Genomic DNA, 57,671 nt, shown 5'->3' with positions numbered 1-57,671 from the left:
AGCTCCCGCAACGGACGGCCCTCACCGGCCGCCAGCAGCTCGCGCAGTGTCCCGCGTGCACTGTCCACATCGGACCCACGGACCAGGAACAGCTCGGCCGCCCAGTCCCGCGGCCCGTGCCGCCGGTCCGGCCGCACCCCGGGAGCGCCCAGTACCGCGTGGAAGTTGGTCCCACCGAACCCGAACGCGCTCACTCCGGCGAACCGACGTTCGCGCGGCACTGGCGTCGGCCGGGCTGCGGTGGAGAACGTGAAGGGACTGCGGCGCGCGTCCCAGGCGGGGTTCGGCCTGCTCAGGTGCAGCGTGGGCGGCACAACCTCGTGCCACAGCGCCAGCGCCGCCTTGATCAGCCCGGCCAGTCCCGCGGCACATTTCGTGTGCCCGATCTGGCTTTTCACCGAGCCGAGCGCGCAGCTGCCCGGCGCGGCACCGGCGTCGGCGAAGAACTCGGTCAACGTGGTCAGCTCGGTGGCGTCGCCGACGACCGTGCCGGTGCCGTGCGCCTCCACCATCGCAATGTCCACCGGGGACACCGCCGCGTCGCGATAGGCCCGTTCCAGCGCGCGACGCTGCCCGTCCGGGCGCGGCGCGGTCAGCCCGAGCGCCTTGCCGTCGCTCGCCGCGCCGACCCCCTTGACCACGGCGTAGACGCGGTCACCGTCGCGCTCGGCGTCGGCCCGCCGCTTGAGCACGAGACACGCGGCCCCTTCGCCGAGTGCGATCCCGTCCGCCGCCGCGTCGAACGGGCGGCAGCGCCCGGTCGGCGACAACGCGCCCGCGGAGGTGAACATGAGGTAGTCGTTGATGCCGTTGTGCAGGTCGACCGCGCCGCACAGCACCATCGCGCTGGTGCCCGCCCGCAGCTCCTTCACCGCGAGGTCCAGCGCCGCCAGCGAAGAACCGCACGCCGCGTCGACGGTGTAGTTCGCGCCGCCGAGGTCGAGCCGGTTGGCGATCCGGCCGGAGATGACGTTGGCAAGCGTGCCGGGGAAGGAATCCTCGGTCAGCTCGGGCAGTTGGGCGAGCAGCTCTTCGGGGACGTCCTCCAGGTAGCTCGGCAGCAGCGCCCGCAGCACGCCGGCGTTCGCCAGGTCTCCCCCGGCCTCCGCGCCGAAGATGACGCTGGTGTGCTCGCGGTCGAAACCGCCTTCGCCGTAACCCGCGTCGACGAGCGCGCGTCGCGCCATCTCCAGCGAAACCAACTGAGCAGGGTCGATGCTGCCCATCGACGTCGGCGGGATGCCGTAGGCGAGTGGATCGAAATCCAGCGGCGGCAGGAAGCCACCCCACTTCGACGTGGACCGATCGGCGGAGTTCTGTCCGAAGTAGACACTCTGGTCCCACCGCTGTCGCGGGACTTCGGTGACGGCGTCGGCGCCACGCAGGATGTTCGACCAGAACGCGGGGAGATCCGGCGCGCCGGGGAACGCGCAGGCCATGCCGACGATCGCGATGTCACCGTCCACAACGGACTCGTCGGAACCCGTGCCAGGCGAAAGCGCCGCCTTGGCACGGAGCAGCTCCGCCGCGCCTTCGGTGACCTCGCGGTGCAACGCCGCGATCCCGGTACGTTCCCCACGCAGCACCGCGACCTGACCCGCCATGTACATCCCCTCGGCGAGCTGAGCCTGCTCGCCGACCGCGACGAGATCCGCGCCCTCGCGGCGGATTCCCTTGCTCGCGATCCGGAGCCGCCCGGTGTTCAGCTCCTCCAGCCGCTGCCAGCTCTCCTGCGGCGCGACCCCTTCGGCACGCAGCCTGGCCTTCACCGCCGCGAACTCCCCGGTGTACGGGCTGGGCAGGCAGCGGGTGAGATGGCCCGGCGCGGTCTCCAGCGTGACCGTGGTTCCGGCGCCGAGCACGCGGTCCTGGAACAGTCCCGTGATGGCGCCGTGGGTCACCGCCTCTTCGGTGAACAGGTACGCGGTGCCCATCAGCACCCCGATCCCGGCACCCCGCGCGGCCGGCGGCTCCGCCATCGCGGCGACCATCGCCGCCGAACGCGCGTCGTGCACACCGCCCGCGAACAGCAGCTCGACGTCCTTGATATCGGCGCCGCCGTGCTCGCGCAGGACGTCGAGCTGCTGTTCCCACAGCACGAAACTCGACCGGGGGCCGATGTGCCCACCGCATTCGGCGCCTTCGAACACGAAGCGGCGGATCCCGGCGTCGAGGAACTGCCGCAGGAGGATCGGCGAGGGCACGTGCAGGAAGGTCGCGATCCCGTCGGCCTCCAAGGCCTTGGCCTGCGCGGGTTTCCCGCCCGCGATCAGCACGCATCGCGGGCGCGCGGCCCGCACCACGGCGAGCTGTTCGGCACGCAGTGCCTCCGGGACGAACCCGAGGATGCCCGCGCCCCACGGCCGGTCGCCGAGCCGGGCGGCGGTCCGCCTCAGCAGTTCGGCGGTCTTGGCCCCGTCGGCGGTGGCCACCGCGACGAACGGGAACCCGCCGTGCTCGGCGACGGCCGCGGCGAAACCGGGCTGGTCGCTCACCCGGGTCATCGGGCCCTGCACGACCGGCAACGCGGTGCCCAGCGTGCGGCACAACCGGGCACCCTGGTCCGCCGGATCCGCCGGCGGCGCGGCGAGTGACCGCACCACCGAGCGGACAGCGCTTTCGGCGTCCTGGAACCGGTTCGCGAACAGTGCCGCGAGGCCGTCGTCGGCGCGGGACAGCCGGTTCCGTTCCGCGTGCGGGACGTCCGCCTCGGGGAACAGGCCCAGCCCGTCCAGCACGACGCCCGCCGCTCCCCCGGCGACCGCGGCCACCGCCGTCCGCGGCCCGATGCCGCCGTACGCCCAGACCGGGACGTCACCGCCGAACCGCTCCAGCAGCCGTTGCAGCAGCACGAACGTCGTCAGTTCCGAACCACCCGCCTCGCTGCCGCGGGCGACGAGGCCGGAGGCACCGGCGTCGAGCACGCGGACGGCCTGCTCGACGCCGGTCACCTCGGCCAGCACGGGTGCGCCACCGCCTGGCCAAGGCGTGCCCTCGGCGAGCAGGACGAGCCCCGCGCCACTGTCCCGCACCACCTCGGGCCGTACCGGGCAGCCCGCACCGAGCCGCACCCCGAAGGGAAAACCGGCGTCCACAATGGACTCCCAGGCGGTCCCGCCCGCACCGAGGTCGACGACACCCAGTCCGCCACCGCGCGCGACGGCGGCCGCCAGCCCGGGATCGGGCCGCCCGAGCGGGTGCACGCCGAGTACCCGCGTCCGCGCCGTCGCGTGGCTCATCGGTGGACCTCCTGTTCACCTCCCGCCGGGGGCGGACCTCGAGGATTCGACGATCTTCACCGGGGGTTCCAAGAAATAACCTACTTGCCGTAGGGAGTGCAATACTGCCGCAGGAAAACTCGGGAAACAAGTGAATCCATGCTAAAGTCGCGGCGCCGCCGACGAATACATCGCCTACCCGAAACAAGTCGCTGACCAGCACTTTTATCATGCACCTCCCAGCTTTCCGCGACAATTTACTCACCGGCGTCACAAACCGCAGGAATAGTCACCGACGTACGACAAAAATGGCACTGGAGCGCACGTGGAAGTAACAGGACGAGTCATCGTGCTGACCGGCGCGGCACACGGGATCGGCGCGGCCATGGCGCGGCGGTTCGCCGCGGACGGCGCGGCCGGGGTGGTCGTCTCCGATCTCGACCTCGCCGCGGCCGAGGACGTCGCGGCGGGCATCGTCGCGGCGGGCGGCACGGCGATCGCCCGGCACGCCGACGCGACGTCCAAACAGGACTTGAAGCGGCTGGTGGCCGACGCGCGCGCCGAGTTCGGCCCGGTCGACCTGTTCTGTTCCAACGCGGGCGCCGCGTTCGGCACCGGGGTGCACGCCGCCGACGAGCAGTGGGCGCGGTCGTGGGCGATCAACGTCATGCAGCACGTGCACGCGGCGCAGGTCGCGCTGCCCGCGATGCTCGGCAGGGGCGAGGGGTACCTGCTGATCACCGCCTCCGGCGCCGGACTGCTCGGCACCCCGGGCGACGCGCCGTACTCGGTGACCAAGCACGCCGCCGTCGGGCTCGCCGAATGGCTGGCCATCACCTACCGGCCACGCGGCGTGCGGGTCAGCGCGCTGTGCCCGCTCGGGGTGCGCACCGCGCTGCTCGAACCGGGTATCGCCGCCGGGCATCCCGCCGCGCTCGCGATCGCCGCGGCGGCGCCCCTGCTGGAGCCGGAAGACGTCGCCGCCTCGGTCGTGCGCGGCCTGGCGGCGGAGGAGTTCCTGATCCTGCCCCACGAATCGGTGCGGGACACCTACGCGCGCAAGGCGCAGGCGCCGGACGAGTGGATCGACCGCACCGTCGAGGCCACAGTCGAGGCCCTCGGGAAGAAGGGCTGAGCATGGAGTACCGCAGGCTCGGTGCGAGCGGGCTGTCCGTCAGCGAGATCTCGTACGGCAACTGGCTTACCCATTCCGGCGGCGCGGACCGCGTCGCCGCCGCGCTGGACGCGGGCATCACGACGTTCCACACGGCGGCGGCCTGGGGCGGCGGCGCGGCGGAGGAGGCACTCGGCACGGCGCTCGCCGGTGCCCGGCGCGACGATCTCGTGCTGTGCACCGGCGTCTTCTGGCCGGAGGGCTCCGGCCCCAACGACGCCGGTCTGAGCCGCAAGCACCTGGTCACCTCGCTGCACGGCTCGCTGCGACGGCTGGGCACCGACCACATCGACGTCTACCAGCTGCTGCGGTTCGACTACCGGACCCCGCTGGAGGAAACCTTCCTCGCGCTGTCGGATCTGGTGCGGCAGGGGAAGATCCTGTACGTCGGCACTGCGGAATGGACGGCCGACCAGCTGCTGCAGGCGAGCACCCTCGCGCGGCGGTTCGACGTCCCGCTGATCGCCAACCAGCCGCACTATTCGATGCTGTGGCGGGTCGCCGAGGCGCAGGTGATGCCGGTGTGCGCCCGCGAGGGCATCGGCCAGTTCGCCTCGGTCGCACTGGCGCAGGGGGTACTGACCGGCAAGTACCGGCCGGGACACATCCCGCCGGGATCACGCGCGGCGGTGCCGGGCGACGCACGGAAAGCCGTGTCGCCCCTGCTGATGCCGGATCTGCTCGAACGCGTCGCCCTGCTGCGCGGGGTCGCCGACGAGGCAGGGCTGACCATGGCACAGCTCGCGCTGGCCTGGACACTCCAGCACTACACCGTCGCGTCGGTGGTCGCCGGCGCGAGCAGTCCGGACCAGGTCACCGAAAACGCCAAGGCGTCCGGGGTCTCCCTCGACCTCGACGTGCTGACGCAGGTCGACCAGCTGCTCGGCAGCTTCGTGCAGACCGACCCGCGGCTCACCTGGTCCCCGCCCGCGAACATGTGAGATCGCTACGGCGCCGCGTGCTCCCGGATCGCCCGTGCCTCCTCCTCGGTCGACACCGCGGGCGGCGAGCCCGGAAGCGGCCTGCGCGCGGACTCCTTGGTGAAGAAGCACGCGACGGCACCGATGATCCCGGCGATGATGAGGTAGTAGCCCGGCCAGTTCAGATCGCCGGTGACCGCGATGAGCGAGGCCGTCACCACCGCCGTCGTCCCGCCGAAGAGCGACACCGAGATGTTGAACGCGATGGACAGACCGCCGTAGCGAACCTCGGTCGGGAACAACGCGGGCAGCGTCGAGGGCATGGTGCTGTTGAAGCACACCAGCATCAGGCCCATCAGCGCCAGTCCGCCGAAGACCGGGCCGACCCCGCCCGCGCGCATGAGCAGCACCGAGGGCACCGCCAGGACCACCATGAACGCGCAGCCGGCGAAGATCACCGGCCGCCTGCCGATGCGGTCGGACAGCCGCCCGACGAAGGTGATGAACACCATCATCAGCAGCAGTACGACGATCTGCAGCACCTGCGACGTGGTCTCGCTGATCCCGCCGTGGTCCGGCAGCCCGGCCAGGTACGTCGGCATGTACGAGGTGAGCATGTAGTTGGTGACGTTGAAGACCAGCACGAGCCCGCCGCACACCACCATGGGCCGCCAGTAGGTGACGAAGAGCGTGCGGATCTCGCGCAGCGTCTGCTTGCCCTCCCGGCCCTGCGACTCGTGGGCGAGCGCCTTGAACGCCGGGGTCTCCTCCAGCTTGAGCCGCAGGTAGAGACCGATCAGGCCGAGCGGGCCGGAGATCAGGAACGGGATCCGCCAGCCCCAGCTGAGCAGATCGTCCTCCGGCAGCACGGTGGTCACCACGGTCGCGATGGTGGCGCCGAAGGCATAGCCGGTCAGCGTGCCGAACTCCAGCCAGCTGCCGAGGAAGCCGCGCCGCTTGTCCGGGGCGTACTCGGCGATGAACGTCATCGCGCCGCCGTACTCGCCTCCGGTGGAGAAGCCCTGGAGCAGCCGCGCGGCCAGCATCAGCATCGGCGCCGCGGCGCCGATCGCGCCGTAGCTGGGGATGAAGGCGATCACGAACGTGCCGACGGCCATCAGGATGACCGTGATCGAGAGCACCTTGGTCCGGCCGATCCGGTCACCGAGCGGGCCGAAGAACATCCCGCCGAACGGCCGGACGAGGAACGCGACCGCGAACAGCCCCAGTGTCCCGATTGTCCCGATGGTCTCGTTGGCGCCGGTGAAGAAGACCTTCCGGATGGTCACTTCGAGGTACGCGAACACCCCGAAGTCGAACCATTCGGTCACGTTGCCGATGGCCGCCGCGCCGATGGCCCGCCGGATCACCCCCGGCTCGGTCACCGTGACCCTGCCCGCCTCGGCGGGCCGCTCACCTGCGACTTCGTCCGGTTTTCCCACGGACCACTCTCCCGTCTCCCATGCGGCAGGCAACGCTGCGCCTGCCGCCGATCGCGGCCTCACCTACCCGTGAAACCCCCGCGGTCTCCTTCCACGCCAGGAAACCGTTTTACCTGACGCGGCTCGTCACCGCTGACTGAGGAGGGAGGCGGCGTCCACTGTGTGCCCGAGGAGTAGCGCCGTGGTGACCGGCCCGACACCGCCGGGCACCGGAGTGAGCGCGCCGGCCACTTCGGACACCTCTGGAGCGACATCGCCCGCGAGGCCACCGTCCTCGGTCGGGTTGGTGCCGACGTCGATCACGACGGTGCCGGGAGCGACGTGCCTGGCGGTGACCATCCCGGCCCGGCCCACCGCCACGACCAGCACATCCGCCTGGCGGGTCATACCCGGCAGGTCGGCCGTGCGGGAATGACAGACGCTGACGGTGGCATCGCGCGCGAGCAGCAGCTGGGCCGCGGGCACACCGACCACAGTGGACCGTCCGATCACGACGGCGTGCCGTCCGGCCAGCGGGACGCCGTGGTGGTCGAGCAGCGCCATGACCGCCTCCGCGGTGGCCGGCGCGAACGCGGGGAGCCGCGCCGCGAGCCTGCCGAGGCTCGCCGGATTGGCGCCGTCGACATCCTTCGCCGGGTCGATCGTGCCCGCGAGGTCAGCCGCCGTTGCCCCTTCGGGCAGCGGTGTCTGGAGGATGATGCCGTGCACCGTGTCGTCGGCGCTCAGCGTTTCGAGCGTGCGCCGGATCTCCTCGGCCGTGGTGTCCGCGCCGAGGTCGACGACGTCGCACTCGATCCCGGACTTCGCTGCGGCCTTCGCGATCGAACGGACGTACCAGAGGCTGGAGCCGTCGTCGGTGGCCACCACCACGGCGAGCTTCGGCGGTGTCCCGGCGGCGGTCAGCGTGTCCGCGGTCTCCTTGGCCCTGGCCCGTAGCGACGCGGCGAGTTCCTTGCCGGACAACGAAATCGCGGTCACGAGGTCAGCCCCGCCCGCACCTCGGCGGTGACCTTGTCCGCCCGTTCGCAGATCCCGTCGACGCCGTCCTTGGTGGCGACCAGCTCGGCACGGGCCTGCTCGTCGCGGATGCCGCCGAGGTTGACCTCGATGTTGACCCGCGCGGTGGTGGCCCCGGCCCGTGCCGCCTCGGCGGCCGCCGCGATGTCGGTGACCACGTTGCGGTTGCCGACCGGCAGCAGCCGCTCGGCCAGCGTCACCACCGCCGCGGCCGCGCCGACGACCTCGGCCGGTGGCCGGCACGCGCCGAGCAGCGCGTCCGCGATGGCGTGCGACCTGGCCTTCTTCTCGTCGTCGGTCCCCTTCGGCAGCGCGTACGCCGCGGTGACCGCGGTGAACGCCGACGCGTCCTTTTCGGCCAGTCGCAACGCCCGCTGCCGCAGCTCGTCGGACTCGGCGACGACGGCGTCGATCACCTCACGGTCCCCGGCGTACTTCGGGCCGTCGCTGTACCGCGCGACCATGCCGACCAGCGCGGCGGCCTGCGCGACGTGCAGCGCCGCCGTCGCGCCCCCGCCGGGGGCCGGGCCCCGTGCCGCCAGCCGGTCCAGGAACTCGCTCAGGATCTGATCACGCATCGGGCCTCGTCCTCCACGGGTTGTACGGTCGCGGTCAGCGGCGAATGCGCTCCATACCGGGGTCGAACAGCGGTTCGGCGGCGACCGTCGCCGCGATCCGGCGGCCGAAGTACTCGATCTCCACCGGCGTGCCGACCTCGGCCGTCGCGGGCAGCCACGCGTAGGCTATCGGCTTGCGGATCGTGAACCCGTAGGCGGCACTGGTGACATAGCCCGCGGGCCGTCCGTCCACGAACACCGGTTCCTTGCCGAGCACCACCGAGCGCCCGTCGTCGATGGTGAGACAGCGCAGCCGCCGCGCCGCGGTTTCCTCGCTCCGGCCGTCGATGGCTTCCCTGCCGAGGAACTCCCCCTTGGCGGGACGCACCGCGAACCCGACCCCTGCCTCGTACGGGTCGTGCTCGGTGGTCATGTCCGTGCCCCACAGGCGATAGCCCTTCTCCAGCCGCAGGCTGTTGAACGCGGCACGGCCCGCGGCGATGACGCCGAGATCCTGCCCGGCGGCCCACAGCGCGTCCCACAGCCGAAGCCCGTTGTCGGCGCTGGTGTAGATCTCCCAGCCGAGTTCGCCCACATAGGACAGTCGCATCGCGGTCACCGGGACTCCGGCCACGCGTGCGTGCCGGGCGCGGAAGTACTTGAGGCCCTCGTGCGAGAAGTCCTCGCGGCTCAGCGGCTGGACCAGATCCCGGGCCGCCGGGCCCCAGACGCCGAGGCAGCAGGTCCCGCCGGTGATGTCGCGGACCCGGACGCTCCCGTCGCCGGGCAGGTTCTTGCGGAAGTGGTCGGCGTCCAGATTGCCGTTGATGCCGACCTGGAAGACGTCGGGTTCGAGCCGGGCCACGGTGACGTCGCTGCGGACGCCGCCCGCGTCGTCGAGCATGAGCGTGTAGGTGACCGAGCCGACCGACTTGGTGAGCTTGTTGGTGGTGAGCCGTTCGAGGAAGGCGAGCGCGCCCGGCCCGCTCACCTCGACGCGTTTGAGCGGTGTCATGTCGTAGAGCGCGACGGCGGTGCGGGTGCGCCACGCCTCCGCGGCCGCGATCGGCGAATGGAACTGCGCCGACCAGGCGTCGCGGGCCGGGGGCAGCCAGTCGTGCGGCATCTCCTTGACCAGTGGCGCGTTCGCCTCGTACCAGTGCGGCCGTTCCCAGCCCGCGGCCTCCAGGAAGAACGCGCCGAGCGCACGCTGCCGCGCGTGGAACGGCGTGACCCGCAGATCCCGCGGGGAAAGCTTGGGCTGCAAGGGATGCAGGACGTCGTAGATCTCGACGAAGTTCTGCTGCGAGGTCTCGTCGACGTACTCCTGCGAGAGCTGGACCTCCTCGAAGCGGTTGACGTCGACCTCGTGCAGGTCGGTCTCCGACCGCCCGTGCACCAGCTGCTCGGCGACGGCCTTCGCGATACCCGCCGAATGCGTCACCCAGACGGCCTCGGCCACCCAGAACCCGCGCACGTCCGCCGATTCGCCCACGAGCGACTGACCGTCGGGGGTGAAGGAGAAGATGCCGTTGAAACCTTCCTCCACCTTGGTCTGCCGCAGTGCCGGGAGCAGCAGCTTGCTCTCCTCCCACGACGGCGCGAAATCCTCGTCGGTGAAGGGAAGCATGGACGGCATCGCGTGCTCGCCGATCTCGCCCTCTTCGTCCAAATCGGACAGTTCGACCGGCATCGGCCGATGGCGGTAGGACCCGATGCCGAGGCGGTCGTTGTGCTCGCGGAAGTAGAGGTCCTGGTCCTGGTGCCGCAGGATCGGCAGGCTCGCCTCGGTGATCTCGGTGTTGCGCCCGACGAGTTCGGCCAGCTGCCCTGTCTTGGCGTACTGGTGCGCCAGCGGGAGCAGCGGGACGTCCATGCCGGCCATCGCGCCGATCCGGCGGCCCCAGAACCCGGCGCAGGACACCACGATGTCGGCGTCGAACACGCCGGCGTCGGTCTCGACCCCGGTCACCCGGCCGCCGTGCTGGAGCACGCCGGTGACCTTGGTGGAGCCGACGAACCGGGCGCCTCGCTCCTCGGCTCGGCGGGTCAGCGCGACGACCGCCCGCCCGGCCTTCGCCAGCCCGTCGGTCGGGACGTACAGCGCGCCGAACACCTTGTCGATGTCCAGCAGCGGATAGCGACGGAGGCATTCGTCCGGGTCGATGAGCCCGGACCCGATCCCCCACGACGTCGCCCAGCCGTGCTTGCGCTTGAGATCCTCCCAGCGCGCGGGCGTCGTCGCCACCTCCATCCCGCCGACGGGGTTGAAGCACGGCAGCCCGTCGACGTCCAGCGTGGAGAACTTCTCGACGGTGTACCGCGCGAACTCCGTCATCGTCTTGGACGCGTTGGTCTGGAACACGAGCCCCGGCGCGTGCGAGGTCGAGCCGCCGGTCAGTGGGAGGGGGCCCTGGTCGAGCACCGTGACGTCGGCCCACCCCCGGCTGGTCAGCTCGTCGGCGAGGTTGGCGCCCACGATCCCGGCGCCGATGATCACGACACGAGGCGATGCGGTCATGGGAATCCTCCTGGGTCGGAGTTCGGGATGGGTCAGCGGAAGACGACGGTGCTGTTGCCGTTGAGCAGGACGCGGCGTTCGCAGTGCCAGCGGACGGCACGGGACAACGCGAGCGCCTCGGCGTCGCGGCCGACGGTCACCAGCGCACGGGGACCGTAGCTGTGGTCGACACGCTGGACCTCCTGCTCGATGATCGGCCCCTCGTCGAGATCGGGCGTGACGTAGTGGGCGGTCGCGCCGACGTATTTGACGCCGCGGTCGTACGCCTGGTGATAGGGCTTGGCGCCCTTGAAACCGGGCAGGAACGAGTGGTGGATGTTGATCGCGCGGCCCTGGAGCTTGACGCACAGCTCGTTGGACAGCACCTGCATGTACCGCGCGAGCACGACGAGGTCGGCCTGGTACTCGTCGACCAGTTCGAGCAGCCGCCGCTCCGCCTCGGGTTTGGTTTCGGGCGTGACCGGGACTCGCACGAACGGGAGCCCGGCGGCCTCGGCCATCGGCCGCAGGTCCTCGTGGTTGGACACCACCAGCGCGATGTCCGCGCCGAGGCTGCCCGCCCGCCAGCGGAACAGCAGATCGTTAAGGCAGTGCCCGAACTTCGAGACCATCACCAGGATCCGGTCCGGACGTCCGTCGGAGAACTCGAACTCCATCGCGAATTCCCGTGCCACGGGGCCGAAATCCTGGGTCAGACCGTCCACTGTGGTCTCTTTGCCGGTCTCGTCGCCGGGGCAGGTGAAGGATGTGCGGAGGAACAACGAGCCTCGCACGTCGTCATCGAACTGCTGATGCTCGACGATGTCGCAGCCCCGGCCGACGAGGAACGTCGTCACCGCGTGCACGATGCCGGATCGCTCGGGGCACTTGAGGGTCAGGGTGAAGGACTGTGCCACGGGAATTCACTCCTGATCGCCGGAGGAGGGGACGTATTCGGCCGCGGCGTCGATCAGCCACTCGCCGAAGTAGGCCGCGAACGACGACCGGACCAGCACGGCGAACTCGTCACGGGCGGCGTCACGCACCAGCAGGACGATGCCGGTCCGCGCGAGCAACGTCTGCACGCACGTCCCGGTCCCGGCGACGGCCGGATGCAGATCCACCGAGCAGCCGTGCGCGAGCACGTCCCGGACCCGGGGCCCGGACAGTGTGACCAGCGTCCGCTGTCCCGACACGTCGACCACCGCGCCCGGCGCGTCGCCCAGCGCCGAACGCACCACGTCCTCCAGCTCCGGACGCGTACCGAGGACGAGATATTCGTCCGGCCCCATCCAGCAGATCTCCACCGCCCCCGCCCCCCGGCTGAACGTGCACGGCGTGGTGGGTAGCGCGACGCCCAGTGCCGCGCCCAGCCGGGCTACCGCGGCGTCGTCACGGACGCGCACGGTCAGCTGAGTCAGGAACGGTTCCTCCGCGACCCGCAACGCGGGCGCGAGCGAAGCAAGTCGCGTGGCCTGCTCGGCGAGCGGTGAACGCCGTAAGGTCTCAACCGTCACGACGGGCCCCTTCCTTGTCGTACAGAACGGAATCGGTGACCGTCACCGGGACCACCCGGTCACCCACCGGCACGTACAGCGTCGAACCGATCCGCTCACGTCCCGACCGCACCACGGCCAGCGCGAAGGTCCGCCCCAGCGCCGCGCTCCGGTAGCTCGACGTCACGTGGCCGAGCATGCGCACCGGCGGCTCGGGCAGCTGCTCGGATTCGATCACCTGCCCACCTTCCGGCAGCGGCACGGCCGGATCGACCGGCAGCAGGCCGACGAGCTGCTTGCGGTCGGGCCGCTGGTTCTCGGCGCGGGCGAACGACCGCTTCCCGATGAAGTCGGCCTTCTTCTTCGACACCGCCCAGGACATGCCGAGATCCTGCGGGGTCAGCGTCGCGTCGGTGTCCTGCCCGATGATCGGGTAGCCCTTCTCCGCGCGCAGGACGTGCATCGTCTCGGTGCCGTACGGCGTGATCCCGTACGGCTCCCCTGCCGACATCAGCGCCTCCCACAGCGCGACGCCGTACCACGACATGACGTTGATCTCGTACGCCAGCTCACCGGAGAAGCTGATCCGGCACACGCGCGCCGGGATCCCGGCGACTTCCGTGTCCTGCCAGGTCATGAACCCGAAGGCGTCGTTGCCGACGTCGAGATCCGGCGCGACCGCGGCCAGCACGTCGCGGGAGCGCGGACCGACCAGCGGCACGGTGACCCAGTGCTCGGTCACCGAAGTCGCGAAAACGGCGAGGTGCGGCCATTCCGTCTGGAGCCACTCCTCCATCCAGTCGAGGATCATCGCCGCGTTGCCGGTGGTGGTGGTCACCAGCCAGTGGTCCTCGGCGACGCGGATGACGGTGCCGTCGTCGATCACCATGCCGTCGACGCCGCACATCACGCCGTACCGGATCCGGCCGACCTTCAGGGTGCTCATCATGTTCGTGTAGAGCAGGTCGAGGAACGCGCCGACGTCCGGCCCCCGCAGGTCGATCTTGCCCAGCGTGGAACCGTCCATCAGGGCCACACCCGCACGAGCCGCGCGGCATTCCCGCAGGACGGCTTCGTCCATGCTTTCCCCGGCACGCGGGTAGTACCACGGCCGTTTCCACTGCCCGACGTCCTCGAACTTCGCGCCATGCGCCACATGCCACGGATGGATCGCCGTGACCCGCGCGGGATCGTGCAGCTCGCCGCGATCTCGCCCGGCGAGCGCGGCGAACGGCACCGACGTGTAGGGCGGCCGGAAGGTCGTCGGCCTGCCCTGCGCGAGGTCCGTGCCCAGTTCGTCCGCGACGATCCCGGCGGCGATCATGCCGGAGGTCTTGCCCTGGTCGTGGGCGGTACCGATGGTCGTGTACCGCTTGATGTGCTCCAGCGAGCGCAGCCCGGCACCGGTCGCGCGGAGGACGTCGGTGACGGTCGCGTCCCGCTGCAGGTCGACGAACCGCGTATCGCCGTCCACAAGGGACTGACCGTCGGGAACCTTCCACAGGATCGCGGTCGCGACCTCTTCGGGCCGTGCGTCGGACACCGGCAGCGGGAAGCCCGCGGCCACGTCGAAGCCCGCCGCGGCGACGGCGGCCTCTCCCGCCTCGCGGCCCTGCCGCACACATCCGGCCAGGTCGAGCACACCCGCGGCGGATCCGGCGACACGCAGCGCGGGCAACGTCTCGGCCGGAACGTACGCCCCCAGCGCGGGCGCGTACTCCAGCTTTCCCCGAGCCTGGCTGAACAGGTGCACGGCGGGATTCCAGCCGCCCGAGACCAGGAGCGTGTCACACGAGACCGTCGATGAAGCACCACCGGCCGAGGCGATCTCCACCGCGGACACCCGGTCCGTTCCCGAAGTCCCGGTGACGACGTGTCCACAATGGACGCTGATCCCCCGCTCGGCGCACTCGGCCGCCCAGCCACGCGGTGCTTCGGGCCGCGCGTCGACGACGGCCGCGATCTCGACACCGGCGCCGGCGAGGTCGATCGCGGCGGCGTAGGCGCTGTCGTTGGTCGTGAACACCACGGCCCGGTGGCCGGGCACCACGCCGTAGCGATGCAGGTACGTACGGGCGGACGCGGCGAGCAGGATGCCCGGCCGGTCATTGCCGTCGAACACCACGGGTCGTTCGTGCGCGCCGGTGGCGACCACGGCCTGTTTGGTGCGAATGCGCCAAACACGTTGACGCGCAACGGTTTCCGATGCCGTTCCCAGGTGGTCGGTCCGCCGCTGGAGAGCGAGGAAGAAGCCGTCGTCGTAGGCGCCGAACGCCGTCGTGCGCTCCAGCACCAGGACATCCGGAAGCGACCACAGCTCCTGGACGACGCCGCGGATCCACTCCTGTGCCGGCTCGAGGTCCAGGAACTCGTTCGAGCCGAGCAGCGATCCGCCCGCCTCGGGCTGATCGTCGACCACCACCACGCGGGCACCGGCGCGCGCGGCCGTCAGCGCGGCGGTCAGCCCGGCGGGACCGGCGCCGATCACCAGGACGTCGCAGTGGACGTGCTTGTGGTCGTACCGCGCGGGATCGGGCTCCTCGGCGAGCTTGCCCTGGCCGGGCAGCCCCCTGGCGACGAGGCCGTCGTGCAGTTCGACCGTGGTGGCGGTCAGCATCGGCTCGGGGAACGGCTTTTCGATCTGCACCAGCGCGTTCGCGTCCTCGACGCCGGCGGCCATGATGCCGCGTGGCCTGCCGTACTTGACGCTGGTCGCGATCCGGTGGATGCCGTGGGCCAGCAACGCCGAGGCCAGTGTGTCACCCCGGTAGCCGGTGAGCACCTGGCCGTCGAAGAGGAACTCGACGGGGGTGTCGCGGTCGATGCGGCCGCCCGAGGGCAGCCGGAAGGGAGCGGTCATGAGATCACCGGCCGGGCTTCGTCGAGGCGGTAGACCGCCAGGAGTTCGTGGGAGGAGGTGTCGCGGACGGCGTTGAACCAGCGACGGCAGCCCGCGGAATGGCTCCAGCGTTCGGCGAACGGCCCGGCGGGGTTGTCACGGAAGAAGACATAACGCGCCCATTCCTCGTCCGACAGCGCCGACGGGTCCTCCGGATACGCCACGTGGGCCTGGCCCCCGTAGTGGAACTCGGCTTCCTCACGGGGCCCGCACCAGGGGCAGGGAATCAGTTGCACAGCGAACTCCAGGGAACTCAGTGGGCGACGGCGGCGGCGCCGTGTTCGTCGACGAGGGCACCGGTCGTGAACCGGTCCAAGGTGAACGGCTCGGCATACGGATGGGGTTTGTCCTTCGCGACGGTGTGCGCGAAACAGTCGCCGACACCGGGGGTGGCCTTGAACCCGCCGGTCCCCCAGCCGCAGTTGAGGTACAGCCCGGAGACCGGGGTGAGCCCGACGACCGGTGACGCGTCGGGCGTGACGTCGACGATGCCGGCCCACGTGCGCAGCAGATGGGCCCTGGCGAAGACCGGGAACAGCTCCAGCGCGGCCGACATCTGCTGTTCGATGATGTGGAACGAGCCCCGCTGGCCGTAGCCGTTGTAGCTGTCGATCCCGGCGCCCATCACGAGTTCACCCTTGTGCGCCTGCGAAACGTACACGTGCACGGCGTTCGACATGACGACCGTCGGATGCACGGGTTCGAGCAGCTCGGACACCAGCGCCTGCAACGGATGCGAGGTCACCGGGAGTTTCAGGCCGACCATCGCGGCGAGTACCGCGGAGTGCCCGGCGGCGCACAGCGCGACCTTGCCCGCCGCGATGCGGCCCCGCGTGGTCTCCACGGCGGTGACCCGGCCCTGCTTGGTCTCGATCCCGGTGACCTGGCAGTTCTGGATCAGGTCGACCCCCATTTCGGCCGCCGCGCGGGCGAAGCCCCAAGCCACGTAATCATGTTTGGCGATCCCGGCGCGAGGCTGGAACGTCGCGCCCATGACCGGGTAGCGCACATCGGGCGAGATGTTGACGATCGGGCAGATCTCCTTGACGCCCCGGGCGTCCACCCATTCGGCGTCGATCCCGTTGAGCCTGTTCGCGTTGACGCGCCGGACGCTGTCGCGGACGTCCTGGAGACTGTGCGCGAGGTTCAGCACGCCACGCTGGTCGAACAGGATCGGGTAGCCGAGGTCCTCTTCGAGGCCCTCCCACAGTTTCAGGGAGTGTTCGTAGATCCCGGAACTCTCGTCCCACAGGTAGTTCGAGCGGATGATCGTGGTGTTGCGGGCCATGTTCCCGCCCGCGAGCCAGCCCTTCTCCAGCACCGCGACGTTGGTGATCCCGTGCACCTTGGCGAGGTAGTACGCGGTGGCGAGCCCGTGCCCACCGCCGCCCACGATCACGACGTCGTAGGTGCGTGCGGGATCCGGGTTGTCCCACAGGAAATCGGGGTGGTCGGGCAGGTGCGCCCCGGGCGGGGTGGTCATCGCGCGGCCTCCTGCAGGTGCGGGTACAACGGGAAAGCTGCGGCGAGTGTCGAGACACGGGCACGCAGCGCGGCCGCGACCGTGTCGTCGAACGCCGGGAGCAGCGCGGTGGCGATGATGTCGGCGACCTCGCGGAACTCGTCGTCGCCGAAGCCGCGCGTCGCCAGCGCCGGGGTGCCGATCCGGATGCCCGAGGTGACCATCGGCGGACGCGGATCGAACGGGACGGCGTTGCGGTTCACCGTGATGCCGGCCGAGTGCAGCCGGTCCTCCGCCTGCTGACCGTCCAAATCGGAATTCCGGAGATCGGCGAGGACCAGGTGGACGTCGGTGCCGCCGGTCAGCACCGAGACGCCCGCCGCCGCGGCGTCCTCGGCGAGCAGCCGTTCGGCGAGGATCTTCGCGCCCCGCAACGTCCTTTGCTGGCGTTCGGCGAACTCCGGTTCGGCCGCCATCTTGAACGCGACCGCCTTCGCGGCGATGACGTGTTCGAGCGGACCGCCCTGCTGGCCGGGGAACACCGCCGAGTTGACCTTCTTGGCCAGTGCCGCGTCGTTGGTCAGGATCACGCCACCACGCGGACCGCCGAGCGTCTTGTGCGTGGTCGTCGTCGTGACGTGGGCATGTGGCACCGGCGACGGGTGCAGCCCCGCCGCGACCAGCCCGGCGAAATGCGCCATGTCGACCATGAGGTACGCGCCGACCTCGTCGGCGATCTCGCGGAACCGCGCGAAGTCCAGCTGCCGGGGATAGGCCGACCAACCCGCGATGATCAGTTTCGGCCGGTGCTCCCGAGCCAGCCGGGCGACCTCGGCCATGTCGATCCGGAAGTCCTCAGTGGACACTTCGTAGCCGACGACCTCGTACAGCAGCCCGGAGAAGTTGATCCGCATCCCGTGGGTGAGATGCCCCCCGTGAGCCAGCGACAGGCCGAGGATCGTGTCGCCGGGCTTGAGCAGCGCGGCCATCGCGGCGGCGTTGGCCTGCGCGCCGGAATGGGGCTGCACATTGGCGAAACCGGCGCCGAACAGCGCCTTGATCCGGTCCAGCGCCAACCGCTCGATGACGTCGATGTGCTCGCACCCGCCGTAGTAGCGGCGGCCGGGATAGCCCTCCGCGTACTTGTTGGTCAGCACCGAGCCCTGGGCCTCGAGCACCGCGCTCGGCGCGAAGTTCTCGCTGGCGATCATCTCCAGGGTGCCCTGCTGACGGGCGAGTTCCTCGTTGATCGCCTCGGCCACGGCCGGGTCGTACTCCGCCAGCGAGCGGTTCAGCACCGCGCGGCGGCTGTCGATCGTCGCAGTCATGGGCATCCTGTTCTGCTGGTCGACTACTGGTATATCAGTCGTCGTGTAGGCTAGCTCGCGTGAACACACAGGTCAACAGCCCGTCTCTCGCCGAGAAGGCCTATCTCCACATCCGTGATCGCCTGGTCATGCTCGACATCAAGCCGGGAGAGCCGATCAACGAGGAGGGGCTCGGCCACGCCCTCGGCATGGGCCGCACCCCGATCCGGGAAGCGTTGAAGCGACTCGAAACCGAGCGGCTGGTCGTCGCCTTCCCTCGCCGCGGCACGTTCGCCACCGAGGTCAACATCTCCGATCTCGCGCACATCTCCGAGGTGCGCCGGACGCTGGAGCCGATGGCCACCGCCGCGGCCGCCGAACGCGCCTCGGCGGCCGAACGCGAAGCGCTGCGCATCCTGCGCACGGAACTGGACGCCACGGAACCGTTGGGAGACAACGCCGACCTCCTCAAAGCCGATCTGGGCGTGCACCGCGCGGTCTACCGCTGTGTGCACAATCCCTTCCTCGAAGACACATTGCTGCGCTACGACAACCTGGCCACGCGGATCTGGTGCGTCTTCGTGCCCCGCCTGCGGGGCATGGCGGGGCATGTCGACGAACACGTCCCGCTGCTGACCGCGATCATCGAGGGCGACGCGGGCAAGGCGGCCGAGCTGACCCTGAAGCACGTCCAGGGCTTCGAACGCGCCATCCGCGCCCTCATCTAGCGTTACGCGAGCCGCGCCTTGACCCAGTCGTGGAACTCGCCGATGTGGTGTTCGCTCGGCACGAGCACCCCGCCCTTGGCGTACGACCGCGAGTCCATCGCCAGCTGGCAACGCTCGCACGCGTCGAAGTCCTGCTGGTTCACCCGGTGGAACAGCTCGACCGAACGCGTGAGGTCCTTTCCGGACTCCACGACCTCGGGCAGGTAAAGCCAGTCGCAGCGCACGATCGTGCGATCCGGGGCGAGCGGGAACATCCGGTGCACGATCACGTGATCCGGCACCAGGTTGACGAACACCTGTGGCCGGACGGTGATCGCGTAGTACCGGCGGTCCTGGTGCTCCCCCACCCCGGGCAGCCGGTCGACGCCCGCGCCGCCGTCCACGGTGAAGCCCTGGACCTCCTCGCCGAACTCGGCGCCGTGGCCGACGTAGTACTGAGCGGCGTAGCCGTCGGCGAACTCGGGCAGTACCTCGGTGAGTTCGGGATGGATGGTCGCGCAGTGATAGCACTCCATGAAGTTCTCGATGATCTGTTTCCAGTTCGCCTTCACGTCGTACTCGATGCGACGGCCCAGCGCCAGCTCGTCGATGTCGTACGCGGCGATCTCGTCCGGGCCGCCGAGCCTGCTGTGGATGTCGGCCATCACGGTGGTCTCGAAGGACGGCGGATCATCGGCGAGACACACCCAGGCGTAACCCAGGTACTCACGCAGGTGCAGGCGGGTCAGCCCGTACTCGGCCCGGTCGATGTCCGGCATCCCGGTGAGGTTGGGCGCGGCGATCAGCTTGCCGTCGAGCCCGTAGGTCCAGGCGTGGTACGGGCATTGGAAGGATCGCTTGACCGAGCCGCTCTCCTCGGTGCACAGCCGGGCGCCCCGATGACGGCAGACGTTGAGGAAGGCGTTGAGCTTCCCGTCGCGGCCGCGCGAGATCAGCACGCTTTCCCGTCCGATTTGGACGGTCTCGAAGGTGCCCGGCGCCGGCAGGTCGGCGCTGCGCACGGCGCAGAACCACGACGTCTCGAAGATCCGCGCCTGCTCCAGCGCGAAGATGGTGCGGTCGGTGTAGTAGTGGCCGGGCAGGGTCGCGATGAGACTCGGGGGCAGGTCGGTGCGCGGCAGGTCGGTGCTGGTCACCACGAAGCTCCTCTCGGTGGCGGGAAGTCGGTCAGTGGCCGCGGGAGATCCACTCGCCGAGGTGCGGGGCCTCGGCGGCGATGGTCGTGGTCGGCCCGTGTCCGGTGTGGACGGTTGTGGTGCCGTCGAGGACGAGCAGCCGGTTCGCGATCGAGGCGATGATGACCTCGAAGTCCGAATAGGACCGTCCGGTGGCGCCGGGGCCACCCTGGAACAGCGTGTCACCGGAGAAGAGCCAGCCGTGCTCGGGAACGTGCAGGCTGACACCACCCCAGGTGTGCCCCGGTGTGTGCAGCACGCGGACGTCGAGCCCGGCCACGGTGAGCCGCTCGCCGTCCGACAGCGACCGGTCCGGCGGCCGGTTCGGGTACACCGCGTCCCACAGCTCACGGTCCGCCGGGTGGAGCAGGATCGGGGCGCCGACCTTGTCCGCCAGCGGGACCGCGCCGTTGATGTGATCGTTGTGCGCGTGCGTGCAGACGATCGCCGAAACCGTGCGCGTGCCGATCGCGTCGAGCACCGGCTCGGGGTCGTGTGCCGGGTCGATCACCAGGCATTCGGTGTCGTCACCGAGGATCCAGACGTTGTTCTCCACCTCGAACGTGCCGCCGTCGAGAGTGAACTCGCCGGACGTGCGAACGAGGTCGACCCGCGCGGACATCAGAGGATCACCACCGAACGCAGCACTTCGCCGTGGTGCATCTTCGCGAACGCGTCCTCGACCTCGCCGAGCCCGATCGTCTCGCTGACGAACGCGCCCAGCGGCAGGCGGTCCTGACGGTAGAGATCGACGAGCATCGGGAAGTCCCGGCTGGGCAGGCAGTCCCCGTACCACGACGATTTGACCGCGCCGCCGCGCGAAAAGACGTCCACCAGCGGTAGTTCCAGGCGCATGTCCGGGGTCGGCACGCCGACCAGCACGACGGTGCCCGCCAGGTCCCGCGCGTAGAACGCCTGCTCGAACGTCTCCGGCCTGCCGACCGCGTCGATCACGACGTCGGCGCCGTGGCCGCCGGTGAGCTCGCGAATGGCTTCCACCGGATCGGCCTGTTTCGCGTTGATCCTTTGCGTGGCACCGAGTTCGACGGCCTTGGCGAGCTTCGCGTCGTCGATGTCGACCGCGATGACCTCGCGGGCACCGGCCAGCCGCGCCCCCGCGATCGCGGCCCCGCCGACACCCCCGCAGCCGATCACGGCCACCGAGTCGCCGCGGCCGACCTGCCCGGTGTTGATCGCGGCGCCGATCCCCGCCATCACGCCGCAGCCGAGCAGGCCCGCGACCTCGGGCGGCACGTCCGGGTCGACCTTCGTGCACTGTCCGGCGGCGACCAGGGTTTTCTCGGCGAACGCGCCGATGCCGAGCGCCGGGGACAGCGGGGTGCCGTCGGTCAGCGTCATCGGCTGCTTCGCGTTGTGCGTGTCGAAGCAGTACCACGGACGGCCACGCTTGCAGGCCCGGCACACCCCGCACACGGCACGCCAGTTGAGCACCACGAAGTCGCCGACGGCCAGATCGGTGACCCCGTCGCCGACCGACTCGACGACGCCGGCGGCCTCGTGCCCGAGCAGGAACGGGAACTGGTCGTTGATGCCGCCTTCGCGGTAGTGCAGGTCGGTGTGGCAGACCCCGCAGGCCTGCACCCGCACCACGGCCTCGCCGGGACCGGGGTCGGGAATCACGATGTCGGCCACTTCCACTGGTGCGCCCTGCTTGAGCGCCACCACGCCACGAACCTGTTGGGGCACAGGCTCTTCTCCTCTCCGCGGGTCCGGACGTACCGGGTCGGGAACGGGCAGCACGCTGTCTCCCGGGACGGCCGCGCCGGCGGGATCAGGAGCTGCGGGGGATGATCGAGTTCGGGATTGAGTTGCGTATTACGCACGAGGTTGCCCTATCGGAAACAAACGATGACTGGGCATCAGGCCGGTGTCAAGACGCGTTTTCCGGCGAGCCACGATCGGAGCAGAACTACCCGGCGGTAACGATTTGCCGCGCCGGGCCAGGAGATGCCGCGGGGCCGGGGGTGCCGGGGGACGCCTTGGGTGCGTTCGATGCACCGGGGGCGTCCCTCGGTGCGGCCAACGCACCAAGGGCGTCCCTCGGCTCACCGGGCCGGGCGGTCAGGGGCCTTCGATGGCTCGGCGGAACAGGGCCTCGATCTCGGCGTGGGTCGGCGACGGGTCGGCCAGGACGACCTGCATGACCAGGCCGCAGAACATCGCCGCGAGCACGCGGCCGGTGAGCGGATCGGTGCGGGAGCCGAAGAACTGGATCAGCGCGTTGTCCCAGGCCGCGCTCGCCGGGCGCAGCCGCGGCCGGTGCAGGGCGGCGACGTACAGGTCGTACTCGACGATCGTGTGCCGGGACGCGTCCTCGAGGTAGCTCATCACCAGCGCGGCCAGCTCGACGGCGAAATCGGCGTCCGGGTCGAGGCCCTTCTCCCACTCCCGCAGCTGCCGCACGTTGTTGTCGGCGGCTTCGTTGAGCGCGACTTCCAGCAGATCGTCCAGCGTCGCGAAGTGGTAGGTGGTCGACCCGAGCGGCACGTCGGCCACCTTGGCCACCGCCCGGTGCGTAAGCCCGTCGATGCCCCGCTCGGCGACGACGGCGATGGCCGCCCGCGCGATCTTCGCCCGCCGATCGGGATCGTTCGGCCCGCGCAGCCGTTTCCGCCCGTTCTCCTCGATCTTCGCCATCGTCCCGGCCCCAGCTCCCTCGCGGTTTCCGGCGGACATCGAACCGCCGACGGTGATCGTCGCACGACGCCCGGTGCGGAAATTGCCCCGCCCCGCGATGTGGACAGACGTACATGCTTCGCGTACAAATGTACGCACTCGATGTGCTGCCTGTCACATCCACCCAGTTCACGGCCGCAGCGCTCACCGACGGGAAAGGCCGCATGAAAGACCTCCACCTCGACGGAAACTGGTCCGAGTCCTCCGACGGGACCCGCTCCGACGTGCTCAATCCCTTCAACGCCGAAGTGCTCTGCACGGTCGCCGTCGCGAGCCCCGACGACGTGGCCACGGCGGTCACGGCGGCGAGAAGAGCGTTCGACGGCGGCCCCTGGCGACGGACGAGCGCCGCGGAACGCGGCCGGATCCTGCGTCACGTGGCCGAACTCCTCGTCCGCGACCGCGACGAACTGGCCCGCACCGAAAGCCTCGACACCGGCAAGACGTTCGCCGAAGGACGTATCGACGTCGACGACGTCACGGCCGTCTTCCGCTACTACGCCGGGCTCGCCGACGCGGACGCCGGACGCGTGGTCGACGCGGGCAGCGGCACCGTCGTCAGCCGGATCGTGCACGAGCCGGTCGGCGTGTGCGCGCTGATCGCGCCGTGGAACTACCCGCTGCTCCAGATGTCCTGGAAGGTCGCCCCGGCGCTGGCCGCGGGCAACACCCTGGTGCTCAAGCCGAGCGAGGTCACCCCGCTGACCACGATCAAGCTCGTCGCGCTGCTCGAAGAGGCCGGGGTCCCGCCGGGCGTGGTCAACCTCCTGCTCGGGCCGGGCCAGGTCGGCGCGGCGATGACCGGACATCCCGGCGTCGACCTGATCTCGTTCACCGGCGGGCTGGCCACCGGCGAGAAGATCATGGCCGCGGCGGCGAAGGGCGTCCGGCGCGTGGCGCTGGAACTCGGCGGCAAGAACCCGAACGTGGTCTTCGACGACGCCGATTTCGACACCGCTCTCGACTACGCGCTGGCCGCCGCGTTCGTCCATTCGGGACAGGTCTGCTCGGCGGGTTCCCGGCTGATCGTGCAGGACGGGATCCACGACCGGTTCGTCGCCGAACTGGCCGCGCGGGCGGACCGGATCCGGCTCGGCAACGGACTCGACCCGGAGACCGAGACCGGCCCGCTGGTCTCGGCCGAGCACCGGGCGAAGGTCGAGCGGCACATCGCGGACGCACCCGCGGCGGGCGCGGTGCTGCGCGCGGGCGGCTCACGGCCGGACGACCCCTCGCTGCGCGACGGATTCTTCTTGCGCCCCACCGTTTTCAGCGAATGCACCGCCGACATGGCGATCGTACGGGAGGAGGTGTTCGGCCCGGTGGTCACCGTGGAGCGCTTCCGCACGGAGACCGAAGCCGTGGCCTTGGCGAACGACACCGATTACGGGCTGGCAGGGGCCGTGTGGACGTCGGACGCCTCGCGCGCGCAACGCGTCGCGGGCGCGCTCCGGCACGGCACGGTGTGGATCAACGACTACCACCCCTACCTGCCCCAGGCCGAATGGGGAGGCTTCGGCAAATCCGGCATCGGCCGGGAGCTCGGCCCGTCCGGGCTCGACGAGTACCGCGAAACCAAGCACGTCTACCACAACATCGCGCCGGCACCGCAGCACTGGTTCAAGGGCTGACGCCCGCTCCCGAAGTCCCCCACCACAGAGGACGTGGCCATGACGACACGCTCCAAACCCCCGAACACCCCGCCCGAAGCCGCCGACAGCTCCGAACTCGCGAAGTTCGGCTACCGCCAGGAGCTGGAACGCTCGCTGGGCGGCTTTTCCAGTTTCGCCGCCGGGTTCAGCTACATCTCGATCATGACCGGGGTGTTCCAGCTGTTCTTCTTCGGCTTCGGCTCCGGCGGCCCCGCCTTCATCTGGACCTGGCCGATCGTCTTCCTCGGCCAGCTCGCCGTCGCGCTGTGCTTCGCCGAGCTGGCGGGGCAGTTCCCGCTCGCCGGGTCGGTCTACCAGTGGGCCAAGCAGATCGCGAAACCCGCGACGTCGTGGATGGCGGGCTGGATCATGATCATCGGCGCCATCGTGACCGCGGGCGCGGTCGCCGTGGCCTACCAGATCATCCTTCCCCAGGTCTCGCAGGTGTTCCAGATCGTCGGGAGTCCCTCGGACGCCGGGCTGACGAGCACACCCGGCGGCGCGAAGAACGCGATCCTGCTGGCGCTCGGCCTGGTCGTGTTCGCCACCGTCGTCAACGTCATCGGCGTCAGGCTCATGGCGAAGATCAACAACTTCGGTGTCGCGGTCGAACTGACCGCGGTCATCCTGCTCATCATCGCGCTGGCCGTGCACATCAAGCGGGGCCCGCAGGTGGTGTTCCAGACCCACGACACCGGCGGCGGCCATTCGCTCGGTTACCTCGGCGCGTTCCTGGTCGCCTCGCTGATGAGCGCGTACGTCTTCTACGGCTTCGACACCGCGGGTTCGCTGGCCGAGGAGACGACCCAGCCGCGCAAGCACGCGCCGAGGGCGATCCTGCGCGCGATCACGGCGTCGTTCGTCGTCGGCGGGCTGGTGATGCTCTTCGGGATGATGGCCGTCGGCAACATCAACGCCGAAGAGCTGTCGACGTCCGGAATGCCGTACCTGCTCAAGAGCACGCTCGGCAACGGACTGGGCAACGCGTTCCTCATCTGTTCGGCGATCGCCATCACGGTGTGCTGCCTCGCGGTGCAGACCGCCGCGATCCGGATGACGTTCGCGATGGCGCGCGACAACCGGCTCCCGTTCTCGAAAGCGCTTTCCCGGGTGTCGCCCCAGTCGAAGACCCCGATCGTGCCCGCGCTGATCACCGGCGCGCTCACCATCGGCGTCCTGCTGATCAACCTCGGCAACCAGCGCGCGTTCTTCGTGCTGACCTCGACCGCGATCGTCCTGTTCTACATCCCCTACCTGATGGTCACCGGCCCGATGCTGCTGCGCCGCCTGCGCGGCCAGTGGCCCCGCCCCGGCCACGGCCCGTACTTCAGGCTGGGCCGCTGGGGCACGCTCGTCAACGCGATCGCCGTGCTCTACGGCGCCGCGATGACGGTCAACCTGATCTGGCCGCGCGCCGAGGTCTACGGCGACGACCACTGGTACTTCCAGTGGGGCGCGGTGCTCGTCACCGGCCTGATCGTCGTGGTCGGCGGCGTCCTGCTCTACGTCCGCCGCAAGCGCTGGGCGGCCACCCACACCGGCCAGGCCGTCCCCGAACCGCTCACTCCCTAGCACCAGGAGGAATCACCCGATGAGTTCCACCCAGTACGACTTCGTCATCGTCGGCGGCGGTTCGGCGGGCAGCGCGCTGGCGAACCGGCTGTCCGCGGACCCGGCGAACAAGGTCCTCGTCCTCGAAGCCGGGCGCCCGGACTACCCGTGGGACGTGTTCATCCACATGCCCGCGGCGCTGACCTTCCCGATCGGCAGCAGGTTCTACGACTGGGGCTACCGCAGCGAGCCCGAGCCGCATATGAACCGCCGCCGGATCTACCACGCCCGCGGGAAGGTACTGGGTGGTTCCAGCAGCATCAACGGGATGATCTTCCAGCGCGGGAACCCGATGGACTACGAGCGCTGGGCCGCCGACCCCGGAATGTCCACTTGGGACTACGCGCACTGCCTGCCGTACTTCCAGCGGATGGAGAACTGCCTCGCCGATCCGCCGGACGGGCCGTGGCGCGGCCATTCCGGGCCGCTGGAGCTGGAACGCGGCCCGGCCACCAACCCGCTGTTCGGCGCTTTCTTCGACGCCGCCGAGCAGGCCGGGTACCCGCGCACCGACGACGTCAACGGCTACCGGCAGGAGGGGTTCGCCCCGTTCGATCGCAACGTCCGGCGCGGGCGGCGGCTTTCGGCGGCCGGGGCGTACCTGCGGCCGGTCATGCACCGGCCCAACCTGACCGTCCACACGCGAGCGTTCGTCTCGCAGATCCTGTTCGACGGCGACCGCGCGATCGGCGTCGAATACGCACAAGGACGTCACGCACCCACCGAGGTGTACGGCAAGGAGATCATCCTGTGCGGCGGCGCGATCAACACCCCGCAGCTTCTCCAGCTCTCCGGTGTCGGCAACGCCGCCGAGCTAGGGAAGCTGGGCATCGACGTCGTCGCGGACCTGCCGGGCGTCGGCGAGAACCTGCAGGATCACCTCGAGGTGTACATCCAGTACGCCTGTAAGCAGCCGGTGTCGATGATGCCGTCGCTCGCGAAGTGGAAGCGGCCGCAGATCGGCGCGCAGTGGCTGTTCCTGCGGTCCGGACCCGCCGCCACCAACCACTTCGAGGGCGGCGGGTTCGTCCGGAGCAACGACGAGGTCGCCTACCCGAACCTGATGTTCCACTTCCTGCCGGTGGCGATCCGTTACGACGGCTCGGCGCCGACCGCGGGACACGGCTACCAGGTGCACGTCGGGCCGATGTACGCCGACACCCGCGGCACCGTCAAGATCACCTCGACCGACCCGCGCAAGCACCCGGCACTGCGCTTCAACTACCTGTCGACCGAGCAGGACCGCCGCGAATGGGTGGAGGCGGTCCGGGTGGCGCGGAAGATCCTCAACCAGCCCGCCCTCGACGCGTACAACGGCGGCGAAATCTCGCCGGGACCTGGTGTCGAGACGGACGAGGAGATCCTCGACTGGGTCGCCCGCGACGCCGAGACGGCGCTGCATCCCTCGTGCACCGCCAAGATGGGCGTCGACGACGGGTCGGTCGTCGATCCGGAGACGATGCGCGTCCACGGCCTCAAGGGGCTGAGGATCACCGACGCCTCGGTCATGCCCTACATCCCCAACGGGAACATCTACGCCCCGGTGATGATGACCGCCGAGAAGTCCGCCGATCTGATCCTCGGCAACACTCCCCTGGCCCCGATCAAGCAGCCCTTCCACCGCCACGAAAACTCGTCGAAACTACCTCGCCGTAGCTCTTGACGAGATCCTGACGCGCGATTCAAACTTGTTGCGTATCCCGGTTCGAGTTCCGCAGTACGCAACTCAACACAGCGCAACTCAACTACTCCCCCCCGAACTTCAGCCCGGCACATCCCGGAGGTCCGACATGATGCGCGCGTGCACGGTGGACGAACTGCCCCCCGGGGAATCCGTGAGGATCCCCGGGGCCGTGCCCATCGCGGTGTTCAACGCCGACGGTGAGCTGTACGCCATCGACGACACGTGCAGCCACCAGGACGCCTCCCTCTCCGAGGGCTGGCTCGAAGGCTGCTTCGTGGAATGCCCCCTCCACGCCGCCCTCTTCGATCTGCGCACCGGCATGCCTTCGTGCCTCCCCGCGAAGAGGCCGGTGCGCACCTACTCCGTCGTGGTCGACGAGGGCGTCATCTACGTCCAGGCGGAGTCGCAGGAGGACGCGGCGTGAAGAGCGTCGCGATCGTGGGAGCGTCGCTGGCCGGTGCCCGCGCGCTCCAGGAGCTGCGCGGCCAGGGTTTCGAGGGCGACGTGGTCATGGTCGGCGAGGAGCCACACCGGCCCTACGACCGGCCGCCGCTGTCCAAGGAGTTCCTGGCCGGGACGAGCGACCGGGAGTCACTGGACCTGCTCGACGCCGAGGACGAACTCGGCGTCACCTACCGGCTCGGCGTCCGGGCGGAACGGCTCGACCCGGCCAACGGCAGGCTGACGCTTTCCGGCGGCGAGGAGATCTTCGCCGACGGCGTCGTCATCGCGACCGGTGGCCGGGCCCGCACGCTTCCCGGCGCCGAGGGCGTCGCCGGGGTGCACGTGCTGCGCACCCTCGACGACGCACTGGGGCTGCGTGCCGAGCTGACGGGGTCCCCGCGGGTCGTCGTGGCCGGGGCCGGGTTCATCGGCGCCGAGGTCGCCTCCACCTGCCGGGGACTCGGCCTCGACGTCACCGTGCTGGAAGCCCTCGACGCTCCCCTGTCCCGGGTGTTCGGCCCCGAACTGGGCGCGGTCTGCGCGCGGCTGCACGCCGAGCACGGGACACGGCTGCGCTGCCGGTCCGTCGTGAGTGGACTGACCACAGTGGACGATGGGCCGCGGGGCCGCCGGGTCACCGGCGTCGATCTCGCCGACGGCGGGCACCTGCCCGCGGACGTCGTCGTGGTGGGCATCGGCATGTCGCCCGCCGCCGACTGGCTGATCGGCTCAGGGCTGACCATCGGCAACGGGGTGCACACCGACCACGGGCTGGTCACCAAGCTGCCCAATGTGGTCGCGATCGGCGACGTCGCGCAGTACGCCGGCGGGGAAGCCGGGCAGCGGCTGCGCCACGAGCACTGGACGAACGCGACCGAGCAGGCCGGCGTCGCGGTGGCCAACCTGCTGGCCGGGCAGACGATCCGGAGCTACACGGCGAGCGGGTACGTCTGGTCCGATCAGTACGGCGGCCGGATCCAGGTCGCCGGGCACCCCGCGCCCGGTGACCGGCTCGTCCTCGTCGAAGGGACCACGGAGGATTCCTCGTTCGCGGCGACCTTCGAACGGGACGGTGTCACGGTCGGGGTGTTCGCGCTGAACAACGTGAAGCTGTTCAACCGGCTCAAGCGCCAGGCGCTCCGGCCGCCCGCACCGGTCGCCTGACGCTTGAACTCACTGCCCGGCGTGCCAGCTCGCGCGCAGGACGCGCTTGCCGTGCTCGTCGGTCACGGGCCGCCAGGTCATCCGCAGTGCCGGACGCGCGGCGGGCTGTTCGATGGACCGCCGCGGTGCCGGAGTGACGACGGGGGCAATGGGGGCAAGGCCGTCACCCCGGCTACCGCGCTGGGCGATACGGAAGAAAGCAGTCATGGTCATGGTGACCTCCCGGAGGTTCGAGGGATGCGGGTGAGCCGAGACTGTGTTCCGGACTCATGGCCCTCACCTCCTCCGGTCGACGTTCCGCTCGCTCAGTAAACCCCAGGTCACCCCCATTGGTCAAATGATTGTGCAAGTGTTCTAGCGTTGGCCTGCCGCGAGACGCGGGAAGAGCGGGGACGCGGCGGGCAGCCGCCCGCCCCGCTCCGTACAGGCCTCGGTCACCCGCGCCGCCGCGTCCGGCAGGAACGGCGCCAGCTCCTCGCCGACCGTCCGGCACGCCAGCACGAGCGTCGCCAGCACGGCGTCGAGAGCGTCCGGCGCGGCGCCGTCGCGTTCGGCCTTCGCCAGTTCCCACGGTTTGGCCTGGCTGACGAAGCGGTTGGCCTCGTCGACGATCGCCCAGACCGCCGCGGTGGCGCTCCGGAAATCGAACTCCGCCAAGGCTTTTCCGACTTCCGCCCGCACCGTCCCGACCGCGCGGTCCACCCGTTCGCCGCCCGATGCCCGGCCACCGCGCGGAACGGCCCCGGCCCGGTAGCGGTGGACCATCGCAACCACGCGGTGGACGAGATTTCCCAGCCCGTTGGCGAGTTCGTCGTCCGCCCTGGCGACGAGCCTGGCGAGGGTGAAGTCGGCGTCGCCGACGCGCGGTACCTCCCGTAACAGCCACCAGCGGACGGCGTCGGTACCGCATTCCGCCGCCAGCGTGGCGGGATCGACGGTGTTCCCGGCGGACTTGCTGATCTTGCGTCCGTCGTGGGTGAGGTAGTCGTGCACGACGATGTCGGTCGGCAGCGGCTGGCCTGCCGAGAGCAGCATCGCCGGCCAGTAGACCGCGTGGAACCGGAGAACTCCCTTGCCCACCAGGTGAATCCGGCGATCGGAATCGAGCCACCACCGCTGGTGCCCGGTGCCGCCGGAGCCGTAGCCGAGCGCGGTGAGATAGTTGCCGAGCGCGTCCCACCACACATAGATCACCTGACCGGGATCGCCGGGCACCGGGATGCCCCAGCCGCGCGCCCGCTCCGCCGAGCGCGAGATCGAAAAGTCTTCCAGTCCGCCGGCGAGGAAACCGAGAACCTCGTTGCGCCGCTGCGCGGGTTCGATCCGGAGACGTCCGCTCGTGACGAGATCGTGCAGTTGCCCGGCATAGCGGGAAAGCCGGAAGAACCAGTTCTCCTCGGCCACGTGCTCCGGCGCGACGTCGTGCTCCGGGCAGCGCCCACCGTCCAATTCGGACTCGGTGTAGAACTGCTCACAGCCGACGCAGTACAGGCCCTCGTAGTACCGGCGGTAGAAATCCCCGGCGCCGGCACAGGCACGCCAGAAGTGTTCGACCCCGGCGCGATGTCGCGGATCATGGCTCGTGCGCAGAACATCGTCCGTGGAAAGGGAAAGCGGCTCCCGCAACGCGACGAACGCCGCGGCGTTGCGGTCGACGAACTCCCGCACCGGTACGCCCGCGTCCTCGGCGGCCAGCACGTTCTTCAGCGAGTTGTCGTCGGTGCCGGTCTGCAGCCGGACCTGGTCGCCCTCGCGGCGCCGATGCCGGGCGAGCACGTCGGCCTGGACGAGTTCCAGCGCGAAACCGAGATGCGGCCGCGCGTTGACATACGGGATGGTGGTGGTGATGTAGGTGTGGGGCATCGGAACCTCCGGGTGGACACGGGGCTCCGACAGCCGGCGAGGCCCCTTGGACAGGGCCTCGGACGGATCGTCCGCGCGTGCTACCGGCCCCGGGAGCGGGGCATCATGGCGGTGCGCGCGAACGTCATGACGTCAGGTTAGCGAGCGCGGCGTCGTCCGGCCACCCGTTTACCGCGTGACCGAGCCCGGCCACTCCCCCGCTCGCGCGCGGACCAGCCGCGCCACGTCCCCGGTGGACAGGCCGTCGGTGTCCACACGGAAGTCGCCTATCCCCGCGCGTTCCAGGTCATCGGCTTCGCGCGCGGCCCGTTCCGCGAGCCGGTGCAGGGCCTCGGCGGGTAGGCCCTTCAGCTCGTCACCCGGGATCGGCGGGCCCTCGCCGCGCCCGCGCCGCAGGATCCGCTCGGTCAGCTCCGCGGGGCCGGCGTGCAGTCTGCACACTGTCAGCTTCGTGCCGGGTACCGCAGCGGCGTACCGGCGGACGGCGGCTTGGCCGGTGACCCCGCCGGAGACGATCAGGCAGCGGGCTCCGGCGGCGCGGAAGTTCGCCCACAGGGCACCGAGACTTCGCGCCTTGAGCGTGTGGTTGTCCGGATCGCCGTCCGAGATGGGCCGAAGAAAACCGAGCTGCGCCAGGTCGACATACGCAGTCTTGGCGCCGGAGCGCAGGAGATCGGCGAAGATCTCCCAGCCGACGGCGGATTTGCCGACCCCTTGCGGACCGCACAGCCACAGCAACGGCAGGGCCTCACAGTCTATTGTGGACACTGGAAGCGGCGCCACCGGATAGGTGATTTCGGCGGCGGGTCCGGGCCACCCGGTCTTCGCGCGCACCAGACGGGCGACGTCCACTGCGGACAGTCCACCGGTATCGACGCACAACTCACCGATGTCGGCGCGGTCCAGCGCCTCGGCATGACGGACAGCCGCGTCCGCCAGCTGCGTCTGCCAGCCCCGGGTGACGATCCGGTTTCGCAGCTCCGCCTCGTCGGCGCGTAGGCGGCATGACGTCAACGCGACCCCCGGCAGGCGATCGACGTACGCGCGAACAGCGTCGGCGGTGTCGAGGATTCCGGACACCACCAGGCAGCGAGCGCCCGCTTCGCGCAGGATCGGCCAGACCGCCGCGAGATTCGCCGCCTTGAGCCGATCGTTGCCCGGATCGTCGCCGTCCGCCGGATAACACAGGGCCAGCTGATCGATGTCGGCATACGCGGTCCGCGGCCCGGAACGGCCGAGTTCGGCGAAGATCTCCCAGGCCACCGTGGACTTGCCGACACCGGACGGGCCGTGCAGCCAGAGCAGGGGGAAGGAACCGTCACGCACGCCGGAGAGGCTAGGACAACACGTGGAGCACGGCTATTCAATTACCGCTGGGCTGCCAGTGGACTGCCAACCGCGCTGCCAACGGTCATCGGCGGCGGGCCGGGCTGCGAAGGTCGGTGGTGTCCGAACACCGCACCGACAAGGAGGAACCATCGTGAAGATGCTTCGCAACGGGCTGATCGCCGGGGCTCTCGCGCTCGCGATCGGCGGACTCGCCGCACCCGCCGCGTCGGCGGGCACGCTCGCACCGGTCACCCCGGACAACGGGATCGGGATCCTGAAGACCTGGCACGCCACCGTGCAGTGCCAGATCGTGCGCATCAGCGACAACCACGTCACCGGGTACAAGCGTGCCGACGGCGTGGGCAAGACCCGCGAGGACGCCATCAAGGACGCCAAGCGCAATGTCCCGGTCCCAGCGGGACATTACAAGCGTCATTGCGACGCCAAGCGGACCTGGTAACGTCGGCGGGGCGAGCCCGGCTCGCCCCGTTCAACCGTTGGGTGAGGGATGGCCGAAGAAACGAGTATCTGGGAAATCCGGCTGGGGATGCACACCACCCGGCAGCAGGCCGAGGAGATCAAGGAACGCATCGAAAGAATGCTGTGCCCCGATCCCGGCCACGCTCCGCCGTGCCCCATTCCCTGGTCGATTTCGCTGCTCCCGGAGGATCCCGAGGACGGCGAAGCCTACCCGGAACTGGTCGAGCAGGCCCGCCTCGAGGGTGAGCGGAACTCCTGATCATCAGCGCACGATCCTGATCGCCGGGGTCACCGCGGAATCGTCGGTTTTCAGTGTCCATCCGCCGGATGTTTCGAATCCGGGATTCCGCACCGCCAGCCCGATCGTCTCGACGTTGTCCACTCCGACGTCCACGGCGAGGTCGGCCGCCGGGGTGCCGGTGCAGAGCTGGAACGACAGGGTCACCTTGTCCTTGCCCCGCACGAACTCGGTGACGTCGATCGGCCCCTGCGCGGACTCGCCGTTCATCCACAGCCCGGCCCACCAGTCGGCCACGTCGTGGTCGTACACGAGATTGCCGTCCACCAGGACGCGCTTGAACAGATGCCCCTGCGCGACGAACGTCTTGGCGTACTGGTCGTAATCCCAGAACGATACCTCGTACCGGGCCGACGCCTTGTCCACCGTGACGAGCTGGCTCGCCGACGCGCAGGTGCCCGCCTTCGTAGTGGTCCGTTCCGGGACGGTGAAACTGAGCCTTCCGTCGCCGTACATCGCGCTGTTGTCGGTGCGGTAGCCGCGCGTCGGCGGTTCCGGCGGGAAGGGCCGGTTCACGAACGGCAGCCCGCGCAGCGTCGTGGCCACGGCGTCCCGGATCCGTGCCGGGCGATCCTTGGCGTAGTGGTCGAACGACGGCAGCAGCGCGTGGTTGTCGGCGATGAGCTGCCAGCCGCGGTCACCCTCGAACCCGCCGTTCACCACCTCGACGCCTTCCCCGGTGACGTCGTCGAAGCCGACGTCGAGCGGGAAATCGCCGACGCCGTTCTTGTCGAGGATCCGCAGCGTGATGGTCGCGGAAGTCTTGCCCCGTAAGGCTTCCGTCAGGTCGACGGTGTGCCGTACCCAACCGAAACCGCCCGGATCGGCGACGTCGGATTCCCAGGCGACGGCCCCGTCGACGAGCAGTTGCTTGAAGTGGTAGCCGGCGCCGCCGAGGTTCCCGTAGTAGCCGTCGTGGTCCACAAAGGACAAGGACTTGCGAGGAGCCGTTTCGCCGACTCGCACTCGTTGCTCGGCCCCGGCGTAGTCACCGGGCTTGGTCCCGGTGAAGGACGCGAGCGCCACGCTCAGCCTGCCGATGCCGTGGGCGGCCCGGTTGCCCGCCGTGATGTTCGGCTTGTCCCCCAGCGGCAGGCCGTAGTTGTTGATGCCGAGGATCCGGCCGTCCCGCACATACGGCATGGCCGCCTCGATCGACGCGGCCACGTACGTTTCGTCGGGTGGCAGCGCGGCGTCCAGGAATCTGTTGGTGTACAAGAGGAACAGCACACCCATGTCGCGAGGGGCCGCCTGCGCCACGATCGCGTCCAGGTTCGGCTTGACCGCCGTGGGGTCCTGGGTGTTGCTGTTGAAGCCGAGGTACGGGTACACGATGCCGTCGATGAACGAGGCGAAGCGCTCGTAGAACGCCGGGCTGATCGCGTCGGAGTAATAAGCGGTCGTGTAGAACCCCAGCTTCGGGTTGACCGCGTCCTGCGCGTCGACGATCTTGTGCATGTACTCCGGGGTGAAGAGCTTGCCGTTCTCACCGATCATGAAGTCGTCGATCGCCCACGAGACCACGTTCGGGTACCGCAGCGACAGCTGGGCGATCTCGCTCGCCCAGCGGACGAAGTCCAGTTTGTACGGTCGCGAGCACCGGCCGCGGCGGTACGGGACCGGATCGTCGAAACACTCCGACGGCGGAACGACGTACACCCAGATCCTGATGCCCGCGGCGGCGGCCGCGGGAGCGAACTCGGTGCGGAGGTCGTCCCAGTCCGTCGGCGAATCCCAGATCCCGTAGACGTAGGTGTTCAAACCCTCGCGTCTCAGCTTCGCCACGAGCCGCGGCGAGTCGATGTGCCGGTAGCCGTCGGCGCGAGGACTCCGTTCCCGGACATCGGCGTAGACGGTGTTCCCGCCCGTCATCGCCGCCTTGATCCCGCCTTCGGGCACCACGGACCGGCGGATGTCGGCCAGTGAAGCGGCCTTGACCCGCCGGGTGCCCGGATCGGGCTGGGCGGCCACAGCGGGCGCGAACGCCGTGAGGGCCAGCGCCACGCACGAGCCGAGGACGAGAGCCAGTGTCGACGTACGGTGGGGACCGCGCATGGTTTCCTCCAGCCTGGTCGGGTACCTCTCAGAAATCCAGTGGGGGCAACAGGTCTTCGAACTCGGCGAGGAACCGGCCGACCATGGCGGTCTCCTCGCGGTCGAGCCGGTGCCCCGGCTCGCGACAGTGGGCGCTCCCGAACAGGCCGCGCCGCACCGAGATCAGCTTCTCCGCGGCGATGATCAGCTCCTGGTCGAGCATCCAGTACGAGATGTAGGGCAGCAGCCGCCGGTGCAGCTCGTCCCCGCCGGCGTGCTCGCCCTCGGCGAACCGCCGCCAGATCTCGACGTAGATCTCGGTGAACGAGCAGCCGGGCTGGGTCCCGACCGCACCGCGGCGGAACGCGTCGGGCAGCTGGACACCCGCGTACCCCTCCACGGCGGGCAGCGGTGGATCACCCGCGGCCAGTTCGGCGATCAACGCGCCGGGCGGGCTGGCCTCGACCTTCACCAGCCGCAGGTTCGGGTGCTCGCGGGCCAGCGCGGACAGCGCCGGGCCGTCGAGGCTGGTGCCCGTCTCGGTCGGCGCGTACTGCAGTACGACCGGGGTCGGCGCGACCGCGGCCAGCACCGCGCCGACATGCGCGAGGATCGCCCGCCGGGACGGGGCGAGGAAATGCGGCGGCAGCAGGTTGACCAGGTCGGCACCCGCGTCCACCACGGCGCGGGCCCTGGCGACCGCCAGCCGGGTCGCGTGGTCCTGCACCGCGATGATCGCGGAGACGCCGTCCGCCGCCGCGGTCTCCGCGAGCAGGATCGCGGTGAGCCGCGTGCGCTCGGACTCGTCGAGCTTGTGGAACTCCGAGGCGAATCCGGGGAACATCACGCTGGTCACGCCGGTGCCGAGCACATGCCGCACCACCCGGTGGAAGCCGGGGACGTCGATCGCGCCGTCCTCGGTGAACGGCACCTGCAGCACCGGGGAGACTCCCCGCACCGGCGGTGCCTGCGTGGCGGTCATCGGCGATCACTCCTTCGGTGCGATGCCCCGAGCAGGGTGAGCAGCGTCCCGCCGAGCACGGCCGCGCGCTCGTCCTCGCCGATGGTCCAGTCCCGCACCCTGGTGACCTCGGTTTTCGGGACGGTGTAAGGGGAATCCGTACTGAAGATCACCCGCGAGGTGCCGATCCCGGGGTCCCGCGCGAACTCGCTGAGCACGGTGTCCCACGGCGCGTACGCCGTGTCGGCGTAGAGGTTCGGCGCGTACCGCAGCGCGGGCGCGGCGTCGATCCAGAAGTCGGTGGCACCGCTGCGGCCCATCAGGAACCGCACGCCGGGATACCGCCGGGCGAGACTCGCCAGGGGCAACGGGAGCGCGCTCGGCGGGGTGCCGGTGCGGACGTAGACGAGCCAGCCACGATCGGCGGCGAACGCGAGCAGCGGATCGACGAGCCCATCGAGCAGGTCGAAGCCCTGCAGCACCGGGTCGACCGCCAGCGCCACCGCACCCGCCTCGGCCGCCCGTGCCAGCTCGGTGAGCGCCGCCGCGCCCAGCCATGGGTTCGCCACCGCGTAGGCGAGCAGCCGCCCGCCGGACTCCCGCGCCGCCGCGGTCACCACGTCGTTGCCCTCGGCGTTGGCGACCGCGGTGCATCGTTCGTCCGGGGCGATCAACGCCCGGTCGATGCCGAGCCGGTCCATGGTGGCCAGCAACGTCTCGGTGCCGAGGGCGACCTCGCGGCCGGTGCCGAGCCGGACGTGCGCGTCGACAACGGGAGTCATGACGGTAACTCCAGTCCGAGAGCGCCGAGCGCGTCCGCGTGGATGATCCGCTCGATGGCCTCCTCAGGCACCCGGGGCAGCTTCGTGCCTTCGAGGATGTCGTTGACCCGGCGCAGCCCGGCCATCGCCTCACCGGTGTCCGCGATCGGGAAATCGCTGCCCAGCAACAGTTTCCCGGTACAGCCCCATTCGACGGCGGCCAGCAGCGACTGGTAGCACACCCACGGCCGCAGGTAGATCGAGGACACGTCCGCGTACACGTGCGGATGCTTGCGGACGGTCACCACCGTCTCGGTTCCCCAGGGATGTCCCATATGCGCCATGACGATCCGCAGTTCCGGGAACCGCAGCGCCACCTCGTCGGTGACCAGCGGGTAGGTGTAGCGCAGTGGCGCGTGCCGCATCGGCGACGCGCCCTGATGGAACAGGATCGGCAGCCCGTGCCGCTCGCAGTAGGCGTAGAACGCCAGCGCGGACTCCCCCAGCGGGTCGAAGTCCTGGTAGTTGGGGCCGAGCTTGACCCCGGCGAGGCCGAGTTCCCTGCACCGCTCGGTCTCCTCGAAGGCATTGTCCCGCAACGGGTTCACCGAGAGGAACCCGATACGGCGGGCCGGGTCGGCGGCCACGAACTCGGCCGTCGCGTCGTTCGTGCGCTCCGGCGGGTACGGCAGCCCGGTCATGGTCTCGGGATCGTCCACCGCGATGTTGAACACGATCGCGACGTCGGCTTCGGCCATGGCGGCGTCGAAATCGGCCCACGAGTTCGTGGTCGTGACCGGCCGGTCGGTGCGCCAGTTCTCGTACACGCGGCGTTCGGTTTCCGGCACCGCGTCCCGGTGGGTCGGGGTGTGCGTGTGGACGTCGACGATCACGTGAACCTCCCGCGCAGGTCGCTCCTGGGCACCACGCCCAGTCCGGCACCGTCGCCGAGCCGGACCCGGGTGCCGTCGCTGTCCAGCGGTTCCGCCAGGACGTCCTCGGCGTAGTAGTGCGCCCCGATGATGTCCGAGGGGAACGACGACAACCGCGGCAGCGCACACGCCACGTGCAGCTGCGCGGCCGCGCCGATGCCCAGCTCACCGTTGGAACCGATCAGGACGTCGAGACCGGACGTTTCGGCGAGCCGCGCCAGGGCGACCGCGCGGCCGGGCCCGCCCGCCTTGCCGACGTACACGCTGACCACGTCTGCGGCGTCCGCACGCGCGAGCCGCAGCAGGTCCTCGGTGCCGAACACCGCCTCGTCGGCTACCACCGGAAGGCCCGCCGGCCGGAGTGCCGCCATGCCCTCCAGATCGCCGGGCGCGACCGGCTGTTCGACGAAGGCCGGGCCGAACTCCGCCAGCCCGCGCAGGGCGGCCCGGGCTTCGGCCCGGCTCCAGCCGCCGTTGGCGTCCATGCCGAGGAACGCGTCCGGCCCGGCCAGCTCGCGTGCCCGTGCCATCCGCGCCAGATCCCCCGGCACCCCGAGACCGACCTTGACCTTGAACGCGCGGAACCCCGCTCGCGACGCCGTTTCGTACGCCTTGTCCAGCCGGTCACCGTCGCCGGAGAGGGACAGCTTGATCGGCACCTCGTCGCGGTACGGGCCGCCGAGCGCCACGGCGAGCGGGACGCCGAGGGTGCGCGCGAACGCGTCCCACAGCGCGATCGACACTCCGGCCTTGGTGAACGGGTTCGCCGCGAGCACCGTGTCCACAGTGGACTCCAGCACGCCCACCGGTGCCAGTGGCTTCCCGAGCAGCGCGGGCGCGAGCAGCTCGGCGATGAAGTGCCGCGCGCTCACGCCGTCCTCGCCACTCCACAGCGGTGTCGCGCTGACCTCGCCGTACCCTTCGACGCCGTCGGTGGTGACAACCCGGACCAGCAGGAAGTCCGACCGGTCGTGCGTCCCCTTCGCCCCGTGCACCACGAGGTCCGGCCGCGCGTCCATCGTCACCGGGGCGGTCTGGATCGCCGCGATCCTGGCCTCGCGCGGGTTCATCCCGGCCTCCCGTGTTCCAGCCGCCCCGCGAGCAGGCGCCGGGGGTTGTGCACGAGCATGTCCGCGCGCTGCTGTTCGGTGATGCCCCAGCCGTCGATCTCGGCGACCCTGGCGACGGCGTAGTCCTGACCGGCCTTGTCCGAGAGCCCGGCGTCCGTGCCGAACAGCACCTTGCCCGGCGGCGCCGCGGCGAGGACGCGCCGGGCGGCGTACGGCGGGGTACCGCACAGGCACAGATAGAGATTGTCTGTTTCGCACGTCACCGCCAGCGCCTCCCGCCAGCAGTCGTGCAACCCGCCGTGGCCGAGCACGACCGGCAACGCGGGATGACGGCGCGCGAGCGCGGCGATCTGCGCGGGCGTCGAGTACGGCGGGGTGCCGTCGTGCGAGAGCAGGATGCCGCCCGCCTCGGTGACGGCCTCGCAGATCGGGTCCAGCACCTTCTCGTGCATGCTGAAGCCCTGCAGCCACGGATGCAGTTTCAGCCCGCCGAGGCCCAGTTCCGCGAAACACCGGCGCGTTTCGTCCACCGCGTTCGCATGCCGCGGGTGCACCGTGCCGAAGCCGATCATCCTGGCCGGGTCCGCCGCGGCGAACGCGGCCAGTTCGTCGTTCGACTCGGGCGTGGCGTTGAACAGCCCGTCGTGGGCGAGCAGCACCGCGGCGTCGATGCCCGCGGTGTCGAGGAAGGCCAGGAACTCGGACGGGCCGAACTCGGTGCCGCCGAGCCAGGTGCCGGTGTGCCACGCGGGGGTGTGGGTGTGGAAGTCGATCATGGCCGGTTCGCCAGTTCGATCAGCCGCCCGGCCAGCGCGCCGAGGCATTCGTCCAGCCATTCCGTCCCCCGCTCGTGCGTCGCCCGCGTGGGATCGTCGGTGTAGCCGTCGATCCGCCGCCACGCCGCGGCCTCGTGCATCTCGGCACCGTCCACACCGGACTCCTCCGGCGGGGTTCTCGGCCGCCGTTGCCGGACGAACTCCGGGCGGAGCGCGAACAGCATCGCGGTCTCGAACTCCCCCGCGTGCCCGGGGATCGGGGTGCCTCCCGCGTCCGCGATCAGCTCCCAGTAGTGGATCACCGACACGGTCATGTCGTACGCCGAGGCGATCTTCGCCGCGGCCACCTGGGCCACGCCCCGGTTCCCGCCGTGACCGTTGACGATCACCAGCCTGCGCCCTCCACACTCCACAATGGACCGGGCGAGATCGGTGAGCACACCGATGGCCGTCTCCGGGGACAGCGACAGCGTCCCGCCGAACGGCAGATGATGCTCGGACACGCCGAAGTGGAGACACGGCGCGAGCACCATCCGCGCCGAATCCGCCGCGCGGACGACCGCGAACCGGCAGATCGCCTCGACGATCGCGGCGTCGGTGCCGGTGGCCAGATGCGGGCCGTGCTGCTCGGTCGCGCCGATCGGCAGCACGACCAGGCTTTCCGGCAGTGCTTCCCGCAGCTCCTCGCGGGTGCAGTCGGCCCAGATCACCGGCGGCCTCATCGTTCTCCCTCCAGGAGCTTCGTGATGCGTTCGGCGAGGACGAGCGTGGCGACACCATCTTCGAGGCTCGGGCAGGCTTCGTCCCGTTCACCGGTGATCAGCTCGGCGAACCGGGCCAGCTGCCGATCGAAACACCGCGTCGTCCGGTCCGGTTCGAAGCCGAACCGTTCGACACCGCGTGCGGTGCTCAATTCCAGCTCGAAGGTCCGCCCGTCCAGCAGGACATGGCCACGATCGCCGAGGACGCTGATCTCGCACCGGGGCAGCGCGCCGGTGAGCCAGCCGAACTCGGCCAGCACGACTGTCCCTTGTGGATAGTGCAGCCGTGCCCCGCACAGGTTCGGCGCGGGCAGTCCGCTCCGGGTGGCCAGCGTCCAGGCGTCTTCGACCCGTTCGGGCGGGCCGAAGAGCACGCGGAACCAGTCGAAGACGTGCGCGCCCTCGTGGACCAGCGGAAGCCCATGCCGCAACGTCTCCTCGATGCGCCGGGCGTGCGCGGGGTCCGCCGGATCGCGCCCCTCGTCGTAGATGTGCGCGCGGACGAGCAACGGCCCGCCGAGCAAGCCCGACCGCAGCCAGTCGCCGAGCAGTTCGAGCGCGGGATCGTGCCGGTAGGCAAGGCCGACCTGCACCCACCGCCGTTGTTCCTCCGGCAGGTCGAGCAGCGTTCTCGCCGCTTCGAGCGACGTCGCGACCGGCTTCTCCGCCAGCACGAACCGCCCGGTCGCGGCCACCTGGCCGATCAACTCCGTGGTCACCCACGGCGGCGTCGCCAGCACCACGCCCCGCACCGACGGATCGCCGAGCACGTCACGGATGTCCTTCGCCACCGGGGCCTGGGCGTGCGCCGCCGCCAGTGCCCGGCGGGCCGGGTCGGGATCGACCAATGCCGCGACTTCGACGTCCGGATTCCGCAGCAGCGCGGGCAGATGCGCCCGCAGTGCGATGTCCCCGAGCCCCACCAGCGCGACGCCGATCATCCCGTCACCCCCTCGAGCACGGGGATCGCGGCGATGAGCGACCGGGTGTAGGCGTGCTTCGGCGCGCCGAAGATCTCTTCCCTGGTACCGGTTTCGACGATCCGGCCCCGGTACATCACCGCGAGCCGCGGCGCCAGGTACCGCACCACCGCGAGATCGTGGGAGACGAACAGGCAGGTCAGGCCGAGCCGGGCCTGGAGTTCGCGGAGCAGTTCGAGGATCTGCGCCTGGATCACCACGTCGACCGCCGACACCGCCTCGTCCAGCACGAGGAACGACGGCTCGGGGGCGAGCGCGCGGGCGATGTTCACCCGCTGGCACTGACCGCCGGACAGCTCGTGCGGATACCGTCCCGCGAACGACGCGGGCAGCCCGACCAGCTCCAGCAGTTCGGCCACTCGCCGCCGCAGGTCCCGCTTCGCCGCCTTCCGGTGGACGAGCAGGGGAAGCCCGACGATGTGCTCGACGGTCTTGCGCCGGTTGAGCGAGCCGACCGGATCCTGCAGGACGATCTGCATCTCCCGGCGCAGGCGCCGCAATCCGCTCCGGCCCAGGGATGCCAGGTCCGTCCCGCGGAACCGCACCGAGCCCGCCGTCGGGGTGTCCAGCCCGAGCAGCAGCCTGCTCAGCGTCGACTTGCCCGACCCCGATTCCCCCACCAGCCCGAAGGTCTCCCCGCGCCGGACGCTCAGCGACACGTCGTCCACGGCCGTGACCCCGGTGCCGAACCGGCGGACCAGCCCGTCGGCCTCGACCAGTACGTCGTCCCCGGCGGGACGCTCCCTGGCCGGGGTGGCGTCCAGCGTGACCACCGAGCCGACGAGCCGCCGCGTGTACTCGTGCCGGGGCGTGGCCAGTACCTCCCGCAACCCGCCCGATTCGACGATCCGGCCCGCGTGCATCACGTGGATCCGCTGGCACAGCGCCGAAGCCACCGCGAGGTCGTGGGTAATGAACAGGACCGCCATCCCCCGCCGCTCGGCCAGCGTGCCGAGCAGCCGCAGGACCCTGGCCTGGGTGGTGACGTCGAGCGCCGTGGTCGGCTCGTCGGCGACGAGCACGTCCGGCTCGCACGAGATCGCCATCGCGATCATCACCCGCTGCCGCATCCCGCCGGAGAACTGGTGCGGATAGTCGCGGACCCGCTTCGCCGCGTCCGGGACCCCCACCTCCTCCAGCAGCCGGACCGCGTGGGCGCGGGCCTCCCCGGCGGAGACGTCCCGATGCGCGCGGATCGCCTCGGCGAGCTGCGCACCGATCGTGCGCACGGGATTGAGGCAGGACAACGGATCCTGATAGACCATCGCGATCCGGCTGCCCCGCACCCGTTCCAGTTCGCGTTCGCTCGCGGTGGTCAGCTCGGCCCCGTCGAGCAGGATCCGGCCGCCGGTGACCGCGATGCCCGCGGGGTTGAGCCGCGGGACCGCCAGCGCCGTCATGGTCTTGCCGCTCCCGGACTCGCCCACCAGCGCCGCCCGCTCGCCCGAACGCAGCGTCAGGTTCACCTCGTGCACGATCGGCCGCCCGCGCACGCCGACGGACAGCTCTTCCAGCCGCAGCACCTCGTGCGTCATCGGCTGCTCCGGAAGCCGGCCCGCAACGCGCGCTGGAGCTGGTCGCCGATGGTGTTCAGCGCCGCGATCGCCGCGATGATCAGCAACGCGGGCATCAGCGGGTACCAGATCGACTCGTACAGCCGGTCGTAGCCGACCTTGAGCAGGGTGCCCCACGAGGCGTCCGGCGGCTGGATGCCGAGCCCGACGAAGCTCAGCGTCGCCTCCAGCATCAGGGACGTCGCGACGTTGAGCGAGGCCTGCGCCAGCAGCGCCGGGACCGCGTTCGGCAGTACTTCGGCGAACAGGATCCGGAGCCGGGACGCGCCGACCGCGTCCAGCCCACGCACGTACTCCGACTTCAGCTCGGCGAGCACCGCGGACCGCGTGATCCGCGCGGTGAGCGGGGACATCAGCAGCCCGGCGACGATCGTCATGGCCAGGATGCCCGACCCGAACGCCGCCACGAACACCAGCGCGAACAGCAAGGTCGGGATCGCCAGCGCCGCCTCGGCGACGCGCATCAGCACCTCGTCGAGCCAGCCCGGCCGGGCCGCCGCGAGGATCCCCCACGCGACGCCCAGCACCATCGCGACCGCCGTCGCGCCCACCGCGAACCCGAGCGACAGCTGACCGGCCTGCGCGACGCGGGACAGCAGGTCCCGGCCCAGTTCGTCGGTACCGAACGGATGCGCGAGGCTCGGCGCCGCGAACTTGTTCCGCGCCTCGATCCTCGTCGGCGACGCCAGCGCGAACGGCTGGAGCGCCGCGAGCAGGACGAACACGCCGAGCACCGCCAGCGCCGTGACGGCGGGCGGCCGGGCCAGGAACCGGCGCAGGACACCGCGTCCCGCGGTGCCGACACCGTCCATTTCGGACAGATCGATCGTGCTCACGACACCGCCTCCCCCACCCGCAGCCGCGGGTCGAGGACGCCGTAGGCGACGTCGACGAGAAGGTTCACCAGGACGAACACCGCCGCCAGCAACAGCACCGTGCTCTGGATGACCGCGTAGTCCCGTTTGTACACCGAGTCCACGATCAGCGAGCCGAGCCCCGGCCAGCGGAAGACGAACTCCACCACGACCGCGCCGGAGAGCACCTGCCCGACGGTGACGCCCAGCGAGGTCAGCGCGGGCAGCAGCGCGTTCGGCAGCACGTGCCGGAGCACCACCGCCCGCCGCCGGAGGCCCTTGCCGACCGCGGTACGGACGTGCCGGGAATCCTCCACTTCGGACAGTGTGGCGCGCAGGTACCGGATCAGCGGGGCGGACAGGCAGATGCCCAACGTCACCGTGGGCAACAGCAACACCCGGAGATTGCCCGCGAAATCCGCCGAAAGGGCGACGTAATTTTCGTTGCGCAGCACGCCGAGCTTGACGACGAAGAGTGCGATGAGCACGATCCCGAACACGAACGGCGGAGCCGCCATGCCCAGTGTGGTGTACCCGCCGACGAGGCGGCCCAGCCAGCGGCTACGCAGGATCGTCGGCAGCACCGCGAGCGCGAGCGCGAGCACGACCGCGAGCAGCACCCCGGCGAAGGACAGTTCCAGCGTCGGGCCCAGCCGCTGCCCGATGAGCGTGCCGACGTCGAACTGGCTGAAGTACGACCGGCCGAGATCACCGGTGAGCAGCCCGGTGATCCAGTGCCAGTACTGCACCGGCAGCGGGTCCTCCAGCCCGAGTTCGGCGCGCAGCCGCAGCAGCGCTTTCGGGTCGATGCCTTGCGCCGCACCGACTTTCGTCACCGTCGGATCACCGGGGAGCAGGCGCAGCACGACGAAGACGAGCACGGACACGCCGAGGAGCATCAGCGCGCTGACACCCGCGCGCCGCAGGATGTACCGGACCATCGCCACCCCCTCCGTACGTGTTATGCCGCGAACCCGGCTTCCTCCAGATGCAGCGTTCCTTCGGCCTGTACCCAGGCACCACGCACGTTAGCGGCGGCCACCGACAAAAACGCGGTGCTGCCGATCACCACGATCGGGCTCTCCCGGTTCAGCACCTCCTGGGCGGTCCGGAACGCCGCGTCCCGCGCCGGACCGTCCCCTGTGGACTCGACGACCGCGACGGCGTCGTCGTATTCCCTGGGGGCCGCCCAGTTGCACTCACAGGTCCCGGACCGGCCGGCGAACCAGGACAGCGCATAGCCGTCGGGCAGCGGGGTGAAGGACACGTAGTTCGCCGCGATCGTGTCCGGGTAACGTTTCCCCTTGGGGTAGAACTTCGCGCTCCACGTGCTGTTCTCGGTGCTGCGGATGTCGAGGCCGATCCCGATCTTCTTGAGGTCCTCCTGCAGGATCTGCGCGATCGTGGTCCACTCCGGGTTGCTCCCCGCCTTGGTCCAGAAGACCAGCGTGCTCCCCTCGTGGACACCGGCCTCTGCGAAGAGCCGCTTCGCCTTGTCCAGGTCGAACCCGTGGGAGGGCAATGCCGCGTCGTAGAACCGGTTCTTCGGGTTGACCGGCACGTTCCCCGGTGTCGGGGCGCCGTAGCCGACGTACGCCGCGTCCATCATCACCGCGCGGTTCGCCGCGTACGAAAGTGCCTGCCGTGCTTGGGGTTTGTCGAACGGCGGGGACGTGGTGTCCAGTTCCCACACGACGTACCCGGCCGGTTCGGCGGCGGTGAGCAGCTGACGGCCGTCGGTGGCGAGGTTCTTGACGACGTCGGGCGCGACCGCGCCGAGCACCTGGAGATCGCCGGAGCGCACCGCCGTCTGCGCCGCGGTGGCGTCGGCGTAGCGGGCGATCCGGACGCCGTCGAAATGCGGCCTGCCCCGGAAATAGGCGTCGTTGCGCACCAGGTCCACGGTCTGGTCGGGGACGAACGCCTTGAGCCGGTACGGGCCGGTTCCGTTCGCCGTGCTGTTCACGTTGGCGATGTCGTCGACATCGGTCATCTTGACGTCGATGACATCGACCGCGAGTTCGGGATTCGGGGACTTCAGGTCGAGCACCAGCGTACTGTCGTCCGGCGCCGTCACCTTCGAGACCATGGCGATCTTCGCGGCCACCTGGGCCGTCGAATCCGGCGCCAGCACCCGGTCGAAGTTCTTCTTCGCCGCCGCCGCGGTGAACGGCTTTCCGTTGTGGTACTTGACTCCCGGGTGCAGCCGGAAGGTCCACTGCCGGAGGTCCGGGGTGTGCGTCCACGAGTCGGCGAGGTCGGGCTGCGCCGAATTGTCCGGCGCCCACCGCGTCAACCCGTTCCACAGCAACGTCTGCAGCTGGGTCTGCGCGGCACTGGAGATCTTGTTCGGATCGAGCTGGGTCACGCCGTCGGCCTGGCCGTAGACGAGTGTGCCGCCGTCCTTGACCGCACCCTGCCCGCTCTTCGCGGACGCCGTGACCTCCGGCCCGCCCGAACCACCCCCACCGCACGCCGCGAGCACGGCCGCGACGGCCACCGACACACCCAGGACAGCGAAACCACGTTGTGCCCGCACAGCTACCTCCACACAGGGACGCCGCTCCGGGAAACTCTCGCCATTTCGAAAATATCTTCTGCCAGCTGAAAAAGAGTAAGCCGCCCGCGTCCGGCGACGCAAGGCCGTACTGGTTCGGCACCGGTTCAGAAGCCGAGCCCCGCGGAGATCTCCCCGGCCCGGCCGACCACGAGTCCCGCCGCCGTGGCGAGACGCCGCTTCACGAGTTCGCGGGAGAAACCGGTGACCCCGATCGAACCGACGACCCGGCCTTCGGCGTTGAAAACCGGTGCGGCGACACAGGCGATCTCGGCCTCCTCCTCTTCGTCCTCCACCGCGTAACCCGCTTGGCGCACCTTGGCGAGCTGGGCACGGAACGCCCGTGCCGTCGGCCTTTTCGCCTTGGGCCCGGTGCCGGGCGTGAGCCGGGAAAGCAGCGGATCGAGGTCCGCTTCGGGCAGGTGTGCGGCGATCGCGCGGCCGAGCGCGGTGAGGTTGAACGGCGACACCTTGCCGGGGTAGGTGTCGAACTGGATGAACCCGGACGTCGCCGCCTTCGCGACGTACACCACCGACGCGCCGTCGAGAACTCCGGCGTGCGCGGGCATCTTCAGTTCGTCGGCGAGCATTCGCAGGTGCGGACCCGCGATTTCGGCGAGGTCGCCCTGCCGGACGAGGGACGCCCCGAGGTCGTAGAGCCGCATCGTCGGCCGCCAGAAATGACTGCGGCCGACGACCCGGCGCGCGGCGTAGCCCCGTTGTTCGAGGGTGTAGACCACGGACGCACACGTGGCGAGCGAGATGTCCGTCGCCTTCGCGAGCGCGGTGAGGGTGAGCCCGCCCTCGGCCGCGACCAGTGTTTCCAGCACCGTCAGGACGCGGTCCGCCGAGGGCGAGGCCGGCCGCTCCGGCGTCCCCTTGCCCGCTGCCATCGCCATCACCGCGATCCTTCGTATTCCCGAAGTAGTCTTCGACATAGGGATACTACGTGTCCGCCGAGAGAGAAACCTCCGGTGTGCGCCAGCGCCCCCTGCTAGCTTCGATCTCGTGACCGGGGAGGAGACGGCGCGGCTGGGCGGGAGATTCGCCAGGCTGTGGGCCGCGAGCACGACGTCGGCGCTGGGCAGTGGCCTGGCGACCGTCGCCGCGCCCCTGCTCGTCGCGTCGCGGACGAGCGACCCACTGGTGGTGTCCGCCGCGGCCGGGGTGTCCTGGTTGCCGTGGCTGTTGTTCGCGCTGCCCGGTGGCGTGCTGGTCGACCGGGTGGACCGGCGGCGGCTGATGATCGCGATCGACTGGATCCGGGTCGCCGCGCTGCTGGTGCTCGCCGGTTCGCTCGTCACCGGAACGAGCGGTATTCCCTTGCTGTACACGGTTTTGTTCGTCGTCAACACCGGCGAGGTCGTGTTCCGCTCGGCGAGCAGGGCCATGCTCCCCTCGGTCGTCCCGCGTGCCCGCCTCGACCGGGCGAACGGCTGGTTGATCGGCGGCGTCACGCTGATGCAGCACATGATCGCGGGCCCGCTGGGCGGTTTCCTGTTCGTCGTCGCGGCGAGCATCCCGTTCTTCGTCAACGCGGCGACGTACGCGGTGAGCGCGATCCTGATCGCTCTCGTCACCGGTGCCTACCGCGCCGAACGGCGTCCCCCGGACACGGCGGCCGTCGCGCCACCGCGGTCGGCCCGCCGGGAACTCGCCGAGGGGTTCCGCTGGCTGATGGGCCAGCGGCTGCTGCGGACGATGGTGACGCTGATCGGCCTGCTGAACCTGACCCTCACCGCGGCGACCGCCGTCCTGGTCCTGCTCGCCAGGGAACGGCTCGGGCTCGATTCGGTCGGCTACGGTCTGCTGTTCACCTGCATGGCCGTCGGCGGCGTACTCGGCTCGCTCGTCGGCGACCGGATCATCCGCCGGGTCACCGCCACCTGGACGCTCCGGATCGGTCTTGTCGTCGAAGCCGGGACCCACCTCGCCCTCGCGGCCTCACGCGACGCGTACCTCATCGGCTTCGTGCTCTTCCTGTTCGGTGTGCACGGATCGCTGTGGAGCATCGTCGGCAATTCCTTGCAGCAACGCCTGACCCCGCCGGACATGCTGGGCCGGGTCGGCAGCACGAGCCTGTTCATCATCGCCGGGGGCAACTGCGCCGGCGCGCTGCTGGGCGGCGTGGTCGCGACGAAGTTCGGCCTCACCACGCCGTATTGGGCGGGTTTCGTGGTCGCCGCGCTCGTGACCGCGGCGACCTGGCACGTCTTCGACCGCGCCACCGTCGAGGCGGCCTACGCCGAACCCGCCGATGTCACTCCGCCCGTGACGACGTGATCCGGGTGGCCCGGCGCAGCAACGGGAACGTCAGGCCGGTCACCACGAGAACGGCGAGCACCGCCGTCCCGAGCAGCCCGCCGAGCGTCGCCGGATCGACCACGACCGGTGAACCCGCGAGGCGGAGGATCGGCAGGGTGAATCCCATCCCCGCGCCGAGCGCCAGCAGCACCCCGGCCACGACCGGCAACGCCGTCTGCCACAGCAGGCTCCGCGCCAGCACCGCCAGTGGCACCCCGGTGGCGACCATGGCGGCCAGCAACCGCCGCCGTTCGGTGATCTGCTCGACCGAAAGCATGAACAGGCTGAGCGTGGCCACCGCGAGCACGAACACCGACGCCGTCAGTGTCACCTCGCGCAGCAGGGCACTCTGCCGGTCCAGGTCGGCGGCCGCGTCGCTCGCCGGATCATAGGCCCGGACGGAGACCCGCCAGTTGAGCGGGCCCAGCGCGTCCGCCACCCGATCGGCCAGGTCCCGGGGGCGGCCCGGTCCGGTCACCAGCACACCGACCGGCACGCCGAGCGCCGCGACGTCGATGCCGTGCATCGCCCCCGGCGTCACCAGGAGGAAGCCGTCCGCGCCCGGCGCCGCCTCCGTGGCGGGGACGTGGCGCACCGCCGCCGGAACCGTCCACTCAGGACCGTTGTGGCCGGGGAGCGTGTGCGGCCCCGGATCCAGCCGGACCGGGCCAGGCGCCAGCGGTGCCTCGTCCCCGTCCGGCCGCGCGTCCACGGCGAAGACGTCACCGTCGTGGCAGGAGCCGATCCGCGCGCGCAGTGCCAGCGCCGCGCAGTCGCCGATCTGCAGTCTTCCCGAGCCGTAGTCCCGCCGTTCGGCGTGCACCGTGCGCACGACATGGACCCCGCTCACTCCCGGCGCGGCCCCGGCCCGGTCGAGCGTCTCGGTCAGCAGCTGTTGCCGCGTCTGGATTTCCACCGGGGCCCCGGCCATCGCCGTCACCAGGGGCTGCGGGGCGGTGGCTTTGATCGTCGTGAGCACGTTCTGCACGAGGATCATCCCGGCCAGCACGACGACCAGCCCCGCGACGACACGGCCCGCCGTGCCGCTGTCCAGGTGCAGCCGCCGCATCGCGAGCTGCCACGAAGGCGGGCCACCCGTCAGCCGCCCGACGATCCGTTCCACCGCCCACGGAAGCAGGGCGACGATCCCGAGCAGGACCAGCGCGGCGCCGCCGCCCACCGCGAACATCGCGAAGCCGTCCCTCGTGCGCTTCTCCATCGAGAACGTGTACGTCAGCAGCGCGACGCCCGCCCCGGTGATCGCCCAGCGCCACCACACCATCCGATCGACCTGCCTGGAGTGCCGCACCACGCCGAGCGGTTCGACGACCGTATGACGCAGGCCGAAGACCGCGGCCCCCATCGCCAGCACCGGTACCAGCACCACGACCGCAGCGGCCGACGGCAGGGACGGCACGAAGTCCTCGCCGAAAACCCGGAACCCGAACAGATCCAGCCGTCCGATCACCGCGTGGAGCCCGAGGAACAGCACACCGCCGAGTCCGAGTCCGGCGAACGCGCCGAGCAGGGACTCCGCGGCGGCGATCCGCCGGATCCGGACCGCGTCGACACCCAGCAGCCGCAACGCCGCGAGCCGCCGCTCCCGTTGTGCCGCGCCCATGCGCGACGCCGTGGTCACGAAGATCAGCAACGGCAGCAACAGGACCACGGACAGCGGGACGACGAGCAGCAGGATCCGCGTGTGGAGCGCGAATCCGTCGTCCGGCCCGCCGAACCCGTAGACCTTCCCGGTGAGCGGATCGGCGGCCAGCTCGGCGGCCTCGGCGCCGGCGTAGAGCCGCAGTTCGCCCGCGTCGTGCAGACCCGGCTTGCCGAGCACGCCGACCACGGTGCCGGGAAACCGCGCCCGCAGCGATACGCCGTCCGGCGCGGCCAGTTTTTCGCCCAGCGCGGGCGAAACCACCAGTTCACCCGGCGCGGGCAGGCGCGACAGTCCCGGCGGTACCGGGGAGGACGCACCGGACGCGGCCACCCGCTCCGTCTGGATCTGGTCGCCACGCACCCGCGTGTACCCCGCGGAGTGATACAACGGTGCCACGCCGGGAATCGGCCGCGTGACGACTTCGGCGGCCGAGACGCGCTCCCCGCGCAGTTTCACCACGTTCGCCGCCGACGCGGCGGCCAGCAGCATCGAGACCGCGAGCGCGATCCCGGACGCCGTCAGCAAAAGCCGGGGCACGGCGGTGTGGGACAGTCTGCCACCGCCTGCCGACAACCGGATTCCGAACGCGATGTCCTTGCCGAGCATGATCACGAGCGCGGACTATACACGGAAGGTATACACATCATGTATAGGTGTCGGCCGCTAAGCTCGCCCGCTCGGGAGGTGGCGATGAAGCTCGACGAGCTGATGACGACCCTGCGCACCGCGGTTTCGGCCCGAGCCGTCTTCGGCGAGCCGGTCGAACAGGGCGAGGTGACCGTGATCCCGGCGGCGCGGGTGTTCGGCGGAGGCGGCGGCGGACAGGATCTGCCCGAGGGCGAAGGGCTCGGCCTGGGGTACTTCGCACGGCCGGTCGGCGCGTTCGTCGTCGAACGCGGCCGGGTCCGCTGGGTACCGGCCGTCGACGTGACCCGGCTGGTGACCACCGCCGGGGCCGCCGTGATCACCTGCCTGCTCGCCCACCGGAGCATCGTGCGGGCCAAACGCGGCTGATTTCCGGTTGACCGGCATGCCATCGTGATCTTCGTGCGGGAACACGACATCGCCGAAATCCGGAAACTGGCCGGGCTGGCCACGCCGATGGCGCTGCGTGTCGCGGTGACGCTGGGCCTGCCGGACCGGCTACGCGGCGACGGCGCCACCACCGGACAGGTCGCGACCGAGCTCGGCGTGTCACCGGTCGCGCTCGAGCTCCTGCTGGGCCACCTCGCGACGCTCGGGATCGTCGAGCACGCGCCGACCGGCTACCGGACGACCGGCTACGGAACAATCCTCTGCACCGACACCGGCAACGAGCTCACCAACTTCCTGCACCTGGACATGGCGGGCGGCCGCGCCGAGCTGGCGTTCACCGAACTCCTGCACAGCGTCACCACCGGCGATGGCGGCTACGCACGCCGCTACGGCCAGGATTTCTGGGCCGACCTCGCCGAAAATCCCCGGCTCCGCGCTTCCTTCGACCAGCAGATGACGGACCGCTTCCGCACCCAGATCCCGGGGATCGTGGCCGGGTACGACTGGGACCGGTTCCCTGCCATCGTCGACATCGGCGGTGGTCACGGCACACTCCTCGCCGCGATCCTGGCCGCCCACCCCCGGATCCGCGGACATCTGCTCGACCTCGATCCCACCGCGACCGAAGCCCTCGGCACCTTCGCCGCGCACGACGTCGAGGATCGCGCCCAGGTGACCGCGGGGAGCTTCTTCGACCCGCTTCCCGAAGGCGCGGACGCCTATCTGCTGTGCGACATCCTGCACGACTGGGACGACGAGCACGCGCACCGGATCCTCGATCGCTGCGTCGAGGCCGTTCCCCCGACCGGCCGTATCCTGGTCGTCGAACCGGTCGGCGGACGGCGCGCCGGCACCGAATTCGACCTGGCCATGCTCGTGATCTTCGGTGGTCGCGAGCGCCGGGTCGACGAATTCCAGGCCCTCGCCTCGGCCCACGGACTGGTCCTCGACGGCGTGATCGACCTGACCGGCCAGCGCTGCCTTCTGGAGTTCCGCCTCGCCGTCTGATCAAGAAGGACGCACGGGTTCCGTCGCTTCGGCAAGGGTTTTGACGGCGGCGAGCGTGTGCTCGATGGAACCGGCGTTGAAGCCCGGCCGGTCGGCACGTCCGGTCACCCGCGGGCCGAGGAACCGGCGGACGAACCAGTTGCCGACCCGGTACCAGTGTTCGGTGAGCACGCAGCCGCCCTCGGCCGGGGTGATCTGGTAGGCCCAGCGGGAGACCCGCATCCCGAACGGGCTGCGCACGTCGAAGGCGAACCAGTGGCCCGGTTCGCAGGCGATGACGGTGACCCGCGTCCACCACTGCTTGGCGCCGTTGCGGTTGGTACCGCGGAACCTGGCGCCGAGCGCGGGCCCGGTGGCACCGCCGACCCAGGCACCACCGGCGTTTTCCGGGCTGAAGCGTCCCATCCGCGGCAGGTCCGTCACCATCGACCACACGGCTCGCGGCTCGGCGGCGACATGCACACTGCGCGAAATCGTCGGATCCACCCGGGAAAGGTAACCAGCGCCTCCCCGCCCGACAACACGCACGGCCCGACGCCGCAACGCGGGAGAACGCGTCCCGCGCCCCGGGCCTCACTCGCCTGTTGAGGGTTACTTGACGTCAACCACTGGAGAAACGACGAAAGTTTAACCCGACTCTTCAACGATACGGTCGAAGGTGTCGCGGAACCCCGAGAAGAACAGGATTCGAGATGACCTCTGGCCCTTCGATCCAGGACGCCGGCTGGGCCTTCGCCGAAGGACACGGCACCGACATCGGAGCCGTGCTGGCCCAGTTCCTGCCCTCGCTCACCACCCGCCCCCGCCTGCTCGGCTTCGGCGAGCCCCTGCACGGGGAGGAATCCTTTCTCCTGCTGCGCAACCGGCTGTTCCGGCACCTGGCCGAGTACGAGGGGTACCGGTCGATCGCCCTGGAAAGCGATTGCCTGGCCGGGTTGATCGTCGACCGGTTCGTCTCCGAGGGAACGGGCAACCTCGACGACGTCATGCGAGACGGTTTCAGCCACGATTTCGGGGCCGCGGCGGCAAACCGCGAACTCGTCCGCTGGATGCGCGAGTACAACCAGGGCCGGGCGGACGAAGACCGGCTGCGGTTCTACGGTTTCGACGCGCCGACGGAGATCACCGGCGCCGTCAGCCCACGCCGGGCGCTCACCGCACTCCACGGCTACCTCGCGGCCCACGTCGATCCCACGCTGCTGCCCTGCACCGTGGAAACCATCGAACGACTCACCGGCGACGACGAGCGCTGGACCAATCCCGCGGCGATGTACGACCCCGCGGAATCGGTCGGCTCTTCCGAGGACGTCGCGAAACTACGCCTGCTCGCCGATGACCTGCAGGCGTTGTGCCACACGGAATCCCCGCGCCTGCTCGCCGCGACGTCACCCGCCGCGTGGTGGCGGGCACAGCTGTACGCCAGGACCGCCACGGGCCTGCTCCGCTACCACGCGGCGATGGCCGCCCCCTCGCCCGCGCGGCTGACCCGGCTGATCGGCCTGCGGGACGGCATGATGGCAGCCAACCTCGAATCCATTGTGGACGAACAGGAGCGGCGGGGGCCGACCATGGTGTTCGCGCACAACCTCCATCTGCAACGGGACAAGAGCAGGATGACCATGGGCGGCCAGGTGCTGGACTGGTGGAGCGCGGGCGCGCTCACCGGTGCGCGGCTGCGCGACCGGTACGCCTTCATCGCCATGGCGGTGGGCAGCGCGCCCGCGCACGGCCTCGGCTCGCCGCGAGAGGACACCCTCGAAGGCGTCTTGGCGTCACTGCCGGAGAACGGATACCTCGTCGATTCGTCCCGCCTGGGCAAGGCATTGCGGAACGCGGGTGTCACGCCGGCGCCCCGCGTCGAAACGTCGGGCCATCACGGCTACTTCGCGCTCGATCCCGAGCATTTCGAAAAGACCGACGGCATCGCCTTCCTCAAGGAAGTCGGCTGATCGCACGCCGTGTGCGTCACACCCGAGGGACGCACACGGCACTCCGCCGGAAGCGTGCCCGGCGCGGCGATCAGTGGGCGACGGCGCGCAGAAACGATGTCCAGCCGTTCGCGGACACGGCGATGACCGGCTGGCCGGAACGCCGGTCCTTGCTGTCGCGGACCAGCACGCCGCCGCTGGTGAGCTTTACCTCTACGCAGCTTCCCCCGGCGTTGGAGTGGCTGCTCTTGAACCACTCTTCCCGGGTTCGCGGTGCCGAGGGCGAAATGTTGTCGGTCAAGCCAGTTCCTTGATGCGCTGACGGATGAATGTCCGTGTTTCCTGCTGGGTCTGGGTACGCCGGAACGCGTCGTTGTAGGTCATGGTGAGGTCGCGTACCAGGGTGGAGTCGTCGATGATGCCCCACGTGCTCACGGTTTCCTGCCATGCCACGGTGGGAAGGCGGGGACTGTCGAAGTCGATCAGATGAACCGTCGCGGCCCCGAAGAGCCCACACGCCGTCGCGGTGAAGGGGATCACCCTCACCTCGATGGTTTCCGGATGCTCGTCGATCATGTCGGCGAGATGCTCGAGTTGGCGCCGAAGGACGTCGGGGCCGCCGATCTGCTGCCGCAGGGCGGCTTCGCTGAGGATCGCCGTCAGCTGGAGCGGATGCTCACCCCTGAGCCGTTCCTGCCGTCGCAGCCGCGCCTCGACGCGCTGGTCGATCTCGACCTGGCGAATGGTGACGTCGGGGGTCATCAGCGCCCGGGCGTAGTCGGCGGTCTGCAGCAGGCCGGGAAGGATCAGGTTCTCGTAGGTCCGGATACTCCGGGCGCCGTGCTCGAGTCCGTAAAGGCGCTGAAGGTCCTCGTCGAGAAGGCCGGAATAGCGGGCCCACCAGCCGTGCTCCTTGGCCGCCGCGCGCAGTTCGAGCAGCTCCTGCCGCTCCTCGCGATCGAACTCGAACAGTTCGATGATGCGGAGAAGGCTTTCCTCGGAGAGGATCTTGCGCTCGTTCTCCACGGCGGACCAGTAGTTGCGCGTGAAGCCCAGCGTCTGGGTGATGGTCTTGACCTCGATACCGACCTGTTCGCGACGCTTGCGCAGCCGGAGCGCGAGCTCCCAGGCCGCGACAACGGGCGACATCGGCGTTGACACGTCACTCCCCCATCAGGGCGACACAGGTCTCTGTTGACTCATCCAGTATACAACCAGGTGCCATCATGAGTACCTCCCCCGGCGCATCCCATGGTTACGGTAACCGAACGATACTCGCGGGGCTGTGGCGGTGCCACCCGACCGGGCTCTATCGTCCGTAGTGACTCACCGAGTCGCGGCGATCACGCTGCGGACACTCGACGCACCCAGGCAGCTCCCGGCCGCTCGGCCCCCGAGGAGTCCGTACGAGGTCGACGGACGTTCTGCCCTCGTCGCCCACCGGTCGTCGCCGAGGACAGTTCTTGTGTTGCCGGGGAGGAATGATGGAACCGACTTCGGAGCGGCTCGACGCCGAGCCGGTGCCCAGGTCACGCTGTGGCGAAACGGCACTACCCGCACCCGAAGATGTCGAACTCCGTGCGGCGGCGGAGCGGCTGGAAAGAGTCATGGCGGCGACGGCGCACTGCACGATCGTCACCGTCGACATCGAGGGATTCGGCAGGCACACCAGGAACAACACCAACATGGTGCGGATCCGCCACGGCCTGTACCTGGCGATGCAGTACGCGTTCGACTCCGCCGGCATTCCCTGGGCCTCGTGCCGCCGTGAGGACCGGGGCGACGGCGTGCTGGTGCTCGCCCCCGCGGAGATCCCCAAGACGTTGTTCGCCGACCATCTTCCTGGCACGCTGCTCACCGCTTTGGCCTGGCACAACAAGATCCATCCCGCCGAGGAGCAGATCCGGCTCAGGCTCGCCATCCACGCCGGCGAAATCAACTACGACGAGCACGGCGTGACCGGGGCCTCCATCGTCCACACGTTCCGGATCCTCGACTCCCTCGAGCTGAAACGGGCGCTCGAGGAGACCAGCGCGGTCCTCGCGGTCGCCGGCTCCGCCTGGTTCTTCGACGAGGTGATCCGGCACAGCGAAGGCAGTTGCGCGCAGGCCTACGAACCCGCCGCCATCACCAACAAGGAGACCACCACGCAGGCATGGATCCGCCTGCTCACGGCATAGCCGGGAAAACGCTACGCGACGGACGGGGACGCGGCCCGCGGAACCAGCAGCCGCGGCGTGCCCGAGCCGTCCGCGGGGACCGCCCAGATGTCGCCCGCGGCGCCGTTCTCGCCGGGCAGCCCGTAGGCGATCGTGTTTTCGTCGAGCCAGATCACCTGATCGTCCACGCTGCGGGTCTCCGCGAGCGGTGTCTCCTTCATCGTGGCCAGGTCGAGAACGTGTTCGCGCCACGGCCGCGCGCCGTCGGCCGAAACCCGTTTCTTGAAGGCGAGCTTCGTGCCGTCCGGTGAGAGCGACGGGCATTCCGCGTTCTCCCGCAGGGTGTGGGCGGCCCAGGCTTCGTTGTCGCCCTGGACGAGGTAGGTGCGCCCGCCGGTGGCCACCGTGGCGTAGAAAACCCGGTTGTCCTTCGCGAAGGTGACGCCCCAGTAGTTGACGTCCTCGCCATGGTGCCGCCGATCGCCGATGCGGAGCGGGATGTCCTCCATGTTGCTGGACAACTGGTCCTCCCGGCGGTCCATGATCGCGGTGCGGGTCGAGAAGCTGCCCGCCTGGGAGTACGAGTCGCCGGTGACGAACGTCGTCCAGGAGGCCATCCGGCCGTCGGCGGACAGCTTGGCGCGATTGGGGATTCCGGCGACGTCGACGCGTTTCACCTCGGCGAGACCGGCGTCGACGAACACCGCGGCGGCGCTCGGTGCCGGGCCCGGCACCCCGATCAGGCACAGCCCCTCGTTCGCGGCCGCGGAGAACCGATCGCAGCCGAGAGTGCTCACCCGCCGTGGCCCGCCGGGATCCGCGAGCGAAACCGACGCGACCTTGCCGTGGTCCACTCCCCCGGCGAGACTGCGGAACAGCAGCCGTCCCGGTTCCAGCCGCGCCGGGCGCGCCTTGTCCACGGCGACTTCGGCTTGACGTCGTTCAGGGCTGTTCGCCTTGGCCTGCAACGTATAGACCACCGAAGCCGTCACCAGCAGGGCCGTGCCGATGAGCGCCGCGGCGAGTTTCGCCTTGAGGTTCACGAAAGCTCCTTAGCGCCGGAAGTCCGCCGGACCGTGGGCGCGGGGGCCCCCCCCCCCCGGGGGGGCCGCGCGGGCGCGGGCGACCCCCGCGGGGGCGGGCCCCCGCGAGGGCACGGGTGGTAGGGGGGGGCCGGGGATCTACCGCAAAGAGAGA

51 protein-coding genes (1 of these 51 cut by a window edge) are annotated in these 57,671 nt (G+C 70.2%); 15 read left to right on the top strand and 36 right to left on the bottom strand.

Annotated features, from left to right (window positions below; translation table 11 throughout):
- Positions 1-3,239: the 5' portion of an SDR family NAD(P)-dependent oxidoreductase gene (locus ACFWY9_RS08090; RefSeq protein WP_378330549.1), read on the bottom strand. 3,145 nt of this gene lie to the left of the window's left edge; 3,239 of the gene's 6,384 nt are visible here — the first part of the coding sequence; its start codon is at positions 3,237-3,239; the stop codon falls past the left edge of the window.
- Positions 3,240-3,543: 304 nt separating this feature from the next.
- Between ACFWY9_RS08090 and ACFWY9_RS08085 the strand changes: the two genes are divergently transcribed.
- Both ACFWY9_RS08085 and ACFWY9_RS08080 read left to right on the top strand, forming a co-directional pair.
- Positions 3,544-4,353, top strand: coding sequence for an SDR family oxidoreductase (locus ACFWY9_RS08085; RefSeq protein WP_378330548.1), 810 nt, complete (start codon positions 3,544-3,546; stop codon positions 4,351-4,353).
- 2 nt (positions 4,354-4,355) lie between these two features.
- A complete protein-coding gene (locus tag ACFWY9_RS08080; protein WP_378330547.1) occupies positions 4,356-5,333 on the top strand; it encodes an aldo/keto reductase in 978 nt (325 codons plus the stop codon).
- 5 nt (positions 5,334-5,338) lie between these two features.
- Here the strand turns inward: ACFWY9_RS08080 and ACFWY9_RS08075 are convergent, their stop codons facing one another.
- From ACFWY9_RS08075 to glyA, 10 genes are all read right to left on the bottom strand, one after another.
- The gene (locus tag ACFWY9_RS08075) at positions 5,339-6,754 is read right to left on the bottom strand and encodes an MFS transporter (RefSeq protein WP_378330546.1); all 1,416 of its coding nucleotides are present in this window, start codon (positions 6,752-6,754) and stop codon (positions 5,339-5,341) included.
- Between the two features lie 126 nt (positions 6,755-6,880).
- Entirely contained in the window at positions 6,881-7,732 is an 852-nt protein-coding gene (locus ACFWY9_RS08070) for a bifunctional 5,10-methylenetetrahydrofolate dehydrogenase/5,10-methenyltetrahydrofolate cyclohydrolase (protein ID WP_378330545.1), read from the bottom strand.
- Positions 7,729-8,349, bottom strand: a complete 621-nt coding sequence (locus tag ACFWY9_RS08065) for a cyclodeaminase/cyclohydrolase family protein (RefSeq protein WP_378338473.1) — start codon at positions 8,347-8,349, stop codon at positions 7,729-7,731. Before ACFWY9_RS08065 ends, ACFWY9_RS08070 begins: the two co-directional genes overlap by 4 nt.
- A gap of 34 nt (positions 8,350-8,383) precedes the next feature.
- Positions 8,384-10,849 (bottom strand): FAD-dependent oxidoreductase, encoded by a 2,466-nt coding sequence (locus ACFWY9_RS08060; RefSeq protein WP_378338472.1) that lies wholly within the window; start codon positions 10,847-10,849, stop codon positions 8,384-8,386.
- A gap of 32 nt (positions 10,850-10,881) precedes the next feature.
- Entirely contained in the window at positions 10,882-11,745 is an 864-nt protein-coding gene (purU, locus tag ACFWY9_RS08055; protein ID WP_378338471.1) for a formyltetrahydrofolate deformylase, read from the bottom strand.
- 6 nt (positions 11,746-11,751) lie between these two features.
- Entirely contained in the window at positions 11,752-12,345 is a 594-nt protein-coding gene (locus ACFWY9_RS08050) for a sarcosine oxidase subunit gamma (protein WP_378338470.1), read from the bottom strand.
- Positions 12,335-15,184: a 2Fe-2S iron-sulfur cluster-binding protein gene (locus ACFWY9_RS08045; protein ID WP_378338469.1), complete on the bottom strand. Its 2,850-nt coding sequence runs from the start codon at positions 15,182-15,184 to the stop codon at positions 12,335-12,337. Before ACFWY9_RS08045 ends, ACFWY9_RS08050 begins: the two co-directional genes overlap by 11 nt.
- Entirely contained in the window at positions 15,181-15,459 is a 279-nt protein-coding gene (locus ACFWY9_RS08040) for a sarcosine oxidase subunit delta (protein WP_378329788.1), read from the bottom strand. The genes ACFWY9_RS08045 and ACFWY9_RS08040 overlap by 4 nt, the downstream gene beginning before the upstream one ends.
- Positions 15,460-15,476: 17 nt before the next feature.
- A complete protein-coding gene (locus ACFWY9_RS08035) occupies positions 15,477-16,706 on the bottom strand; it encodes a sarcosine oxidase subunit beta family protein (RefSeq protein ID WP_378329787.1) in 1,230 nt (409 codons plus the stop codon).
- Positions 16,703-18,013 (bottom strand): serine hydroxymethyltransferase, encoded by a 1,311-nt coding sequence (gene glyA / locus ACFWY9_RS08030; RefSeq protein ID WP_378338468.1) that lies wholly within the window; start codon positions 18,011-18,013, stop codon positions 16,703-16,705. The genes ACFWY9_RS08035 and glyA overlap by 4 nt, the downstream gene beginning before the upstream one ends.
- A 59-nt stretch (positions 18,014-18,072) precedes the next feature.
- Between glyA and ACFWY9_RS08025 the strand changes: the two genes are divergently transcribed.
- Positions 18,073-18,720 (top strand): GntR family transcriptional regulator, encoded by a 648-nt coding sequence (locus tag ACFWY9_RS08025; RefSeq protein WP_378338467.1) that lies wholly within the window; start codon positions 18,073-18,075, stop codon positions 18,718-18,720.
- A gap of 2 nt (positions 18,721-18,722) precedes the next feature.
- Here ACFWY9_RS08025 and ACFWY9_RS08020 read toward each other — a convergent pair whose 3' ends face one another.
- From ACFWY9_RS08020 to ACFWY9_RS08005, 4 genes are all read right to left on the bottom strand, one after another.
- Positions 18,723-19,841, bottom strand: a complete 1,119-nt coding sequence (locus ACFWY9_RS08020) for an aromatic ring-hydroxylating dioxygenase subunit alpha (protein ID WP_378329796.1) — start codon at positions 19,839-19,841, stop codon at positions 18,723-18,725.
- Between the two features lie 46 nt (positions 19,842-19,887).
- Positions 19,888-20,517 (bottom strand): MBL fold metallo-hydrolase, encoded by a 630-nt coding sequence (locus ACFWY9_RS08015; protein ID WP_378329784.1) that lies wholly within the window; start codon positions 20,515-20,517, stop codon positions 19,888-19,890.
- On the bottom strand, positions 20,517-21,602 hold the full coding sequence (locus tag ACFWY9_RS08010) for an S-(hydroxymethyl)mycothiol dehydrogenase (RefSeq protein ID WP_378338466.1): 1,086 nt from the start codon (positions 21,600-21,602) through the stop codon (positions 20,517-20,519). Before ACFWY9_RS08010 ends, ACFWY9_RS08015 begins: the two co-directional genes overlap by 1 nt.
- 375 nt (positions 21,603-21,977) lie before the next feature.
- Positions 21,978-22,553, bottom strand: a complete 576-nt coding sequence (locus ACFWY9_RS08005; protein WP_378329795.1) for a TetR/AcrR family transcriptional regulator — start codon at positions 22,551-22,553, stop codon at positions 21,978-21,980.
- A 203-nt stretch (positions 22,554-22,756) separates the two neighbouring features.
- Between ACFWY9_RS08005 and ACFWY9_RS08000 the strand changes: the two genes are divergently transcribed.
- The 5 genes from ACFWY9_RS08000 to ACFWY9_RS07980 all read left to right on the top strand — a co-directional run bounded on the left by ACFWY9_RS08000 (position 22,757) and on the right by ACFWY9_RS07980 (position 29,147).
- Positions 22,757-24,223: an aldehyde dehydrogenase family protein gene (locus ACFWY9_RS08000; RefSeq protein WP_378338465.1), complete on the top strand. Its 1,467-nt coding sequence runs from the start codon at positions 22,757-22,759 to the stop codon at positions 24,221-24,223.
- Between the two features lie 39 nt (positions 24,224-24,262).
- The gene (locus ACFWY9_RS07995) at positions 24,263-25,816 is read left to right on the top strand and encodes an amino acid permease (protein ID WP_378338464.1); all 1,554 of its coding nucleotides are present in this window, start codon (positions 24,263-24,265) and stop codon (positions 25,814-25,816) included.
- A 19-nt stretch (positions 25,817-25,835) separates the two neighbouring features.
- The gene (gene betA, locus ACFWY9_RS07990; RefSeq protein ID WP_378338463.1) at positions 25,836-27,518 is read left to right on the top strand and encodes a choline dehydrogenase; all 1,683 of its coding nucleotides are present in this window, start codon (positions 25,836-25,838) and stop codon (positions 27,516-27,518) included.
- A gap of 127 nt (positions 27,519-27,645) precedes the next feature.
- Positions 27,646-27,963: a bifunctional 3-phenylpropionate/cinnamic acid dioxygenase ferredoxin subunit gene (locus ACFWY9_RS07985; RefSeq protein ID WP_378329779.1), complete on the top strand. Its 318-nt coding sequence runs from the start codon at positions 27,646-27,648 to the stop codon at positions 27,961-27,963.
- A complete protein-coding gene (locus tag ACFWY9_RS07980; RefSeq protein ID WP_378338462.1) occupies positions 27,960-29,147 on the top strand; it encodes an NAD(P)/FAD-dependent oxidoreductase in 1,188 nt (395 codons plus the stop codon). Before ACFWY9_RS07985 ends, ACFWY9_RS07980 begins: the two co-directional genes overlap by 4 nt.
- Positions 29,148-29,156: 9 nt before the next feature.
- Here the strand turns inward: ACFWY9_RS07980 and ACFWY9_RS07975 are convergent, their stop codons facing one another.
- From ACFWY9_RS07975 to ACFWY9_RS07965, 3 genes are all read right to left on the bottom strand, one after another.
- Entirely contained in the window at positions 29,157-29,360 is a 204-nt protein-coding gene (locus tag ACFWY9_RS07975) for a hypothetical protein (RefSeq protein ID WP_378329777.1), read from the bottom strand.
- Between the two features lie 141 nt (positions 29,361-29,501).
- Positions 29,502-31,010, bottom strand: a complete 1,509-nt coding sequence (locus ACFWY9_RS07970; RefSeq protein WP_378338461.1) for a methionine--tRNA ligase — start codon at positions 31,008-31,010, stop codon at positions 29,502-29,504.
- A 168-nt stretch (positions 31,011-31,178) separates the two neighbouring features.
- Positions 31,179-32,336: an AAA family ATPase gene (locus ACFWY9_RS07965; protein ID WP_378338460.1), complete on the bottom strand. Its 1,158-nt coding sequence runs from the start codon at positions 32,334-32,336 to the stop codon at positions 31,179-31,181.
- Between the two features lie 154 nt (positions 32,337-32,490).
- Between ACFWY9_RS07965 and ACFWY9_RS07960 the strand changes: the two genes are divergently transcribed.
- Both ACFWY9_RS07960 and ACFWY9_RS07955 read left to right on the top strand, forming a co-directional pair.
- Positions 32,491-32,799: a hypothetical protein gene (locus ACFWY9_RS07960; RefSeq protein WP_378329774.1), complete on the top strand. Its 309-nt coding sequence runs from the start codon at positions 32,491-32,493 to the stop codon at positions 32,797-32,799.
- 48 nt (positions 32,800-32,847) lie between these two features.
- A complete protein-coding gene (locus ACFWY9_RS07955) occupies positions 32,848-33,078 on the top strand; it encodes a hypothetical protein (RefSeq protein ID WP_378329773.1) in 231 nt (76 codons plus the stop codon).
- A 3-nt stretch (positions 33,079-33,081) separates the two neighbouring features.
- Here the strand turns inward: ACFWY9_RS07955 and ACFWY9_RS07950 are convergent, their stop codons facing one another.
- The 13 genes from ACFWY9_RS07950 to ACFWY9_RS07890 all read right to left on the bottom strand — a co-directional run bounded on the left by ACFWY9_RS07950 (position 33,082) and on the right by ACFWY9_RS07890 (position 47,276).
- Positions 33,082-35,172 (bottom strand): hypothetical protein, encoded by a 2,091-nt coding sequence (locus ACFWY9_RS07950; protein ID WP_378338459.1) that lies wholly within the window; start codon positions 35,170-35,172, stop codon positions 33,082-33,084.
- Between the two features lie 28 nt (positions 35,173-35,200).
- Positions 35,201-36,133, bottom strand: coding sequence for a dihydrodipicolinate synthase family protein (locus tag ACFWY9_RS07945; protein WP_378329771.1), 933 nt, complete (start codon positions 36,131-36,133; stop codon positions 35,201-35,203).
- A complete protein-coding gene (locus tag ACFWY9_RS07940; RefSeq protein ID WP_378329770.1) occupies positions 36,130-36,894 on the bottom strand; it encodes an amidohydrolase family protein in 765 nt (254 codons plus the stop codon). Before ACFWY9_RS07940 ends, ACFWY9_RS07945 begins: the two co-directional genes overlap by 4 nt.
- A complete protein-coding gene (locus tag ACFWY9_RS07935) occupies positions 36,891-37,766 on the bottom strand; it encodes an amidohydrolase family protein (RefSeq protein ID WP_378329769.1) in 876 nt (291 codons plus the stop codon). Before ACFWY9_RS07935 ends, ACFWY9_RS07940 begins: the two co-directional genes overlap by 4 nt.
- A complete protein-coding gene (locus ACFWY9_RS07930) occupies positions 37,763-38,875 on the bottom strand; it encodes a mandelate racemase/muconate lactonizing enzyme family protein (RefSeq protein WP_378338458.1) in 1,113 nt (370 codons plus the stop codon). The genes ACFWY9_RS07935 and ACFWY9_RS07930 overlap by 4 nt, the downstream gene beginning before the upstream one ends.
- Positions 38,872-39,651 carry an amidohydrolase family protein gene (locus ACFWY9_RS07925; RefSeq protein WP_378329767.1) on the bottom strand — a complete coding sequence of 260 codons (780 nt, stop codon included), beginning with the start codon at positions 39,649-39,651 and terminating at the stop codon, positions 38,872-38,874. The genes ACFWY9_RS07930 and ACFWY9_RS07925 overlap by 4 nt, the downstream gene beginning before the upstream one ends.
- Positions 39,648-40,373 carry a creatininase family protein gene (locus ACFWY9_RS07920; RefSeq protein ID WP_378338457.1) on the bottom strand — a complete coding sequence of 242 codons (726 nt, stop codon included), beginning with the start codon at positions 40,371-40,373 and terminating at the stop codon, positions 39,648-39,650. Before ACFWY9_RS07920 ends, ACFWY9_RS07925 begins: the two co-directional genes overlap by 4 nt.
- Entirely contained in the window at positions 40,370-41,353 is a 984-nt protein-coding gene (locus tag ACFWY9_RS07915; RefSeq protein ID WP_378338456.1) for a Gfo/Idh/MocA family protein, read from the bottom strand. The genes ACFWY9_RS07920 and ACFWY9_RS07915 overlap by 4 nt, the downstream gene beginning before the upstream one ends.
- The gene (locus tag ACFWY9_RS07910) at positions 41,350-42,927 is read right to left on the bottom strand and encodes a dipeptide ABC transporter ATP-binding protein (RefSeq protein WP_378338455.1); all 1,578 of its coding nucleotides are present in this window, start codon (positions 42,925-42,927) and stop codon (positions 41,350-41,352) included. The genes ACFWY9_RS07915 and ACFWY9_RS07910 overlap by 4 nt, the downstream gene beginning before the upstream one ends.
- Positions 42,924-43,802: an ABC transporter permease gene (locus tag ACFWY9_RS07905; RefSeq protein WP_378338454.1), complete on the bottom strand. Its 879-nt coding sequence runs from the start codon at positions 43,800-43,802 to the stop codon at positions 42,924-42,926. Before ACFWY9_RS07905 ends, ACFWY9_RS07910 begins: the two co-directional genes overlap by 4 nt.
- Positions 43,799-44,761 (bottom strand): ABC transporter permease, encoded by a 963-nt coding sequence (locus tag ACFWY9_RS07900; RefSeq protein ID WP_378338453.1) that lies wholly within the window; start codon positions 44,759-44,761, stop codon positions 43,799-43,801. The genes ACFWY9_RS07905 and ACFWY9_RS07900 overlap by 4 nt, the downstream gene beginning before the upstream one ends.
- 20 nt (positions 44,762-44,781) lie before the next feature.
- The gene (locus ACFWY9_RS07895; RefSeq protein WP_378338452.1) at positions 44,782-46,359 is read right to left on the bottom strand and encodes an ABC transporter substrate-binding protein; all 1,578 of its coding nucleotides are present in this window, start codon (positions 46,357-46,359) and stop codon (positions 44,782-44,784) included.
- 125 nt (positions 46,360-46,484) lie between these two features.
- Complete coding sequence (locus ACFWY9_RS07890; RefSeq protein ID WP_378338451.1) at positions 46,485-47,276, bottom strand: IclR family transcriptional regulator; 792 nt, start codon at positions 47,274-47,276, stop codon at positions 46,485-46,487.
- Positions 47,277-47,385: 109 nt separating this feature from the next.
- Here ACFWY9_RS07890 and ACFWY9_RS07885 point away from each other — a divergent pair, with 109 nt between their 5' ends.
- Complete coding sequence (locus ACFWY9_RS07885; protein ID WP_378338450.1) at positions 47,386-48,660, top strand: MFS transporter; 1,275 nt, start codon at positions 47,386-47,388, stop codon at positions 48,658-48,660.
- Here the strand turns inward: ACFWY9_RS07885 and ACFWY9_RS07880 are convergent.
- On the bottom strand, positions 48,638-50,950 hold the full coding sequence (locus ACFWY9_RS07880; protein ID WP_378338504.1) for an FtsX-like permease family protein: 2,313 nt from the start codon (positions 50,948-50,950) through the stop codon (positions 48,638-48,640). The genes ACFWY9_RS07885 and ACFWY9_RS07880 overlap by 23 nt on opposite strands.
- Before the next feature lie 84 nt (positions 50,951-51,034).
- Between ACFWY9_RS07880 and ACFWY9_RS07875 the strand changes: the two genes are divergently transcribed.
- Both ACFWY9_RS07875 and ACFWY9_RS07870 read left to right on the top strand, forming a co-directional pair.
- Entirely contained in the window at positions 51,035-51,358 is a 324-nt protein-coding gene (locus ACFWY9_RS07875; protein WP_378329758.1) for a GerW family sporulation protein, read from the top strand.
- A gap of 87 nt (positions 51,359-51,445) precedes the next feature.
- Positions 51,446-52,387, top strand: a complete 942-nt coding sequence (locus ACFWY9_RS07870) for a methyltransferase (protein WP_378338503.1) — start codon at positions 51,446-51,448, stop codon at positions 52,385-52,387.
- Here the strand turns inward: ACFWY9_RS07870 and ACFWY9_RS07865 are convergent, their stop codons facing one another.
- Positions 52,388-52,873: an SRPBCC family protein gene (locus ACFWY9_RS07865; protein WP_378329757.1), complete on the bottom strand. Its 486-nt coding sequence runs from the start codon at positions 52,871-52,873 to the stop codon at positions 52,388-52,390.
- A 206-nt stretch (positions 52,874-53,079) separates the two neighbouring features.
- Here ACFWY9_RS07865 and ACFWY9_RS07860 point away from each other — a divergent pair, with 206 nt between their 5' ends.
- Complete coding sequence (locus ACFWY9_RS07860) at positions 53,080-54,336, top strand: erythromycin esterase family protein (RefSeq protein WP_378329756.1); 1,257 nt, start codon at positions 53,080-53,082, stop codon at positions 54,334-54,336.
- A 70-nt stretch (positions 54,337-54,406) separates the two neighbouring features.
- Here ACFWY9_RS07860 and ACFWY9_RS07855 read toward each other — a convergent pair whose 3' ends face one another.
- Together ACFWY9_RS07855 and ACFWY9_RS07850 are read right to left on the bottom strand one after the other, a co-directional pair.
- Entirely contained in the window at positions 54,407-54,616 is a 210-nt protein-coding gene (locus ACFWY9_RS07855) for a DUF397 domain-containing protein (protein ID WP_378329755.1), read from the bottom strand.
- A complete protein-coding gene (locus ACFWY9_RS07850) occupies positions 54,613-55,476 on the bottom strand; it encodes a Scr1 family TA system antitoxin-like transcriptional regulator (protein ID WP_378329754.1) in 864 nt (287 codons plus the stop codon). The genes ACFWY9_RS07855 and ACFWY9_RS07850 overlap by 4 nt, the downstream gene beginning before the upstream one ends.
- Positions 55,477-55,799: 323 nt before the next feature.
- On the opposite strand from ACFWY9_RS07850, the gene ACFWY9_RS07845 reads away from it, so the two are divergent.
- Entirely contained in the window at positions 55,800-56,495 is a 696-nt protein-coding gene (locus tag ACFWY9_RS07845; protein ID WP_378329753.1) for a hypothetical protein, read from the top strand.
- 11 nt (positions 56,496-56,506) lie between these two features.
- Here the strand turns inward: ACFWY9_RS07845 and ACFWY9_RS07840 are convergent, their stop codons facing one another.
- The gene (locus tag ACFWY9_RS07840) at positions 56,507-57,517 is read right to left on the bottom strand and encodes a TolB family protein (RefSeq protein ID WP_378329752.1); all 1,011 of its coding nucleotides are present in this window, start codon (positions 57,515-57,517) and stop codon (positions 56,507-56,509) included.
- Positions 57,518-57,671: the final 154 nt, after the last annotated feature.

Source organism: Amycolatopsis sp. NPDC059027, assembly GCF_042739735.1.
GTDB lineage: Bacteria > Actinomycetota > Actinomycetes > Mycobacteriales > Pseudonocardiaceae > Amycolatopsis.
This window is presented reverse-complemented; position numbering and strand designations above follow the sequence as displayed.

Bases quoted from the DNA above. Each gene is read 5' to 3' on its own strand.
- ACFWY9_RS07985 (WP_378329779.1), top strand. From the start codon at position 27,646: ATGATGCGCGCGTGCACGGTGGACGAACTGCCCCCCGGGGAATCCGTG.
- ACFWY9_RS07945 (WP_378329771.1), bottom strand. From the start codon at position 36,133: ATGACCGCCACGCAGGCACCGCCGGTGCGGGGAGTCTCCCCGGTGCTG.
- ACFWY9_RS07955 (WP_378329773.1), top strand. From the start codon at position 32,848: ATGGCCGAAGAAACGAGTATCTGGGAAATCCGGCTGGGGATGCACACC.
- ACFWY9_RS08005 (WP_378329795.1), bottom strand. From the start codon at position 22,553: ATGGCGAAGATCGAGGAGAACGGGCGGAAACGGCTGCGCGGGCCGAAC.
- ACFWY9_RS08015 (WP_378329784.1), bottom strand. From the start codon at position 20,517: ATGTCCGCGCGGGTCGACCTCGTTCGCACGTCCGGCGAGTTCACTCTC.
- ACFWY9_RS08060 (WP_378338472.1), bottom strand. From the start codon at position 10,849: ATGACCGCATCGCCTCGTGTCGTGATCATCGGCGCCGGGATCGTGGGC.
- ACFWY9_RS07845 (WP_378329753.1), top strand. From the start codon at position 55,800: ATGGAACCGACTTCGGAGCGGCTCGACGCCGAGCCGGTGCCCAGGTCA.
- ACFWY9_RS07925 (WP_378329767.1), bottom strand. From the start codon at position 39,651: ATGATCGACTTCCACACCCACACCCCCGCGTGGCACACCGGCACCTGG.
- ACFWY9_RS07940 (WP_378329770.1), bottom strand. From the start codon at position 36,894: ATGACTCCCGTTGTCGACGCGCACGTCCGGCTCGGCACCGGCCGCGAG.
- ACFWY9_RS07860 (WP_378329756.1), top strand. From the start codon at position 53,080: ATGACCTCTGGCCCTTCGATCCAGGACGCCGGCTGGGCCTTCGCCGAA.
- ACFWY9_RS08035 (WP_378329787.1), bottom strand. From the start codon at position 16,706: ATGACCACCCCGCCCGGGGCGCACCTGCCCGACCACCCCGATTTCCTG.
- ACFWY9_RS07900 (WP_378338453.1), bottom strand. From the start codon at position 44,761: ATGGTCCGGTACATCCTGCGGCGCGCGGGTGTCAGCGCGCTGATGCTC.
- ACFWY9_RS08065 (WP_378338473.1), bottom strand. From the start codon at position 8,349: ATGCGTGATCAGATCCTGAGCGAGTTCCTGGACCGGCTGGCGGCACGG.
- betA (WP_378338463.1), top strand. From the start codon at position 25,836: ATGAGTTCCACCCAGTACGACTTCGTCATCGTCGGCGGCGGTTCGGCG.
- ACFWY9_RS07975 (WP_378329777.1), bottom strand. From the start codon at position 29,360: ATGACCATGACTGCTTTCTTCCGTATCGCCCAGCGCGGTAGCCGGGGT.
- ACFWY9_RS07920 (WP_378338457.1), bottom strand. From the start codon at position 40,373: ATGAGGCCGCCGGTGATCTGGGCCGACTGCACCCGCGAGGAGCTGCGG.
- ACFWY9_RS07970 (WP_378338461.1), bottom strand. From the start codon at position 31,010: ATGCCCCACACCTACATCACCACCACCATCCCGTATGTCAACGCGCGG.
- glyA (WP_378338468.1), bottom strand. From the start codon at position 18,013: ATGACTGCGACGATCGACAGCCGCCGCGCGGTGCTGAACCGCTCGCTG.
- ACFWY9_RS08000 (WP_378338465.1), top strand. From the start codon at position 22,757: ATGAAAGACCTCCACCTCGACGGAAACTGGTCCGAGTCCTCCGACGGG.
- ACFWY9_RS07930 (WP_378338458.1), bottom strand. From the start codon at position 38,875: ATGAACCCGCGCGAGGCCAGGATCGCGGCGATCCAGACCGCCCCGGTG.
- ACFWY9_RS07915 (WP_378338456.1), bottom strand. From the start codon at position 41,353: ATGATCGGCGTCGCGCTGGTGGGGCTCGGGGACATCGCACTGCGGGCG.
- ACFWY9_RS08045 (WP_378338469.1), bottom strand. From the start codon at position 15,184: ATGACCGCTCCCTTCCGGCTGCCCTCGGGCGGCCGCATCGACCGCGAC.
- ACFWY9_RS07875 (WP_378329758.1), top strand. From the start codon at position 51,035: ATGAAGCTCGACGAGCTGATGACGACCCTGCGCACCGCGGTTTCGGCC.
- ACFWY9_RS07870 (WP_378338503.1), top strand. From the start codon at position 51,446: ATGGCGCTGCGTGTCGCGGTGACGCTGGGCCTGCCGGACCGGCTACGC.
- ACFWY9_RS07950 (WP_378338459.1), bottom strand. From the start codon at position 35,172: ATGCGCGGTCCCCACCGTACGTCGACACTGGCTCTCGTCCTCGGCTCG.
- ACFWY9_RS07890 (WP_378338451.1), bottom strand. From the start codon at position 47,276: ATGGCGATGGCAGCGGGCAAGGGGACGCCGGAGCGGCCGGCCTCGCCC.
- ACFWY9_RS07995 (WP_378338464.1), top strand. From the start codon at position 24,263: ATGACGACACGCTCCAAACCCCCGAACACCCCGCCCGAAGCCGCCGAC.
- ACFWY9_RS08080 (WP_378330547.1), top strand. From the start codon at position 4,356: ATGGAGTACCGCAGGCTCGGTGCGAGCGGGCTGTCCGTCAGCGAGATC.
- ACFWY9_RS07910 (WP_378338455.1), bottom strand. From the start codon at position 42,927: ATGACGCACGAGGTGCTGCGGCTGGAAGAGCTGTCCGTCGGCGTGCGC.
- ACFWY9_RS07880 (WP_378338504.1), bottom strand. From the start codon at position 50,950: ATGCTCGGCAAGGACATCGCGTTCGGAATCCGGTTGTCGGCAGGCGGT.